Consider the following 57,671-nt stretch of genomic DNA (forward strand, 5'->3'; position numbering starts at 1 on the left):
GGAGATGGCTTATCATAACGAACGTAACTTTGACTTAGTAAAAGAAATGTTTTTTGATGTCAACCCAGTATCTGAAACTGGAACAAAAGCATGTATGATTCCTTACCATGAATTAAAACGTGTTATCTACAATGAATTAGATCCTGAAAACAAGGATGAAGAACAAATTTATCTAGGAGTCGAAGCATTAGGGTGGTTATGGTTATAATTTTATCAAATTGACGGTAGGAGCGATTTTTGTGAGTAAGGATATTTATGTCATATTCGGGTTTGATATGGAAACGGACGTAGGGAGTTTTACTCCGTATTATGATGGAGTGAAAAACGCAACTACACCGCTTCTGGATATTTATGATAAAAAAGAAATAACAGGCACCTTTTTTTACACGGGTGATGCAGCGGAAAAGAATCCTAATAGTGTAAAAGAAGTTTTGGCTAGAGGTCATGAGGTAGGATGTCATTCTTTAATGCACGAAACAGTGGGTGATCCACTGTTTCCCATCCCTCTTGAAATTTCATTATTACCAGAAGAAGTTCATAACCGACTGGAAAAGGCGACAGAACTAATTGAAAAAGTTTCTGGTATTCGTCCGACTACGTTCAGAAGTCCTCGTTTGTGGGGGTCTACAAGTGTTGTGAATAGTTTGGAGGAACTTGGATACATAGCGGATGCTTCTTATCCAATGTATTTCTATCGTGAACGATTTGCACCATATTATCCTAGTCGTAAGGATTGGACGAAAGAAGGGAATTCAAAAGTACTGGAAATACCGAATTTCGCGGATATGGTAATGGAAAGTAGTGACGGTGACCTTGGTCGGGATCGGGATCAGTGGCCACTATTTCGAACTCATGGGGCGGAATATTTATTAGAAAAAGTGAAAAAGCACATTCAGTTTCTACAATCAAAGGATTTACCAATTGTATTATGTTTTTATTTTCATCCATGGGAATTTATTGAACTGAAAAATGAATATTATTTTGGAGAATGTACAATCCGCCCTGATAAATTTATTACAAATAACTGCGGAGATAAAGCATATGTTGAATTTGAAAAGCTGATTGATGGATTGCTTGAAATAGGTGGGAAATTCTATAGAGTAGATGAATTTGCTGAGTTTTGGAAAGAACGGGGATAGAAAAAATATAATGGCTATGCATGATAATGGACGGAAATTTCGTTTCGTGTTTAGCCATTGTCTATATTGATTAAGTCAATAGATAGGAGGCTACAAATGGTTCAAGAAGTTTTAAAAAAACCTCAAAATAAAACCTCTGATCCTGTTATTAAACTTGAAAATGTTTCTAAGCAATTTCCTGGTGTAAAAGCCTTAGATCGAGTTTCTTTTGAAGTATATCCTGGAGAATGTATTGCTCTTGCCGGTGAAAATGGCGCTGGTAAATCAACGTTATCTAAAATTATATTAGGTGTTTATCAGCCAACGAATGGAGCTGTGTTTATTGACGGAGATAACGTAACAAAAAAAGGGTATGGAATTAAAGAAGCGCATGAAATGGGAGTGGCTGCTGTACATCAAGAGTTACAGTTGATACCTGAGTTAAATGGATATGAGAATATTTTCTTAGGTAATATTTCAACTAAATTTGGTTTTATTCATAAAAGAGATATGGTTAAAAAGGCCGATGAATTATTTGACTTTCTAGGTATAAAAATAAATTTAAGTAAACAGGTCAAATACTTACGTATGGCCGAGCAACAAATCATTCAACTGGCAAAAGCGTTAATTTTAGATGCTCGAGTTATTATTTTAGATGAACTGACAGCGGTTTTACAAGAAAAAGATATTGAAAATATTTATCGCATTGTCCATGTGTTAAAAAAGCAAGGGATTAGTATAATTTATATTTCTCATCGTTTAGATGAAATATTTGAAGTTTGTGATACGTATGCTGTTTTAGTAGATGGTGAAATGAAAGGCAATGGACAAGTTGAAGATATTAACAAGGATCAACTTATTGAAAAAATTATTGGTAGGGAATTAACGCAAGTTTTTCCTGTTTTAAATCAAAATATTGGGGATACCATATTAGAGGTTGAAGGTCTAACTTCGCCAAATGCATTTCATGACATTAATTTTAGCCTTAAAAAAGGAGAAATTATCGGCTTTGCAGGGTTAGTTGGCGCAGGGAAAACAGAATTATTAAATGCACTTTTTGGTAATTATAAAATTACGGCTGGATCCATTAAATTCAATGGAAAAAAGGTTCGCTTCCGTTCCCCTTTAGACGCTGTAAAAAAAGGGATAAGTTTAGTACCAGACGAAAGAAAAGAATTAGGTTTGGCGATGAACTTTAATATTAAACAAAATATGACGTTAGCCTCTTTAAATAAAATTTCTAATGTGTTTTTAAATCGAAGAAAAGAAATGGACTACAGTTTTAAACATGCAAAGTTAATGAATTTAAAATACTCCAATTTGGATCAATATGTTGTAAATCTTAGTGGAGGGAATCAACAAAAAGTTGTTATTGCAAAGTGGTTAATTGCTGATGCAGATATATTTATGTTTGATGAGCCTACAAGAGGAATTGATATTGGTGCAAAAACAGAAATTTATAAGCTTATTCATGAACTTTCAAGTAGAGGAAAGTCAGTCATTATTGTTTCTCCTGAACTTGAGGAATTATTAGGTTTATGTCATAAAATCCATGTCATGTTTGAAGGGGAAATAAAACAGACTGTCTCCGATGAGGATAAGACACAAGATAAAATTATTAACAGCTTATTAGGAGAAGGAGCTTAAATATGGAACAAGTAAAAAGAAGTTTTAGTATAAGATCAATTTATGATTCTACTAAAATAAAAGAAGGTGCAATAGTCTTACTATTTATACTAATGTTTATTTTGGCTTCCATATTCGTTGAAGACTTTTTTAATTCTAGCAATATTATAAACTTAGTAAGACAAATATCCTTTTTAGCAATTATAGGGTTAGGACAATTTTTTGTCATTCTCATAGGTGGAATTGACATGTCTGTTGGTTCCACAATTGGATTAGTAAGTGTTCTATTAGCGGATTTAATGAGTAGTTATCAGCTTCCAATTGCACTGGCAATCATTATTGTTCTTGCTGTCACAATAGTTGTTGGATGGGTAAATGGCTTAGTTACAGTTTATGGTCATGTCACGCCGTTTATTGCAACATTAATTACAATGATTGTTATTAAAGGTATAAACTTTTTATATAGCAATGGGATTCCAATTTCAGGACTACCAAGAGAATTTAACTTTTTAGGTGCAGGATATGTAGGATCGATACCTTTTCCTATTATTATCATGGTTATTATAGGGGCTGCTTGTTATGTATTAACAATGAAAACAAGTATTGGTAGAAGCTTGTATGCTGTAGGTGGAAACTTAGAGGCTACAAAACTTTCAGGAATTAACATTAATAAAATTAGAATTTTAGCTTTTATTTTTAGTAGCTTCTTAGCTGGGATCGGGGCTATCCTGATAACTTCAAGAACAATGAGTGGTCAACCAGCAATTGGAGAAGCAATGCTGTTTGATATTATAACAATAGTTGTATTAGGTGGTACATCTTTAGCAGGTGGAAGAGGCCGGGTTGTTGGCGTAATCTTTGCAGCCTTAATTTTAGGTATTATCGATAATGTAATGGTTTTAAAGGGAATTGATGCTTACTGGCAGCAAGTTGTGAAAGGAGTTATTTTAGGGATAGTCGTTATAATTGATTCACATTCGAAGAAACAATAAGCAAATATGCGCTTTACAGATTTTATTCAAAGGTGGTGATATCTAATGAAATTAAAAGGGAAAGTAGTTTTAATCAGTGGTGCTGGTTCTGGAATTGGAAGAAGTACGGCTTTATTACTTGCAAAACATGGAGCAACTGTAGTTGTAAATGACGTACATGAGGAAAATGGGAAGAAAACTGTAATTGAAATAAAACAAAATGGTGGAAATGCAGTATTTGAGAGGGCCGATGTAACAAATTCGAAGGATGTCATACAAATGGTTAACAATATAACCGATAACCTAGGCAAGATAGATGTTTTGTTTAATAATGCTGGTGTTCCTGGTGTTGGTGAAATCCATGAAATTGAAGAAGGTCTATGGAATTCGGTTATGAATATTAACGTTAATGGAGTCTTTATATTAAGTAAGTATGTAGTCCAGCAAATGATTAAACAAAAATCAGGTGTAATCATAAACATGTCTTCTTGTGTGGCAGAAATAGGGTTGGCTAGACGAGGATTATATGCAGCTACGAAGGGTGCGGTATTAGCGCTAACGAAATCAATGCAGGTAGATTATGCGCGACATAATATACGAGTAAACGCTCTTCTTCCAGGTACGATCTATACACCTTTTGTGGACCAATATCTAAGAGAGTCATACGACGATATAGAAGAAGGGTTAAAATCTGTAACAAGTAGACAATTAACAGATCAACTAGGCACTCCAGAGGATGTAGCCAAAGCTGCTTTGTTTTTAGCATCAGATGAATCTTCATTTGTAATGGGTTCACCATTATATGTGGATGGCGGAGTTGTATTCGGTAAAAATACATAATGATGGATGGGATGATAGAAATGAAATTTTTAAGTTTTATGGAGAATGGAAAAACTCGTATTGGAGTAAAGACAAGTAAGGGAATAGTTAACTTAAATAGCATAAGCGACAGCAATAGATATAATGACATGATTGCAGTAATTAACGAAAAAGACGTAATCTTGAAAGATATTAAGAACAGAATTCAAAGTGGCGAAGAGTTTAATTATCTTCAGGAAGATGAAATTACTTTTGGTCCCGCAATTAATCCCAAAAAAATTATTTGTGTAGGGCTTAATTACAGAAAGCACGCGGAAGAAACGAATGCGGCAATTCCAGAATCACCTATTTTATTTAATAAATTTAATAATGGAATCGCAGCACATAAACAAAATATCACTTTACCTAAAACTTCAAGTGAGGTAGATTATGAGGCGGAATTAGGAATTGTAATTGGTAAAGAAACAAAAGAAGTGAATAAAGAAGATGCTCTAGATCATGTTTTTGGGTATTGTGCTGTAAACGATCTTTCTGCAAGAGATTTACAAATGAAAACGCCTCAATGGATGTTAGGAAAAATTTCTGATGGGTTTTGTCCAGTAGGACCATATCTAGTAACAACAGATGAAGTTGGAGATCCTAATAATCTATCCATTAAATCGTATGTTAATGGGGAAGTAAAACAAAATTCAAATACATCTGATATGATATTCAACTGTAAGGAAATCGTTAGTTATATTTCCCAGTATATGACATTAGAACCAGGCGATTTAATTATTACTGGAACACCAGAAGGCGTAGTTTTAGGCTTGCCTAAGGAAGACAGGGTATGGTTACAAGAAAATGATGAAGTTATTATAGAAATTGAGAAATTAGGTTCCTTAGTAAATAAAATGGTTGCAGATAAATAGTAATAGTGGCTGATATTTAGAAAGGTTTTTCATGAAAAAACTACATTAAAAAACTGCGCATAAAGTTCATGTGAATTATGCGCAGTTTTTTTGTGTATGAATGAATCGAGTAGCGTATTTGGTGGAAGATACACTTAATCTAATCGTTTGCTATGAGCTATTATGAAATTTCCTGATACGTATATTTATCGTTTTCGCATACTTGAAATAAATACTCAAACAAAGTATAAGAACATTTTATATAGGAGTGCTAAAATAAAAGAAACAGTACTTTTTATTGAAATTTTATAGGGAGGGATTTAATTGGAAAAAACAATTGCTTTAGCAGGAACATTTGATACGAAGGGCGAGGAGTTTTTATATGTAAAGAAGCTTATCGAATCAATAGGACTCCGTACCTTTACGATTCACACGGGTGTATTTACTCCGATGTTCACTCCGGATGTATCAAATGCAGAGGTTTTTCAAGCGGCAGGAGAAGATGTAGAGCGAATCGTTAAGCAAAAAGATCGTGCGAATGCTACAGAAGTTCTCGCGAATGGTATGGAGGTTCTTCTACCTCAGCTATATGAAGCAGGTAAGTTTGATGGTATATTGTCGTTCGGTGGGACTGGAGGGACATCGATCGTTACCTCAGGTATGAGAGCATTGCCAATTGGAGTCCCTAAAGTGATGGTTTCTACTGTTGCTTCAGGCAATACGGAGCCTTATATCGGCACAAGTGATATTATGATGATCCCTTCCATCGTTGACGTTGCAGGATTAAATCTGATTTCTACAAAAATATTTACAAATGCTGTATTTGCTATTTCTGGAATGCTTCATTTTGAAAATAATACGAAAATAGAAAAGAAGCCTTTAATCGCGGCTTCGATGTTTGGGGTAACAACTCCATGTGTCCAACATGCGAAGCAGTATCTAGAAAAACAAGGGTATGAAGTATTAGTATTTCATGCAACTGGAATTGGCGGGCGTACGATGGAGCACTTAATTGAGAATGGGTTTATTGATGGGGTTCTTGACATTACAACAACAGAGTGGGCAGATGAACTATTTGATGGTGTTTTAAATGCTGGACCTAATCGACTAGAGGCAGCTGCGAAACAAAAAATACCACAGGTTGTATCCGTAGGTGCGTTAGATATGGTTAATTTTGGACCGCGTCATACTGTTCCTAATAAGTATGAGGAACGTAAATTTTATCAGCATAATCCGACAGTGACACTTATGCGAACAACCGTAGAAGAAAATAAACAAATGGGTGAAGTGATTGCTGAAAAGCTAAATATGGCAAGTGGCTATACTGCTTTAATGCTTCCGTTACAGGGAGTATCTGGATTGGATGTAGAAGGTCAGTTGTTTTATGGTCCAACAGAGGATCAAATGTTATTTGATACATTACGAGAAAATGTACTAGCAGATAATGTTGAGATTGTTGAGCTAGCTATGGATATTAACGATCAAGCATTTGCGGAAGCTGCGGCAAAAAAATTATTAGAATTGATTGATGCAAAAAAAGGAGCGAACTAATATGTTGTCTAGACAAGAAATTTTATCTCGTTTTCAAAAGGAAATATCAGAAGGAAAAACACTATTAGGTGTTGGTGCGGGAACTGGCATTACTGCGAAAAGCAGTGAAGCTGGTGGCGCAGATATGTTAATTGTATATAATTCAGGAAGGTACAGAATGGCAGGACGTGGCTCGCTGGCAGGGTTACTATCTTATGGCGATGCGAATCAAATTGTTACAGAAATGGGAAATGAAGTGCTCCCGGTAGTGAAGGATGTACCTGTTTTAGCAGGAGTAAATGGTACAGATCCGTTTCGGGTGATGGACGTATTTCTAAAGGAATTAAAAAATCAAGGCTTTAGTGGCGTGCAAAACTTCCCAACAGTTGGTCTTATTGATGGGGTATTTCGCCAAAATTTGGAAGAAACCGGTATGGGGTACGATTTGGAAGTAGAGATGATTCGCAAAGCACATGCGTTAGATATGGTAACAACACCGTATGTATTTGATGAAGAACAAGCTAAAAAGATGGCAGAAGCCGGTGCAGATCTTCTCGTTGCACATATGGGGCTTACAACAAAAGGCTCAATTGGCGCAAAAACAGCTTTAACGCTAGACGATTGTGTGGAACGAATTCAAAAAATTATCGATGCTGGTCGTTCTGTAAATCCTGACATTCTTGCAATTTGTCATGGTGGTCCAATAGCTGAGCCGGAAGATGCTAAATACGTTATAGATCGTGTCGAAGGTATTGTCGGTTTCTTTGGTGCTTCAAGTATCGAACGATTTGCTGCAGAGAAAGGCATTAAGGAACAAACGGAAGCATTCAAGAAAATAGAAAAATAAAAAGCATAAAGTTAAAAACCGGCTGCCAATCGTCGTATAAACGATTGGCAGCCGGTTTATTTAATTATTTTTTCTATCATAATTCCAGTTGTTACGTTCTAAATCTCTGATCAAGTCGACCAAATAATCAACTACTATCCGTAACATCTTCTCCCCTTTCTCCTTAGTAGCTTTTGTCGGGTCTCCAATGGCACCTGTTTCTGTAATTTCCGTAATATCAAATATAACGGAAGCGTGTTCACTTAATTTGATCATATCAGTAGGCATCTGACAGATTGCATCATCGAGATTTACTAAATCTGGTTTTACTGCCATTGTAATAGAAGTTTCACCTTCTCCACCATGGCCTAGTCCATCCCAAACTTCAAAGTCCTCTTTCATTTTGGCTCCAGTAATCTCCCACCATGCGGGTACATAAATAATGGACGCATCCTTATGCTTTTCTTTTATATTTCGTGCAGCGACTTCTAATGCAGGGATATTTCCATCATGACCGTTTAAAATGAGAATGTTTTTTATTCCATGATGGATTAAACTAGTGAATATATCCTCTGCTATAGCGATTGTAGATTCATAACGTAAGGAAATTGTTAAAGGAAAATGATTATAGTGAATAGATGTACCGTATGGAATACCTGGTACCACTACCGTTTTATCTAGTTTTTCGGCTACTCTTTTTGCAATTTCAGTCGGTACAAAAATATCAGGACCGAGCGGACTGTGCCATCCATGACTTTCACATGCGCCAAAAATTGTAATTGCACTATCAATTTGGTCATTTTCTAGCATATCTTTAATTTCTTTTCCAGTAAATTCATTTAAAAAAACTTTTTTCATCATACATGCCCTCCTAAAACTATTTAACTTATGGAATGTGCTGTATTTTAGATGCTTGCTTCCTGTACTTCTTCAATATCTCTTTTAGCATCTGTGAGCTTATATACAATAGGATATAAAACAATTGTTATGAATAATGCAATCAATCCAGAAGGTAGACCGAATGGAAGCGGTATAATATATTGAAATGACAAACCTAATAGTGCGCCGATTGTAAATGTTACTAAACCAGCATATCTATATTTTGGCTGTGCATTTACTTCAGCCACATTGTAGCTCCTCTTTTTGACAATAAAATAATCTGCAATAATTGGACCGGCTAAAGGTAGAAATGCTGCACCTAAAATTGTGATGAAGTCGGCAAAAAACATTTCGTAAAATGCCATAGAGCCAAGGATTGTACCTAGGATTCCAGTGAAAAGTACGATGTTCTTTCGTTTTACTGGCTTCTTATAAGAAGCTAGTACTGGACCTGCATATAAGGAATTGCAATATAGCTCTGCATTATTCGTTGTCCAAAGAGAGGCTGTCCAAGCGACGACACCAATAAGTGCAAGTAACAATCCTTTTTCAAGCATCCATTCTACATAGTTGAACTGTCCAACAGATACTGCACCAATGTAGCCGACAATATTTAATAGTGGATTCGTTAAGACGAAACAAGCTACAGCACCGGCAAACACGCCCTTTACTGTTTTATTGAAACGGAAGAAATCGACACCCATAACGACTCCTGCAATCCAACTACCTGTTACTACTGTAATTGCATTTCCTAAGCCTAAGCCACCGAGCTTATTAGCTTCAGCTAAAAATGGTGCAATCCCTCCTCCTTCATTTAGCATTCCAACACCAACAATTATAGCAATTATTAATATTACTGGTGCTACAGGTGTTGCTACACCTTCAATAGCTTTAATGCCAAAATAAGCTGTGAGCGTAAATATTAGTCCGAAAACAAAACAGGATAGAAAGTTTTCTAATGTAATAGGCGGTATGTTTTCATAGCCTAATATAGCTGGATTGAATACAGTTATTCCTGTTGGGTTACCTATAAAAGACCCCCAAATTTGTCCTACCATACCCGTAATACTTGCAAACCAGCCTAGTGTAAGCAACGCCATAATTATTAATGGTAAGTTTGTTCCTATTTCTCCGTATGAATATCTTGAAATTAAGGCTAAATTTAATCCGGTTTTCTGTGCAACGACACCGAGTAAAAAAGTTAATACAAGGAGAGAACCCATACCAATAATGATTGCCCATAACGCCGTTATCGGGGGTATTCCTGGTTGACCTCCAAAGCCAGCAAGGACTCCACCTACAAACAATCCTGTTACAACATAACCAAAACCTACCCAAACCATTACTTGTTTCCAAGTAGACCTTCTTTCCGTCATTGGTACAGATGAGAGCATTCTTTCTCCATCTTCAAGAAAGGGTTCAGTATCTTGAATCTTATTCGTCATTTTTTTCCTCCTCTAAATATTATATTAGTGTTTGTTAAATACACGAGACCGTGTATCCTCAATATGAGATATCATCAATTCTTTTGCTTTCTTTGTATCCCTCCTTTTAATAAAGTGAATTAGCTCTAAGTGCTCATTTTTCATTGATTCTGGGTCTCCTAACTTTAAATCAATGTATAGAATTCGCTGCATTCTCTCTAAGGTGTCATTTACTAAATCAGTTAAATATTGATTGTTAGCGATTTTAGTTAAACTTAAATGAAAAGCTAAGTTTGTTTTCATAAAAGCAACTTCACTATTTGCATCACTAGAGTTAAAGGGAGTATTTGCAAGTACCTCCAGTTTTTCTATATCCTTCCATGTGGCCTTTTCAGTAACAATTTCAATTACCCCTCCTTCCAATAAAGACCTAATTGTAAACAGATCATCAAGCTTTTTAAAATCCAATTGACTTACCATATACCCTTTAAAAGGGATAATGTCCAACAACCCTCTTTGAACTAATCGGTTAAAAGCATCTCGAACAGGTGTATTACTTATCCTGTATTTATCAGCAATTTCTCCAACTGTTATTAGTTCCCCTGGTTTCAACTCTCCATAGATAATCAATTGTTTGAAATCCTCAGTTACCTTGTCGGAAAGAGATACTTTTTCTTTTTTGGTCAATAAAATCACCTTTTTTGATTCTAAAGTATTAGCGATATATCGCTGATGTATTTGTTGATATTATAGACGCACAAAATAGAATAGTCAATATTATAAGATTATTTATTTTATTTAAATTAATCGTCTTTCCCAAATGTACCGTTAAGTGTAGTCGTGTGAAGAATACATTTTGTTTATCTATTTATCAATAAGTGTATGAATTTAACTACGCAAAAAAATCAAACTATTGAAATTATTCATTCTATTTAGTATGATTGTACTATAATGCAAGCGCTTTCAAGTTACTTGCCAAAAGGAGAGGATGAAAAAAGTACATAAGCATAGGATTATTTTGTCGTGTCAATTCCGATGTACTCTGTATAACGAAAAGGAGGAAGGTAAATGAATATTCCGCAAGAGAAGTTATTATGGATGTACGAAATGATGGTTCAAATTAGGCATTATGAGGAAACGATGGAAAGTGTTTATATGGAAGGAAAAACACCAGCGTTTAACATTGGTGCCGGTACGGTTCCAGGAGAAATGCACTTATCGAATGGACAAGAGCCTGCTGCTGTAGGTATTTGTGCACATTTAACAGATGAAGATACGGTAGCTTCTCCGCACCGACCGCATCACCATGCAATTGCCAAAGGCGTAGACTTAAAAAAGATGACCGCCGAAATGTTCGGGAAAGAAACCGGACTAGGAAAGGGAAAAGGTGGACATATGCACTTATTTGATCCTGCAGTGAAATTTGCATGTAGTGGCATCGTTGGAGCAGGAATTCCTCAAGCGGTCGGAGCTGCGCTTGCTGCGAAAAAGAGAGGGACTGACGCGGTTGCAGTAGCATTCATCGGTGAAGGTGCAGCAAATGCTGGTTCTTTCCACGAATCTTTAAACTTGGCTGCTTTATGGAAATTACCGGTTATTGTCGTCGTAGAAGATAATCAGTACGGTATTTCTGTACCAAAAGAAGTAGCAACGTCGATAGAGTCCAACCATTTGCGTGCATCTGCCTATGGAATTGTCGGGGAACGAGTTGACGATAATGATCCGATTGAAATGTACAAAGCATCTGAGCGTGCGGTAGAACGGGCAAGGAAAGGGGAAGGTCCAACGATTATAGAAATAGAAACGTATCGTTTTCTAGGGCATTTCCAAGGAGATCCAGAACTTTATCGGGGAGAGGGCGAGGTGCCAGCGTTACGGGAAAAAGATCCAATTAATCGGTTAAAAGCAACAATTCTATCGGAAGGTTTAGCGGACGAGGCTGAATTAGAAGAACGGGAACATCGTGTGAAAGCGCTAGTTGATGAAGCGTATCAATTTGCTAGAGAAAGTGACTACCCAAAACCTGAAGCAGCACTGGAAGATCTTTTTGTAACGCCTTAATAAAAGATAAGGGAGGATCTCACAATGGAAACGGCAAAAAAACAACGATTATTAACCGGAAATAAAGCAATGGCTGAGGCGATTGCACTAGAAATGGAAAAGAATGAGGATGTATTTGTTTTAGGGGAAGATGTTGGAAAGTATGGTGGTATCTTTGGGTCAACGGAAGGGTTGCTTGATAAATTTGGTGCCGATCGGATTATGGATACGCCAATTTCAGAAACAGCCTTTATAGGAGCTGCAATAGGAGCGGCTGCTGAAGGAATGCGCCCCATTGCAGAATTAATGTTCGTTGATTTTTATGGTGTTTGTATGGATCAGATTTACAATCACATGGCAAAAATTCCTTATATGTCGGGCGGAAATGTAAAAATGCCAATGGTACTTATGACTGCAGTTGGCGGTGAATATAACGACGCGGCCCAGCACTCGCAAACGCTCTATGCAACATTTGCCCATCTTCCTGGAATGAAGGTCGTGGCTCCGACTACGCCATACGATTTAAAAGGGATGATGGCATCTGCCATCCAAGACGATGATCCTGTCGTTTTTATGTTTCACAAAACGCTTCAAGGATTAGGGTGGATGGATCAATTGGATGCATCTGTCGGACATGTTCCGGAAGAATCGTATACAGTGCCATTAGGAAAGGCAAATGTTGCACGTGAAGGTGCGGATATTACAATTGTAGGTATTCAAATGATGACTGTATACGCACTTGAAGCGGCGGAAAGGTTAGCACAAGAAGGAATAAATGTTGAAGTGATCGACTTGCGCTCGCTCGTACCGCTAGACAGAAATACAATTATCGATTCGGTTCGAAAAACGCATCGGTTGCTCGTTGTCGATGAAGATTACTTATCGTATGGAATGACAGCTGAAATTAGTGCAATTGTGGCAGAGGAAGCATTATACGACTTGGATGCTCCGATACGGAGATTAGCGATACCGGACGTACCAATTCCGTATAGCAGGCCGTTGGAGCAGTATGTCGTACCTAGTGCAGATAAAATCTATGAAACTGTTAAAGAAATGCTGGAAGAAGATTAACGTTCAAGGAGTGCAAAATATATGGCAGATATTATACTACCACGATTGGATGATGACTATGAAGAAAGCGCGGTCATATTTTGGCATAAGCAGGAAGGAGATGCCGTCCAAAAAGGGGATGCCTTGGTTGAAGTTCAAACCGAGAAAGCCGTTCAAGAGTTGGAGGCGGATACGGACGGCGTATTAGAAAAAATAGTCGTGAGAAGGGGTGAAGTTGCAACGGTTGGAGATGTTTTAGGTATTATTTCGGAAGTAGGAGCGGACACTTCGAATGCAGATGTTGTTTCTGAAACATCTGCATCACCTGTGGCAGCTACGGCAGAAGCAGAACGAACAGAACGATCCTTCGTTAGAGTTTCTCCTCGTCTCCGGAGGCTCGCAAAGGAGTTAAATGTCGATTTAACAAAAACAAATGGCACAGGTAACGGAGGTAAAATTACGGAAAAAGATATTCGTATAGCAGCAGAAGAAGGCGGGTCAACGGCTGGTGAAAAATTGGCTGGTATTCGACGAACAATAGCAACACGGATGAAGGCTAGCTTGGACAATACTGCGCAAATAACCGAAACTGCGTATGCCGATGTTACAAAGCTTGCGACATTTCGAGAAAATTACAAGGGAAAGATGAGCTGGAACAGTTGGGTTCTATATGCTACTGTACAGGCGTTAAAAGATCATTCTTACATGAACGGAACGTATGAAAATGCTATATGGAAGCCAAGTGAAGAAATTCATTTAGGAATTGCAGCTGACTCCGAGCAGGGGTTATATGTCCCTGTCGTGAAAAATGCGAATGACTATACACTCGCAGATCTCGATCGTGAAGTGAAAGAGCGAGTACAAGCTGTTCATACGAAAAAGATAGATGCCGAAAATCTATCTGGGAGTACATTCACCGTAACAAATTTAGGAGGGTATGGGGTTCACTTCTTTACACCAATTATTAACCCGCCTGAAGTCGCAATATTGGGCGTAGGTAAAATTGAACCGCATCTCGTTTTAGAGGATGGATCGGTCATTGAAAGAATGCGGCTTCCGTTAAGCTTGACATTTGATCATCAAATTATTGATGGAGCTCCAGCTGCACGATTTTTGCAAACAGTAATGATGTATTTGGAAATGCCGGAAAAGATGGTATAAATCTGATTGAATGCTCCCTGCTTGCTTAGCGCAGGGAGTTTTTTGTGCGGCGGGCAGCCGTACCTTGCGCAGGTTTACCTGCGCTAAATAAGTTGTTAAAGGTTGGAGTACGTTACTTTTGTAAACACGACCCCTGAATCCTGGAAGACTTATTTTCTAGAAGGTGAAAATCCTTCCACTAGAGTACTGATACAACTGGTGAAGACTAATCTAGGGCATTATCGTGAGGTGATGTCTGAAGGAGATGCGGACAATCGAGAGACCCGTAGTCGGGATGCAGACCCAAATGCAGTAAGTGTGAAGCACGGCGGCTGGATAAGTTGACGACCACGCGAAAAAGATGGGAAGTCCAGAATGAGTTAGGTTTCTGCTCAATGAATCAGTCGAATAGAAACAATTTATCTAGTGTTGGTGCTGGGTATGTATCCAAAGAAGGTACGGTGACCCCGCGAGGTCTTTACTCTAACCGAAAGGATATTTATTTATAAGGGTAATCCGAAATAATAAATATGAGTAAAGAAGTCAGACGTTCTCATAGTACGGAAGTAATGCATTGACCAAAACAATACATGAACGGAAGGGGAACGACCTTGTGGCTTCATATCTGTAAAGATGTGTAATGAAAACAGCTACGATACTTCGGTATAAACGAACTGAATGTACACAGTGAAAGGTGTGAAATATACAAATGAATCAAGCGTTAAAATTCAAGTGGCATAGTATTTACGGACAAATTTTATTTGATAGGAAACTTAAAACAGCTTGGGAAGATGTAGAAAGAAATAATGGCTCGGGAGGAATCGATGGCGAAACAATTGATAGTTATCACTATAACTTAAAAGAGAATCTTGAGTTACTCTTACAGAAGTTGAGAAGGAAAGAATACAAAGCTACACCTGTAAGAAGACACTACATTCCTAAGAAAAACGGTGATAAACGTCCTTTAGGTATACCAACTATAGAAGATCGAATCGTTCAACAAGCATTAGTCAATGTGTTAGAACCAAAATTCGAAAATGGAATTTTCCATAAATGGTCCTGTGGATACAGACCGAATCGGGGAGCTAAGCGTGTCATGCAAATAATCATGGCGAACATTGAACAGGGATATAACTATATCTTTGATGCGGATATTAAAGGGTTCTTTGATAATATTCCACATAAGAAGTTGATAAGAATATTAAACAAATATATCGCTGATGGAACTGTACTCGACATGATTTGGTCATGGTTAAAGGCTGGCTACATGGAAGAAGGAAAATATCACAGAGTAGATTCCGGTACACCGCAAGGTGGAGTCATTTCACCACTACTGGCTAATGTTTATCTTAACGAACTTGATTGGATATTAGCTGAACATAACATTCGGTTTGTGAGGTACGCAGACGATTTTCTATTATTTGCAAAGACAGAAGAAGATGTCAAGAAGGCGGCTAAAATCACTATAGAAAAGTTAACTGAATTAGGGCTAGAGATTGCATCTGAAAAGACAAAATTTGTTGATTTTAATGATGATGATTTTGATTTTCTAGGTTTCACATTCGAACATTGGAGGGAACGCAAGAAAGACGGAAAGCCGTACTACATTGCGAAACCCAAAATTGAAACGTGGAAAGATTTCAGGCAGAAAATCAAAGCCAAAACTAAGAAAACTTTCACTTATAGTAAAAAAAAAGTGGATAAACATGGTTAACCCAATCATACGTGGGAAGGTCAATTACTTCCTAACTATTCATGAAGCGATTAAAGAAAATGAAAATTATGGATTCAAAAGTCAATGTTTCTTTAAGGCCTTTGGAAATGAACTGTTAGCGATTGACGGATACATCCGCAGGAGATTAAGGGTAGCCATGATACATCAACATCCTAATCAACGAAAGGGATGGCTAATGACCACAAAATGGAATAATGAATATTTTGCGGGAATTGGACTTATCCCATCATATTGGTATTACTACCATAAAATCTATGGCTTTAGTTTAATTAGCTACATCCAACGAATGAAAGAAAAACAACGTGTCAAACATGCCCGAAGAATCCAAAGGGCAAAAGAAAAAGGTAAGGAGTATTACACTCCCGACCGTGTTCGTAAAATGTATTACGCACAAAGAATTTGAACACTGATTACTATTGTAACACATTGGTAAGCCGTATGCCTTAATAGGGCACGTACGGTTTGATGAGGGGGTAGCCTTGAAAAAGGTTACCCTACTCTATAGTTTTATTTGTAAAATAGAAGTATTTGAAACACTTTTTTAAGTAATTTTGACTAATGTTTCAGATTTATTATATAATTCAATAAAAAACTATTTTAATAGATTTATTTATATGTTGAATGAATTTTATTGTTTTATGTTTAGCCATGATTCCAAATTCCAAAAAAGATGTACCTCGAATAATGGTAGTTGCTCATCAAGTGATAAAGTTGGGGGTCTAAGTAAGGGAGCGTTCTATAGATGACGATGACAGTTCAAGATATACTCGAACTTCCGGTTGTAAAATCAATGCAAGGAAATGTACGTACGGGGCATGAACTTTTAAGAAAAAATAAAGTTGAATGGGTATCATCTCTTGAAGGTCCAGTGGAAAACTTTGTTCGAGAGAATGAATTTATTTTAACTGCGGGTGTAGAATGTGCAAAAGACCTAAGTAAATTACTCGTCTTCATCAAAGACGTTTATACATCTGGTGCTTCTGCTTTAGGGATTGCGATGGGGCATCATATCATAGAGTTACCTAAAGAGGTAGTTGATTTTGCTACTAAAAATAACTTCATTATTATAGAATTCCCTTGGGAAATTCGTTTTGCAGATGTTCAAAGACAAGCCGCTGAAAAATTAAATAGCATTCAACATACAAGGCATGGGCAAGGTCAGGAACGGATGATTCAAAAAAAGTTTATTGATTCAGTTGTTCAAGGAAAGGACTTATCTGAGCTTATATTTTACTTAGAAAATAAACTAGGATGGTCCGTTGTTTATAAAGATACAAAAGGACGTATTAAATACGGGAAATCTAATCCAGATGAATTGTTATCTTTGTGGGGAAAATTGGAATTAGATACGAAAGTTGACAACGATGATTTATTTTCGGCTTACATACATACTTTGAAGTACAATAATAAACTTCTTGTAAAAAAACAAATTTCTTCTGGATTAGTTCGGTCTGGTGAAGGGTATTTTATTATATTATTTAAGGAAGGGGACGAATTAGACGATAGCAAGCTGCAAATTTTAGAAAACTTATCCGCGGCGACTGCATTTTGGATTTCGCGTGAAAATGCAATTGTACAAACGGAAATACGCTTACGCAATGAATTCATATCGGATATAATAAAGCATCCTGATCTTGCAGAGGATGAACGAGTTTGTTCCCAAGCAATACTTCTTGGATACAATTTAGAATTGCCTTATATATGTATTGTCGGTTATTCAAACAATTTTTTTGAATTGTCAGAGTCTAGATACAAAGATTTGGAGCACGGTACGAAAAGTATTATTTATTATATGGGAGAAGAAATTCATTATGCCGCTCGTATGGTTCGCAAACAAGTAGCATTGTCGTATGATGGTAAATATTTGATTGTTTTTTTACAATCCGATGCAGATGATGATACGTTACTCGTTAATCAGTTTTTAGATGTCGTTGATAAACGATTGCATACCTTATTACCAGGGGTTGATTTTTGGTGGGGATTTGGAAAGCACGATAGTGGTATTAAACAATTTTATAACAGTCATAAAAAAGCAAAGGTAGCCCTGAAAATGGGTCTTGAACGGGACATGGGTCATCGAGTAAGTTTTGAAGATACTCAACTAAATCGAGTAATACTAAATCTTGTAGATAATGAAGAAATAAGATCTATTGCATACGCTACAATTTCACCATTGATTGAATATGATAAAAAGCGAGAGATGGATTTGATTAAGACGTTTATCATTTATGAAGAACAAAAGGGTAATAGTAGCAAGGCAGCTAGAATACTAAATCTTCATAGCAATGATTGTCTATGAAGATCAAAAGGGTAATAGTAGCAAGGCAGCTAGAATACTAAATCTTCATAGACAATCATTGCTATATCGTTTAAAAAAAATAGAATCATTAACGAATATGTCATTAAATAACCAAGACGATGTTTTATTATTAAATTTAAGTATTAAAGTATGGCATTCGGGGTTATTTGCAAAGGATTAAATAAAGAAATATGTTAAAGAATCAATGTCATAGTTTAAGAAGTTTATCATAAAGAGAGAAAAATTATTGTATGATGTGTACGTGTTGAATATAATTCTCAAGTTGAGTGGGATAGCACCAATTAATATTTTGATTTTTACCCAGTTATCAATATTATTCTGAAACGACTTTTTCTTATTGAGAAAATAAGACAAAAGCCGTTTTTTTTTTTCTACAAGCCGATCTTCTTTATAATCCCCAGAAACACTTATCTGTACCCGGTAATATATTTGAAATTCAGGAAAATTCATCTAGCAAATTGTCTAATCTTGAAAAAAATTAATCATACACATTATTAATTGTTCAGAAAATTTACTGAACTTATAATATGAACCAATTAGAAAAGTTTCAAACTTTTTTAATTACACCATGTTTTCTAACGTAATGAATAGGAACATTTTGAAGAAGCAGGAGGGGAAAATTGTGAATTATAGGGATGCCGATTCAAATTTAGAAACTGTAAAAGATAGACAAGAAAATCGTTCTACTAATACTAAAGAAGGTTTGAAAGAACTTTTAGTGCGTTGGCGCCGAGATTTACATCAGCATCCAGAGCTTAGTTTTCAGGAATTCAAAACTTCGGCATATATTGTTCGGGAATTAAACAAAATTAATAATATACAAATAAAAAAGCGTGTTGGTACACCAAATGGCGTAGTTGCTACAGTATCATCTGGAACGGGACCAGTTATTGCGTTGCGAGCTGATATGGATGCGTTGCCAATAGTAGAGGAAACGAAGCATGAATTTGTTTCAAAAAATAAAGGAGTAATGCACGCATGCGGGCACGATGCCCATACGTCCATTTTACTTGGCACGGTTCATTTAATTTCAAAACAGTTTGCAGAAGGTAAATTACGGGGTACAGTAAAATTTATTTTTCAGCCAGCTGAAGAAGATATGGATGAACATGGACTAACAGGCGCGCCATATATGGTAGAGTCCGGGGTGTTAGATGATGTTCAGGCTGTACTCGCTCTACATGTTAGTCCATGGCTACCAGTTGGGGAAATTCAAATAAATGACGGTTATAGTATGGCTAGTGTAGATACATTTGAAGCGACTATTCATGGTTTTGGAGGACACGGTGCTTATCCATATTTAACGAAAGATCCTATTTGGATGCTTGGTTCCGTATTGCAAGCATTTTATGGTGTAGTAAGTAGAAGAGTGTCTCCATTAGATCCGGTTGCTGCAAGTATTGGAAAAGTAGCTACTGGAACAGCAAGTAATGTTATTCCAACGGAAGTTAAAATAAATGGTACATTACGGAGCTTCTCACCAGATGCTAGAAGGAAGCTTGCAGAAGAAGTGGAGCAAGTATTTAAAATTGTACAATCATTTGGAGGGACGTATGACTTCAAGCTGCATAAAGGCGAGCCACCTCTTAAAAATGATTCACAAATAAATAAATTGCTTGAGGATTCAGTTCACCATATGCATAAAACTATAAAAGTCCATCGTGGTCCATTCGGAATGGTAGGAGAAGATTTTGCGCATATGACTGAAAAAGTACCAGGGGCTTTATTCTTTCTCGGTTGTTCCTTAAACGATGGGATCGAACGTGATTTACATACTTCTATTTTTGATATAGATGAAAATTGCTTAGAGCTTGGCGTAGAGATACTCTCTGAGACAGTGAAGCGTTTATTGAATAAAACATCGTAATAAAAAATGTAAGCCTATTCATTGCAATCAACATAAAGAATGAAAGGAACATGCCTACGTGAAAAACTCTATTAATCGCAAAAAAATTGCTTTGCTGCTACCGCATACAGACACCACTTTAGAGTATGATTTAAAACGAATATTGCCGCACAGTATTTCAATACATTCAGAACGTATGTGGTTAGAAGAAGTAACTGTGGAATCAGAAAAGAAAATGCTTAAAGAAGAAGTTCCGAGAGCAATCGAATATTTAAGGAGTGTGCAACCTGATATAGGAATTTTCGGTTGTACTTCGGCAGGGTCGATATATGGAACAGATGGGGACGCGGAAATTAAAAGAAAAATTGCTACTTTTTTAAGATGTAAAAGCTTAACTGCTTTTAGTGCAGTGATTGAATGTTTACAGCACTTGCAGCCAAAGAAGCTTGCAGTAATATCGCCTTATATTGACGAATTACATACACATATCTCCGACGAATTAGAAAACATAGGCTTTCATATAACCTATTCTAAAGGCTTTGGCCTACAAAGTGATGCAGACATTGGTCACGTAGAACCGCAAGAGATTATTAATTTTATACAAGAGGATCGGGAGGAAATCGAGAAGGCTGACTGTCTATTTATTTCTTGTACTAATTTTCGAGCATTCGAATGTAAAGAGAGTTTGGAAGCGTTATTAAATATTGAGGTTGTAACGAGTAATTACGCTATATTTAAACAAATTTTTGATTACTTAGGTAAGCATTAGCAAGCGACGCCCTTTTGTGAATGGCACTAGCAGATTTGAATCAATTATACACAGTGGAATCTATGCAAAGTACGTATCACACTGCAAACTTTTAAATAGAAGGTGTTGAATATGAAAGAAGTGATGGCAAGGATCGATATCGTTTGGACAATGTGTGAAAAATATATCTTAAGTATAATGACAATCTTAATGAGTGTGATGTTAATTGGTAACGCAACTAGCAGGTATTTATTAGGGATAAGTTGGGCTTCGACAGAGGAAATAGGACAAATTTCAATCGTCGTTATGACATTTATTGGTCTGAGCTATGCGGTAAGAAAACGAATGCATATTGAAATGTCTGGTTTGTATGATTTGCTCCCTACAAAACATAAGAGGTTGTTATCTATTTTTATTACGTTAGTAACGAGTGTTGTTTTAGCTGTTGTAACCTATCTTTCTATAAAGTACGTAATTAATTTATATGATCTTAAGCAGACGACGAATGTACTAAGGATTCCTATGTACCTCGTAATGAGTGTTGTACCTTTTGGGTTTATGTTGGCGACAGTCCGCTATTTCGTCGAATTTGTTACTATTACTTTTCGTAAATCGAAATATTAATTTGTTATTGAAACAGAACAATAGCAAATGTAGAAAGTAGGGATTCGTATCGTGATGTGGTTTCTAATAGCTTTATTATTTCTGATGCTTCTCCTAAATTTTCCAATAATGATTGTTTTAATTGTAACGTGTTTAGCTTTTATGGTTATTTATACACCGAATTTGGACTTTACGTTATTTGTACAACAATCGATTAGTAGTATTGAAGCATTCGTTCTATTAGCTATACCAATGTTTATTTTTGCTGCTGATATTATTACAGCAGGTAAAACATCGAATAGATTATTAGATTTTATACGAGATTTAGTTGGGCATGTGCGAGGTGGTACAGGTATTGTAACGGCAGCTGCGAGTACGCTGTTTGGCTCTGTATCTGGATCAACGCAGGCAACAGTTGCAGCCATCGGTCCTCCCATGAGGAAAAGAGCTTTAGAAAATGGATATGAAGACTCACACATTATGGGGCTGATTGTTAATTCATCAGGTATTGCAATGTTAATACCACCGAGTATTGTGATGATTTATTATGGTATGTTGACAGGTACATCAGTAGGTGAGTTATTTATCGCAGGAGTTATTCCAGGTGTAATGATATTTATTGCATTTGCTGTTTATGAGTATATTATTGCCATAAAAAAGGGAGTGCCGGTATTCCCAAAAGCTACCTTTCAGCAACGTTGGACATCTTTTAAACGATCTGCTTTAACAATTGGCTTTCCGGTACTTATTCTCGGTGGTATTTATTTAGGCTTATTTAGTCCAACAGAAGCTGCAGCATTTGCTGTATTATATGCATTTATTTTAGAGGTTCTTCTCTTCCGTTCAATAACATTACGTCAATTAATATCCATTGCTGCTTCTACTGGAGTCGTAACGAGTGTTGTGTTTATTTTATTAGCTACTGGCGGGGCGTTTTCTTGGATCATTTCATATTTACGGATTCCACAATTATTAACAGAATCAATTATGGGAAGTGACCCAACCACCTTACAAGTTTTACTTATTATGTCTTTATTTTTCTTTGTCTCTTGTATGTTTGTTGATTCTCTCGTTGCAATTGCTATTCTAGCTCCAATATTTACTCCGGTCGCAGTTGGGGTTGGTGTAGATCCGGTTGCAGTAGGAATCTTGGTAACAATGCAAGCCACATTGGGTACTGTCACACCACCATTTGGAGTGAATATTTTTACAGCATGTGCTGTTTTTAATAAACCATATATGGTAGTTGCAAAGGGCGTAATTCCATACATTGCAATTTTAATGGTTGTAAATTTAATACTTATATTGTATCCCAGTTTAATTACAGCATATCGTATGGTACTGGGATAGCTCTTTGACTATGAAAAGGGGGTGATGTCCTTTTTGGGAACGCAGGTTCTAGTTTGGCATTAAAAAAATTGTCAGGGGGAAATGATATGTTAAAGAAAAGAAGAAGTTTAGTCGTGTTTATGCTACTGTTCCTACTTTCAATTATCACCATAGGGTGTGGTAGTGGGGCTTCTAAAGATATTGAAGATAATAATGGTGAGACGAGCGCTGAGGAGAAGAGTGCAAGTAACGATGAGGGTGAGAATATTACGCTACGATTTGCTCATGAAGAAGGTCCCGGAGATGTTATGGATCTATACGTAAATAAATTCAAAGATATTTTGGAAGAAAAGACGGATGGGCGTATTGCGGTTGATGTCTACACGTATGGTCAGCTTGGTACTAATGTTGATTTGTTAAAGTCTTTGGAGAGTGGTGCGATTGAGTTTTCTATTTCATCACCGGGTATTACAGGATCTATAATTCCTGAAAACCAGTTAATGGCAATTCCATTTATTTTCTCCGATAGCATGGAAGTGAATAAGAAAGTATTAGACGAAAGTGTTGCACTAAACGAAACTTTAGCTAAACAATACGAGTCGAAAGGAATCCAATCATTTAATTATTGGACGACTGGTTTTATGCATTGGACCGCAAATAAACCATTAAAAACACCGGAAGATATGAAGAATTTTAAAATGCGTACGATGGCCTCGCCGTTATTGATTGAATCGTATAAAGTAATGGGAGCAAATCCAACGCCGACGGATGCCGGAGAAATATACACAAGCTTACAAATGAAAATGGTAGAAGGACAAGAAAATGCACTTTTTTACACGTATAACAATAATTTTCATGAAGTCCAAGACTACTTAATGCTTTCCGGACATCATATATATACTACAGTCACAGTAGGGAATAAAGATTTTTTTGAATCATTATCGAGCGAAGATCAACAATTAATTCAGGATACGTTAAACGAAGTAACAGATTGGGTGTATAGCGTTGTTGATGAAGAAGAACAAAAAGCTTTAAAAGGCTTGCAGGAAGCTGATATAGAAATACTTGAGCTAACTTCTGAAGAAAGAGCTGCATTTAAAGAAACTTCTTTAGGCGCAAGGGATGTTTACGTGGAAGAAGTTGGAGGAGATGCACAAGTAATTTTAGAAACGCTTGAAAAAGAAATTGAGGAAGCAGAACAAGAAATATTAAAGTAATCGACCTTTTATATATAAGTAATAAATTGATTCTATAGGAACTTCCAAACTCTAGTGATGAATACGGAGTTTTTCAAAAAATGAATAAAGCTACTTAATTACTGAACTGAGAGGGAGAACGAAAGTGACTGATTTTTCAATTGCAGAATATAAAACAAGAGTGAAAAAAACGAAAGAAAAAATGAACTCAGCAGGTATCGATGTTTTATTGGTCACGGATCCAGCAAATATAAATTATTTAAGTGGATATAATGCATGGTCCTATTACACACATCAACTATTAATCGTTTCGCTTAATGAGGAAGAACCGATTTGGGTAGGGCGAGGTATTGATGAAACAGGGGCCCATCATACCACTTGGTTGCGAGCAGAAAATATTATTTCATATTCAGACGACTATGTACAATCAGAGACAAAGCATGCGATGGAGTTTATGTGCGAAGTTATAAAAAGTAGAAAAATGGATAGAAAATCTATAGGGATGGAATACGACACATACTTTTTTACCGCACAAAATTATATAATTCTGACGCAAACGCTGCCAAATGCAACATTTAAAGATGCTATGAATCTTATTAATTGGATTAGAGTAATTAAGTCGGAAAAAGAATTACAGTATATGCGACGTGCCGGACTACTTGTAAGTAAAGCTATGAAGAAGGCAACTGACCGAATAGAAGCAGGCGTTCGAGAATGTGATGTTGTTGCAGATATTTATCATGCACAAATAAGCGGAACGGAGAAGTTTGGTGGGGACTACCCTTGTTTTCCACCACTACTTCCATCTGGTGAAAAAACAAATGCATGTCATCTTACATGGACAGATGAGAAATATAAGCAAGGAGATCCAGTGATATTGGAGTTATCCGGTACTTATAAGCGCTATAACGTTCCTTTGGCTAGAACATTAGTTATTGGGGAGCCCACAAAAGAAATGGAAACATTGGCAAATGTAGCGATTGAAGGAATAAACGAAGCGTTGCTAGCTGTTAAGCCAGGTGTTACGAGTGAAGAGGTGGAAATGGTCTGGCGAAATTCTATTAAAAAGCATGGCTTTGAGAAGGAATCTCGTATTGGCTATTCTATTGGTGTTAACTATCCTCCTGATTGGGGCGAGAAGACCATTAGCTTAAGACCAGGAGATAAAACAATACTAGAGCCAGACATGACACTTCATATGATTCCTGGAATTTGGATGGATAACTATGGCGTAGAAATTACGGAATCGTTTATTGTGACAGAAACCGGGATTGAATTACTTGCAGACGTGGAGAGAAAGCTATTCATAAAATAAGTGAACTGTGAATTTGATAAAGGTCTCCTTTTCTAATAATTTATACTGTGTATTTAATGTTAAGAACAATGACCCCTATTTAATATATTTGCTCCTACATTGGTGATGAAACATCACTCATATGGGAGCTTTTTTGTAATGAGAATTAATAAGTTTATTAACTGGATCTTTAAATATTTGCATAATGATATAATAGTTAAACAATCTCGATATAAAGGGAGTGATTTAGGTCATCAATAAGTTAAAAGCTATAACACGCTCTATGTAATAAGAATATAAAAATTTGTGTGAACAATTTGAATGTGATATTAATTTTTATAAAACAAGAATAGAAAAATTTTAAGGCTTTTGTTAGCATTTACAACTCTCAATAAGAGGTGATAGTTTGAAAAACGATACTATGAATCAATTTATTGAAATTACGAAGAAGTTCGCGCTGTTATTGGATTTGGACTTAAATGCAATCCGTTTTAAAAATAAACAGGATCAAGATGAAACGTATTTATTACTTAATCATTCGCTTGCTTTTAAACAGGACGATAAAATAACGATTTGCTTGATGAAGGACAATTATGTTGAGTTATCATTTGCACAAAAAATCAATACAGAAAAATCCGATCTATTACGTACCATATTAAAAAAACAATGGGAATACATTGAGAAAATTCAAGATGTGGAATATCAATTAAACGCGAAAGATTTGCTCTTGTATAGTTCAAAAACGTTGTCGTCTTCGTTGCGTTTAACAGATGTTTTGAAGCAAATTTTAGATAATACGTTAAAAGTAATTGAAGCTGCAGATGCGGGTAGTATTTATCTTGTTGATAATGATGAAACGTATCTTATTCCAAAGGTGACAAGTGGCTTTAATTGGAATTATATTAAGCGAATTAGGTTTAAGCCGGGTGAATCCATTACAGGGCTCACGTATGTACTGCAAAAGCCCATGATGTTTGAGCATTCGGATGATGTATATGAAGGGATGGCAACAATTCGTAAAGAAAATAAAGAGTTTTTTGACTTGGCAGTCCCTAAAGTTTCTGGTGGGGTAGCGGCGAAGTCTAAAAGTGCGATGTGCTGTCCTTTTATTATAAATAATACGTGCTATGGGGTTGTTTCGATAAATAATTTCTTGACAAATGCTCATTTTAGGAAGGAAGATTTACAGCTGCTGGAAGCGGTATGTAGTCAAGCTTCTATGGCAATGGAGCGTGGGTTTTTATTTGAAGAAATTGAAAATCAAGTTCGAAGCTTAAATCAACTAAATTATGAAATAGAAAATAAGAATAAGCGTCTTGAATTTGCAGCGCGTACACATGAAAAGCTGACAAACATTGTGTTGCAGCAAAAGGGCTTTGAAGAAATTGCAGAAACGGTAGCTCAAATTATTGATAAAGAGGTTATTATTTACGATCGTTTTTGCCAGCAAGTAGCGAGTACCCTGCAGGGGGAAAGGGAGATTCACCATATTCCCCATTACATGGATAAACTAAGGGAATCCATTGATACAAAAAGGAAAATGACTATTAAAGACGATCCATATCGTATAAATATTTTACCTGCTGTTGGTGCGGCAGAATTAAAGGGGCTTATTGTTGTGAAGGGTGTGGAGATGCTCGGTAATGATGAGATCATTGCACTGGAGCAGGCGAGTACAGTTGTTGCACTCGAGCTGTTAAAGCAAGAATCGATTGAAGAAGAAAAAGAGCAAATGAAGGGCGAGTTTTTGGAAGATGTTATAGAAAATGTTGATTTGGATTTAGTGAAAGCTCAAGCACAGCATCTAGGTATAAAAGAAGGAAATAAATACAACTTTATATCCATGCAAATTGTTCAGCCGATAGGAATGCAAAAGAAAATAAAACGATTGAAATGGTTCCTTGAACAAATTATCGTGCAACAAAATCCGGGCAGTATTTTATTTTTAGGAAAGAGCGGATTTCATGCCTTAATTTGTTGGAATGATAAAGGGAAGGAGGATGAGTTAATTGAAAAGAGTTTTTTATTAATGAAGGAGTGGAAGAAAGCAGTACATTTCCATTTGGAAGAAAGAGATGTGTCTGGTGTTATTGGCCGGTTTATAACGAAAATTGAAAACTTATCTCAATCGTACTTGGATATTAGGAAAGGGAACGAAATTTTAAACCAAAAAAGATTTAAAAATAAAATTATAACGTATAAAGATATGGGCATCTATCATATGATGATGAGATTATCTAAAGAGGAACAATATCAATTTGTATATGACCATTTGAAGCCGTTAATTGAGTACAAGCATAAGAATAAAATAGATTTATTATTGACGCTCGAAGCCTACTGTGAATTTAATCAAAAGGCGGATAAAGTTATTCAGCATTTGCATTTACATAAAAACACGTATACATACCGATTGAAACGCGTTCAGGAAATATTGGGAATGGACTTAACGGATACAACTCATTATTTAAACGTGTTATTTTGCTTTCGATTGATGGACACTTTTGGCGTGAAAAATAAATGGTTGAAATTAGAAGAGTAAAATTATCGGAATTTTATGTGCTAGTACCCAAAAGTAAGGTATAAAAAATGTGAAAGAGTACTAAAATTTATTTGTCATACTATTCGATAATATTAGTAATCAGTAAAAATATAATAGGGAGGTACAAAAATTGCGATTTTACACTTTTAAAAGACGGAATATTTTAAATTTATTGCTTTTTGTTTTGGTTGGAATACTTATTTTGGCTGCAGGGTGTATGCCGAAAGAGGAGAGTTCTACTTCTAATGACGCATCACCAGCAGAAAATACGGATGAGGTGGATGCGGAAACGTCTTCTGTCGGTACGTTCGTAGTAGATCTAGTCGCTGATGCAACGACGATGGATCCGGGACAAGCGACGGATGTTAACACCCATCGGGTTCATTATAATATGTTTGATACGTTAGTTCAGTGGAAAGAGGAGGCTTTTGAAATAGCTCCAGGACTAGCTGAAGAATGGGATATCTCCGAGGATGGGCTTGAATACACGTTCTACTTACGGGAAGGCGCAATGTTTCACGATGGGACGGATGTAGATGCTGAAGCGGTTAAATTTACGTATGATCGTATGATTGACGAAAATCATGAACATCATTACGGCCCTTTTCCTTTAGCAGATTTCTATTATGGAATGATTGAAGAAATAGAAGTTATTGATCCGTACACAGTTAAATTTGTTTTACAAGAAAAAACAGCTTCATTTCTTTTTAATATGGCTACGATCATCGGTGGAATTGTAAGTCCTACAGCAGTTCAAGAATCTGGGGAGGATTTTGCGAGTAATGCGATTGGTAGCGGTCCATTTAAGCTTGAAAATTGGCAACGAGGCGTTCAAATTGAATTAGCTCCGCACAAAGAATATTGGGATGGTGCACCAGAAATAGCCAAGTTAGTTATTACACCAGTCAAGGAAGATCTTGTACGAGTAACGCGTTTAATGAATGGAGAGTCGCATTTAATTTACGATGTGAATCCAGACAGCATTGAAGAAATTGAAGGGGACAGTAATCTGGAAATGCTTACGCAAGCAAGCCCGCATCTGTGGTACGTTGGGTTAAATATTAGAAAAGAACCATTTGGAGATTTAAAAGTAAGGCAAGCAGTTAACTATGCAATTGATAAGGAAGCGATTGTGAATGACATTTTAAAAGGTACAGGTGTTGCAGCAACGCAGCCGTTAGCACCAGCGTATAACGGACATGACCCAAGTATTGAAGGGTATCCGTACAATCCAGAGAAGGCAAAACAATTACTAGAGGAAGCTGGGTACAGTGAAGGCGATATTTCAATTAACTTTGTAATACCTGAATCAGGTTCTGGAATGCAACAGCCGGTTGCAATGTCTACCGCAATCCAAAGTTATTTAGCAGATGTCGGGATAGAAGTAGGAATTGAAAAAATGGAATGGGGCGCTTTTCTTGATGAGGTAAACCAAGGTGGTCGAGACGTCAATGATATGTGGGCGCTATCTTGGATGGCTATTACAGGGGATGACGATAACGTGATGACAAATCTTTATTCGTCCAATAACATTCCGTTGTTTAATAGTGGCTATTATGAAAATGAAGAAGTGACTACGTTACTTGATGAAGCAAGGGTTGAAACCGATTTTGAAAAAAGAAGTGCACTTTATCAAAAGGCTTCCAAAATTATAACGGAAGAAGCTGCCATGCTATTTGTTGATTATGCGAAGCAAACGGCAGCGATGACATCGGAGCTTAATGGATTCCAGCTTCACCCATCTCAAATGATGGATGTATCAAAGATAGGAAAATAATTTGTTACCGTGCGCCCGCTCCATCTTACTTATGTAGCTTCGAGCGGGCGTATGTTTCCTCATAAGCAAAAGAAATGAGTATGTGAATCGCTTAAATATTTAACAACGTATCGTCCGCATTTAAGCCTCACATAAGGAGTGTAGGACCGTTATGTTTTCATATTTAATTCATCGAATTATTTGGCTAATCCCTGTGTTTTTTGGCGTATCGATCTTAATATTTGTAGGCATGAGACTAGCCCCTGGAGACCCCGCGCAATTATTGCTTGGCTCCTATGCTACCGAAGAAAGCTTGGCTAATCTTCGGGCGGAAATGGGGTTGGACGCTTCCATTTTTACGCAATATTTTATTTGGTTAAGCGATATTGTGACACTTGATTTCGGTCGTTCCATTACGTATAACGAGGAAGTTTTAACACTTGTATTATCAAAAATTGTGGCGACAGCATATTTGGCGGTCGGTAGTTTACTTATTGCAATTCCGATTGGGATGATTATTGGTATCATTTCTGCGGTGAAACAAAATACATGGATTGATCGTTTGCTAATCCTTTTTCCACTAACCGGCATAAGTCTTCCAATTTTTTGGCTTGGGATGCTCTTAATTATAATTTTTTCAGGAATGTTGGAATGGTTTCCGTCGTCAGGTATTTACTCACCTGATGGAGGTGGAATGCTCGATTTACTTTATCATTTAGTTTTACCAGCAATTACACTTTCTCTAGTTCCTGCGTCCGTAATTGCTAGAATGATGCGATCATCCATGCTTGAAGTAATCAGACAGGATTATATACGAACGGCAAGAGCGAAAGGGGCAAAGGCGAAACGGGTCATATTAATTCACGTGCTGCGTAACGCATTAATTCCTGTAGTTACGGTAATCGGAATGCAAATAGGATACGTGATTGGCGGGGCTGTCGTTGTGGAGGTTGTGTTTTCATGGCCTGGAATTGGGCAAATGCTCATGAACGCGATATTAACGAGAGATTATCCTTTAGTAATTGGTGGGACGCTAATTTTAGCTTTAATTTTTGCGCTCGTAAACTTAGTCGTTGATTTACTGTATAGCATTATTGATCCGAGAATTCAAACAAAATGACGGCTAAACGGGCGCGAGAGGAGTTTTAAATGGTGGATGTAACAAAGGAGAATGCAGATCAGTTACCTGTTGCGAATAAAAGGAAATTCATACGTAACGCTTTCAAAAAGCATAATTATATTGTTGTCGGCTCCGTACTCGTTGGGGCGTTTGTACTTATAGCTATTTTAGCACCAATATTAGCACCAATGAATCCCGATCAAGTAAACCCAGCAGCAAGGCTAGCGGGAATAGGTACGGAAGGTCATATTTTAGGTACGGATCATTTAGGTCGAGATATGCTAAGTCGTCTAATTTATGGAAGCCAAGTGACATTATTAAGTGGCTTAGCTGCTGCACTTATGGCAATGCTTGCTGGTGTCAGTCTTGGGGTGTTTGCAGCGATGAGTCATAAGCGAATAGATAACATAATTATGCGCTTTATTGATGTTTTAATGGCGTTTCCAGCAATATTATTGGCTATTTTAATTGTTGCTTTTTTAGGGCCAGGATTAAAGAATGCATTAATCGCTGTAGCTTCAGTAAACATTCCATTTTATGCACGGTTAACCCGTTCCGTAACGTTATCGTTAAAAGAAATGGAATTTATTGAGGCCTCAAATGCAATCGGAAACCGTAAAAGTAAAACGGTATTTAAACATATTTTGCCAAATATATCTGCCTATATCGTCGTTCAATCGATGATGAATATTGGTTGGATGATAACCGAAACAGCTTCACTTAGCTTTTTAGGTTTAGGTGCACAGCCGCCGACTGCTGATTGGGGGAGTATGCTTGGAGAAGGGCGGTCGATTATGACGATTGCTCCATTGACTGTAGCATTGCCGGGGATTTGTATATTTTTAGTTGTAATGGGCTTTAATTTGTTAGGTGATGGATTGCGAGACTATTTAGATCCGAAGCTGAAAGATAGATAGAAGAAGGTGATAACGTGAGCGATTTATTGTCCATTCAAGCACTTGAGACAACATTTTTTACAGCGGAAGGAAACATAACGGCTGTTGATCAGGTGAGCTTTGATTTAAAAAAGGGAGAAATTGTAGGCATTGTAGGAGAGTCTGGCAGTGGGAAAAGTATTACTTCTCTGTCGATTATGGGACTCGTACCTTCCCCTCCTGGCAAAATTACAGGTGGGAAGATTCTTTATAAAGGAAAAGACCTGCGAAAGCTTAAGGAAGAAGATTTAAGAAAATTGCGCGGAAAAGAAATAGCGATGATCTTTCAAGAGCCAATGACTTCTTTAAATCCTGTATATACAATCGGGTATCAGCTCGATGAGGCAATTATGCTCCATGAACGTCTAGATAAAAAAACAATACGGAATCGATCGATTGAGTTGCTAAATTTAGTAGGAATCCCACGCGCGGAAGAAATTGTTAAAGAGTACCCTCATCAATTATCTGGTGGTATGCGTCAGCGGGTCATGATTGCTATGGCAATGGCTTGTAATCCTGATTTATTAATAGCAGATGAGCCAACAACTGCTCTCGATGTAACGATACAAGCACAAATTTTAGAATTACTAAAAAAGCTTCAAGCGGAAAAAGGACTTTCAGTTCTACTTATTACACATGATTTAGGTGTAGTTGCCGAATCGTGTCAGTACGTTTTAGTAATGTATGCCGGTCAAATTGTTGAAAAGGCAAATGTGAAAGACATTTTCTTAAATCCTCAGCATCCGTACACAATTGGTTTAATGAAATCGATCCCAAAAATATCTGGGGATAAAGGAGCGCTATACTCGATTCCTGGTCACGTAGTAAATCCTTTAGAAGAAATAAAAGGCTGCCGTTTTGCTGAAAGGTGTGCAAAAGCAACCGAAACATGCTTTAACGAACTGCCACCGCTAACATCGTTAAACGAAGAGAGCGAGCATTATTATCGCTGTTGGTACCCTGGGAAGGATGGAGAATATGAGTAAGACGTTGCTTGAAATAAATAAGTTGAAAAAACATTTTCCAATCCAAAATGGTCTTTTAAAAAGAAAGCAATATGTTAAAGCAGTAAATGATGTGACATTATCGATTGATCAAGGAGAAGTTTTTGGATTGGTCGGTGAAAGCGGCTGTGGTAAGTCAACGACGGGCAGATTAATCTTAAATCTTCTTGAACCAACAGATGGCCAAATTATTTTTGATGGAAAAGACATATCAAATTTATCTAAATCAGAGCTCCGTTTGTTAAAAAAGGATATGCAAATTATTTTTCAAGATCCTTTTGCTTCATTAGACCCACGAATGAAAGTGTATGGCATTATTGCTGAACCAATGGTTACGCATAAATTGTTTAAAACAAAGCAGGAGCTTGATAAAGAGGTACGGCGCTTAATAAATGTTGTTGGCTTAAAAGACTATCATTTGGATCGGTACCCCCATGAATTTAGTGGTGGACAAAGGCAGCGGATAAGTATTGCTCGATCGTTAGCGCTAGATCCTAAGTTTATCGTAGCAGATGAATCGGTATCTGCATTAGACGTTTCGATTCAATCGCAAATTTTAAACTTATTAAAGAAGCTGCAAGAAGAATACAATTTAACTATTTTATTTATCTCACATGACCTAAGTGTCATTAAGTATATTAGCGATCAAGTGGGTGTAATGTATTTAGGGAATGTCGTTGAACGAGGTAGAAAAGAAGATATATTTAAAGATCCTTTGCACCCGTATACGAAAGCATTGTTATCTGCTGTTCCAATTCCAGACCCGACTTTAAAACGAGAAAGAATTATATTAGAAGGAGATATTCCGAGCCCGTCCAACCCTCCGTCTGGATGCCCGCTTCATCCACGTTGTCCGATGAAAATGGACATTTGTGCGGTGGAGCTACCTGAATTACGTGAGACGCGTACAGGTCATTATGTATCCTGTCATTTATATGCTGAAAAATAAACGAACGAAGAGAACACGAAATTTGCTGTTTAAAAGATAGATTACGAGTAGTCGTAGTGGAAAGATGAAATTTATGCAGCTGTGGGTGAGAAAGCACATAGGTTCCAGCTGTTTTAAAAGGTGTGTACACATACGAATGATAGAACATTGTGTTGAAGTGCAGGAGGGTAGTATATGTCCATTGGGTCTAAAATAAAAATAAATAAAGAACGATTGTGGAATTCAATAAATGAACTGGGCGATATAGGGAGTATGGGAGAGCAAGGAGTTACAAGACTTTCTTTAACAAAGGAGGACATGGAAGCGAGAAGCTACATTATCGATTTAATGGAGACAGCTGGGTTACAAGTAAGGATCGATGCAATCGGTAATATTATTGGAAAAATTGAAGGCAAGGATCCAACAGCCCCTGTTGTAATGACAGGCTCTCATATAGATACCGTTTTTAATGGAGGAAAATTTGATGGTGCTTTAGGTGTATTGGCTGGAATAGAAGCTGCGCGAACGATCATAGAAAATCAAGTTCCAATTGAAAACGGAATTGAAATTATTTCTTTTACGGATGAAGAAGGTGCACGATTTAATACGGGCTTTATCGGGAGCAAGGCTTTAACAGGATATTTAACCGAAGAAGAGCTGGCGAAAAAGGATAGAGACGGGGTACGAATGGATGAAGCACTTATGCGTGCAGGCTTTACCCCGGACACCTGCCATCTAGCAAGAAGAAGTTCAAATGAAATTAAAGCGTATTTAGAGCTTCATATTGAACAAGGAAGAGTGCTTGAAACAGAGAATTTACCTATTGGAATTGTGACGGATATTCAGGGAACGGTGTGGATTGATGTTGCGTTTATTGGCAGGGCAGATCATGCAGGAGCGACACCGATGTCCATACGAGTAGATGCCTCGTTAGCAATGTCTGAGTCATTGCCGTTAATTGAAAAGGCTGCAATCAAATGGGGTGGGGTAGCTACTGTAGGGACGATGCAATTTTACCCAGGGGGGATTAACATTATCCCTGAGAAGGTTATGTTTACGATTGATTGCCGACATGTTGATAAAACGAAGCGCGAGCAAATGAAAAATGAAATAATTGGACTTCTACATCAATGTGCTGAAAAGAGAAGCCTAAAAGCAAAGGTAAAGGTGAATGTGGAGGTTGACCCTGCATCTTGTTCGACTAAAATTATAAAAGTGTTTGAAAATGTAGTTACTCAGACGGGTTTGCCTTTATTTAAAATGAAGTGTGGAGCAGGACATGATGCATTATTCATGTCGAAAATTACCGACTTCGGTATGATATTGGTTCGATCAAAGGATGGCATAAGTCACAATCCTAACGAATGGAGTTCTAAAGAGGATTGCTCAATCGGTACGCAGGTACTTTATGAAGCACTTGTCCTTTTGTCTAAATAATCAAATGGAGGATGACGAATGGAGCAACTGAACAAGCTTATGCATTTATATGGGAATCAAAAGCATATGCCGCAAATTAAAAAAAGCGAAACGGCAATTGTTATAACAGATATGCAATATTTTGATACGAAACGAGGCTATGGAATTTTAGCGGATACGATAAAGGATCCCTCTATTTTAGACTATTATTATGATCGTGTGGAGAAAACGATTATTCCTTCGCTTCAAAAACTGCTTCAATTTTGCAGGGAGAATGGAATTGAAATTATTTATTCTAAAATTGAATCATTAACAGTCAATGGGAGAGATCGAAGTCTCAGCCATAAACGCTTAAATATACATGTGAAAAAAGGAACAAAAGAGGCTGACATTATTGAAGAAATCGCTCCTTTGAATACGGAAATCGTATTGAGTAAAACCGCTTCTGGCGTATTTGGAACAACGAACATTGATTATGTATTAAACAATTTAGGAATTAAAAATGTAATTGTAACGGGCGTACTAACAAACGAATGTGTGGAGAATTGTGTTCGTTCTGCTGCTGATTATGGGTATGAAGTGTTTATTCCTGAGGATACGGTTGGCGCGCTTACGAAAGAAATACACGAGTACGCATTAATGACGCTCGGAAATGCGTATGCAACAGTTACAAATGTCGATGAAGTGCTTCGGAGCTTTGTTGAATGATTATGTAAGCAAAAGTGTTAAAATAGTGGCTTTTACTTACATAAACCACCATAATGATTGCTTAAAATTTTGTTTAAAAATCCCCTTTAAGTAAGTTGGAAAGGGGATTTTCTCGTTCATATGATAAAATATTAGTACTTATGTAGTGAAATGAATTTCATAATTCCAAACCCTTACAGGGCACCGGTTTGAAAACTTAAAAAAAGAAGTACCTCTCCAATGGTAGTTTGACTACAAACCATAGACTGGAGGGACACTTCCTATGACCATTATACGTCAACCTAGCTTTGAACCCTTATGGTTCGATAAACACTTTGCGCCTACCTGTTTCAGAGAGCATTCTTATCGATATGATAGCTATGGTTCCAAATACGAGACCTTGAAATACACAATCTTTAAGAAATGTATCGATTGTCCATTGGCTACTGAAGGCATTTGTCAAAAAGTATTTAAGGTGAAGATCACCAAAGATCTTCGAAGATATACAGTTCCAGCTTTGGGATCAGAAGCTTAGGGAATTATCTATAATCGACGTACAGCCGTTGATCCTGCAGGAAAAGTAACAGCGAAAAAATCCATTTTAAAAGTTTTGGCAAAAACCTTTAAAATTAGTTGAGGCGTTGCCTGCGGAAAGCGGAGTGGATCCGCATGGAATACCGCAGACACCAATCTCGCTTTAAATTTTTAAGTCGATTTTAAAATTCTGTTCTTTTGTGATGTGTTAAAAATGGCAATTATGAAATTGAATCATGTGTGTAAAAATTACTTTAAGTCATAACTAGTATCGATCCTCATCCTCACCCTGGGGGACGATTGCGCTTATATTTGTTATCGTTTTTCATGGCGTTTAATTCCTCTTTGCTTTTATTCTTCGTTTTTGTCTTATTTTTGTCTTTTGACATATGATTTTTTTGCCCCTTTCCAATTCGTATACGTATAGCTTATCCATAAGGTTGAAAAATATTTTTCCATGAAAAACGTTCTGCAAATAAAAAGTTCAAATGCTTGTACGAGTTATGCTTATCTCGCTATTGGCATTTGAACGGATAGAAAACAAGAGGTGGTTGCTGGCTTTTTTGAGGTGGATAAATGATTAAACGATTGAAGATAGGCGTGTTTCTTTGTCTTTTGTAGTAACTTTTATAAAAATCATTAAACATAGCATTGCGATAATACCAATTGCATCTGTTATGTACCCTGGAAAGATAAGCGAAATGGCGATAATTAAAAAGCATGCACTTTCCACTAGTTTTAAATTGCGGATAAAGAACTGCTGTAAACCAAACGCTAAAGAAAACAATCCAATAATTGCTGTAATGACACTGATAATCGTAACTGTTATGGATCCTTTTAGAATTAATGCTGGTTCAAAAACGAACATAAACGGTAAAATGAAAGCGGGTGCACCTAAGCGTAACGCGGTAAGACTAGTGGACATTGGCCGATCACCGGAAATACCAGCTGCTACGATTGATGCAAGTGCTACAGGTGGTGTAATTGCTGAGATAATACCGAAATAGAAAATAAACAAATGTGCAGCTAATGGGTTTACACCTAATTGAATTAAAGCAGGAGCGACCATTACACCTAGCACTAAATAGGCTGCAACGGTTGGTAGTCCCATTCCTAAAACGAGAGAAGCAAGCATTGTTAGCAGTAATAATAACAGCAGATTTCCATTTGCTGTATTTACAAGCAAGGACGACAGTTGAAAGCCAATGCCAGTCTGCATAATGACTCCTATAACTATTCCTATAGAAGCACAAGCTACAGTAGTTTCAAGCGCACCAATAGCCCCTTTTCTCATTGATAAAATGATACTAGAAATGCTCATTCTGTTTTTCGGATTTATAAAAGTAGATAAGATCGTAACAACAATTGCCCAGAATCCAGCTTTCATAGGGGATAATTGAACAATAAGTAATAAGTAGACAAGGACTAATGGCGATAGTAATAAATGCCATCCTTTTGACAAAGTCTTTGTTATTTTGGGAACCTCATCTTTTTCCAAACCTCTTACATTCTTTTTAATTGCTTCTACGTCAACGACAATAAAAACAGAAACGTAAAACAATATCGCAGGAATAGCGGCAGAAATTACAACCTCCCAAAAAGGGATTTGTAATACTTCGGCTATTAAAAATGCTGCCGCTCCCATAATCGGAGGCATAAATTGTCCGCCTGTAGACGAAACGGCTTCTACTGCTCCTGCAAAACGAGAAGAATATCCTGTCTTTTTCATTAAAGGAATTGTAAAACTTCCTGTGCCTGCTGTGTTGGCAACCGCACTTCCAGATATAGAACCAAACAGTCCACTTGCTATGACCGATATTTTTGCTGGACCTCCACGCACTTTTCCTACTAGTCCTTTTGCCAAATCGATGAAAATATCGCCTGCTCCAGAAATATTCAATACCGCAGCATACAAAATAAATAAAAAGACAAAGGTTGATGCAACTCCTAGAGCAATTCCGAATACCCCTTCGACACCCATTATTTGATAACGTAGAATTTCAGCTGTATTATATCCTTTGTGATGGAGAGCACCACTGAACATATTTCCAATATACGCATATCCAATAAAAATAAGGACAATAATTGGAAGGGAATAACCAATTGTTCGTCGAGTTGCTTCAAGAATAAGAAGAAGGACAATTAACGAAATAATAATTTGAGCTGGTGTTATCCGTCCTGTTTGTGTCCATATGTCCATATGGTTAATAACGATATAACCAAGAGATATAATTGTTAGTATAATTAATGCGATTTTTCCTATACTAAATTGGCCTTTTAGTGATTCGCTTGCTCCAAACGGATAAATAATAAATATAATAGCCATAGCAAATAGCAAATGTACGGAACGTTGTTGTAAGATCGGAAAAATACCGAAATATGCAGTGTATAATTGAAAACAAGCCCAAATCACGGCTACCACAGTTATTGTAATTTGAAAGGCTCTTTTTTGTTTATCGTTTTGGAATATAGAGTTGCTAAACAGGATCATCACTCCATTTCATTGTTGTAATTTTAACCGTGTAGTGAAAGCAAGGCAATAAATGATTTATAGTAAACCAATTTATTGCCTTGAGCTTTTATTAATTATTCAATGACACCATTTTCTTCGAAATATTTTTTGGCACCGGGATGCAGTTTATCTGGATCAATAATTCCACGTTCAATATACTCCGCGTTTTTTTCTAGTGTAATGGATTCACCGCCTGGATGAGCTGCTGCAACTTCGCTATTATTCTCAATTAAATTCTTTGTAATCTCATAAATGTGATCTTCTGATACATCGTTATGTGTGTATAATACAGTGTAATAAGAATAGAAATATTTGTCCTCATCTACACCAGGGTATGTGCCTTTTGGTATTTTAGTAGTAGCCCATAAAGGATGTTTTTCGTTAAAAGAGTCTGTAGCTTCTTTATCAATATCTAATATTTTTATCCCTCTTGTACTAGCGAGTTCTTCCAAAAGACCGCTTTTCGGAAAGGCTGTGTAAATACCTGCATCGATATTATTATCTTTCATCGCTTCTACCATTTCAGTGTATGGTAGGTATTCCCACGTAATATCGCTTTCACTTATGCCGGCTTCTTCAAGAAGTGCTGCAGTTGCATCTTTTGTTGATTCGGATGCCACCCCTACTTTCAATCCTTTTAATTCGTTCACGTTTGTAAGTTCGGAGTCTTCCAATACAACAATTGACATAACATTGTCGTATAAGGCCATTACAGGCTGTATCTTCTCTAACTTAGTATCAAACTCGCCTTCTCCAGCCATCGCTCGTTCCATCATGTCAACCATACCTAAGCCTAAGACTGCTTGTCCGTCTTCAAGTGACTGAGGTGTTTGACTAACAGAAGGCGGGGTGGTAGCGTTCAAGTGAATCTTTTCAGAGTTCTCATTTATAACCTTTAACATACCTCCGCCAATTAAATTATAAGCTCCCCCTGAGCTTCCAGTAGCAAAAGCACCAGAGAGCGTTTCACCTGATTTTTCGCCACTACTGCTATTATCGTTACCGCAAGCTGAAACGAGCAAAACAATAATTAAGGTAAAACATAAAAAACTGATTTTTAATCGTTTACTGTTCAAATTAATCCTCCTAAGTGGTATATGTATTTTTAAAGAATGTATTGCTGTAAAGTTGATCATTGAAATGTGTTGTAATAGCTTTCCTTAATTTAGCTTGAAAAAGAAGAATATTAATTAGAGGGATTGAATATACGCTTCAGTTACGAAAACAATTGTTTAATAAAAAAGGTGGAAATTATGTATTTAGATTAGATGATAGTTTAGCAATTAATTATACAGTTGTCAATAATGCGAAAATTTTTGATTGAGTTACGTATTTGTGGGTGATATTTTAAGAAGTTAAAAAACCGCTCTTTGTATTCGTTAATTTTAGTATTGATTCCTACCGACCGCAGTAGATATACACTACGCTTTCCGAGGAGGCTGAAGCCGTGCCCGCGGAAAGCATCCACCTGCAGTGAACATCAACGATGTTATTCATGTGTATATCGTTCGAAGTAAAATTGATCACATATTATCTAGTTAGATTCGTGCATCTGTTCCCCCACAAACATTTTACTCATACAAAATTTTTGTATAAATTGTAATTCAAATGCGTTCAAGTATATCGCTTGGAAAAGTATTAATTGCCTTAACAATTTTCTGCTAATTAAGTATTTTTTAAAAATACTGTTGTTTTTTATTTTCAGATAATGTATGATGTTACTAAACCGAATTAGTAAACCGATTTAGTGGGTGATGATTATGCGTGGGAAAGTAACTATAAGCCATGTTGCTCGTGAAGCTGGTGTTTCTAAAAGCACTGTTTCTCAGTTTTTGAACGCACGATATGATTACATGAGTGAAGAAACGAAGAAAAGAATTGAAAAAACAATAATTGAATTAAATTATCAACCAAATGCTATCGCAAGAAGCTTGAAAACAAAAAACACAGCAACAATTGGAGTGATTGTTGCAAACATTCTTCATACGTATTCAACACAAGTCATTAGATCAATAGAAAATGTTTGTCATGAACGTAGGATTTCAACAATAATTTGTAATGCTGATAATGATCCTGAGAAAGAATTGAACTATATTGAAACTCTTTTATCTAAGCAAGTGGATGGACTTATCGTAATTCCGATGAAGGAGAATGCTAAAGAATATCGTCGGCTCATTAATCAAAAATACCCGATTATATTTCTCGATCGACTACTTGATGAAGTAGAAAATGAATCTATTCTTTTAAATAACGAATTGGCTTCAGAATTAGCAGTAGATCATTTATTGGAAAACAAATATGACAAAATTGCAATAATGACAACACCGTTAAATGCGAATATAACACCTCGTTTGGAGAGAGTACGAGGCTATGAAAACGCGCTAAGAAAGCATCGCATACCAGTAGATACGCAATACATTAAAAGTGTACCGGTTAATCGTATGCAAAAAGAACTAGAAAATTTATTTAAACTTACTATTCCTCCGAATGCAATTATTTCGGGGAACGATTTAACGCTCGTAGAAATTTTAAGTTTTATAAAACAGAATGAATATGTATTGGGCAAGGAAATAGGCTTGGTTACAATAGATGAAGTGCCATATGCATCGCTATTTACACCATCTATTACGACCATTATGCAACCGACATTTGAAATGGGGAAGAAAGCAGCAGAATTGTTGCTAGACAAAATTGAAAAAAAGTCAAATTTATCACGTGAGATTTATCGTTTTAAGCCGAGTCTTATCGTAAGAAATTCTTCTATAAAATAAGAAAAGTGAAATAACACTATTTTGAAAGCGGTTAAATTAGGAGGGTTAAAAGATGATGGATGTTGTGAAGCAATTAGAGCAAGGTGTTTGTCCAACTAATACTGAGAAAAACATTAAAGTATATACAAAGTCATTTCTAAAGTATCAGAACGATGTACTGATTATGGTGAAAGAAAATAGAATAGATTTTATTTTGATTTCGGGTACAGGAGACCTGTACAACAATTTGATTGGAGAAAAAGTTGGAACTAAGACAAAAAAATGCAGAACCTCGCATGAAAATAGACGAATAATTAATTCGTTTCTGGAGTATACAAAACCAAAAGCTTTTGGAAATAAAGTGGCAACAATAGGATTGGGAGATAGACTTGGTTTAGCTTCTACTGGTCATATTGAAGTGACAAGTGGAAAAAGTATTAAACCAGTCTTAGCACAACAGAGTATTAGGGAACTCGATCTAACTGGAAGAACAATGACAGATATCATTGATGCTGCCAGCTTTGCGGTATTGAAAGAAGGATATACTGGTGGGTTTGGAGCTGATGCAGATCATATTAAAAAAGAAGAACACGTGAAAGAAGCATTAGATCTTGGCTATTCAATGATTACTTTAGACTGCTCAGATCAGATAAAACAAAATTACTCTAGTAAACAAATATTTGAATTAAAAGAGGACTACAGCAAGTTAAGTGCCGAAGATCAAGAATATTATTTTGGAAAGTATTTGCATAAGACCTTCAAAATAAATGATACAGACATTTACTTTTCTGAAGAAACAATTATGAGAGCGGTGTTCGTATATCAAGAGGCATTAGATTTTGTAGCGTATATTTATAAAACATATATCTCACCCGTAGATAGAGACATAGACTTTGAATTATCCATTGACGAAACGAGAACTATTACAACTCCGATGGAACATTTCTTCGTAGCGAATGAATTAAAAGATAGAAATGTTAAACTAACTAGTTTAGCACCTAGATTTTGTGGAGAATTCCAAAAGGGGATTGATTACATAGGAGATATAGAGCAATTTAATATAGAGTTAAAACAACATGCAGATATCGCTGATCATTTTCATTATAAATTAAGCATACATTCCGGCAGCGATAAGTTTAAAGTTTTTCCCATTATTACAAAACATACAAAGGGTTTATTCCACGTGAAAACAGCAGGAACAAATTGGCTTGAAGCGATTAGAGTAATTGCAGTAAAGGAACCAGGTCTTTATCGAGAATTGCATGCATTTGCTCTCAATAATATAGAAGAAGCTTTAAAATATTACGATATTAATCCAGATTTATCTAGTATACCTTCGTTAAGCGAGCGAGAGGATGATGAATTACCTCAATACATGGATGAGGATGCATCAAGACAACTGCTACACATTACATATGGGCTGATTTTATCGTATAAAGAAGGTAGCGAATATGTTTATAAAGATAAGATTTACAAGTGTTTAATCGATGAAGAGGAAACGTATTCTGCAGCCTTAATAACCCATATAGGTAAGCATTTACAGCTCTTAAATAAATGAAAGGAGGAACTGTGATGAAGAACTTATTTGACTTAACAGGATATACTGCTGTAATTACGGGTGGAACAAGTACATTAGGTTCGGAAATGGCAATCGGGCTGGCTGAACATGGAGCCAACGTGGCAATTACAGGTAGAGATGAGCAAAAAGGTAGAAAAGTTGTGAACAAAATAGAATCTCTAGGCGTGAAATGTAAGTTTTTTCATTGTGATGTTCTAGAAAAAAGTGAGATTGATCATCTAGTGAATTCAATTTATGAATGGACAGAAAATGTGGATGTATTACTGAATGCACCAGGAGCAAATAGTCCAACTCCTTTTTTAGAACTGAACATGGAAGAATGGGATAAAATAATGGATGTTAATTTAAAAGGGACAGTTATGACGTGTCAGTCGTTTGCAAAAAAAATGATTGATCAAAAGCATCCAGCGAGTATTATTAACATTTCGTCTGTTTCATCGGAAACACCACTATCTAAAGTGTTTACTTACTCTGCATCCAAGTCAGGGATTAACAGTATTACAAAATCTTTAGCGCTCGTGTTAGCTCCATATAATATAAGAGTAAATGCAATTGTGCCAGGATTTTTTCCTGCTGAACAAAACAAAAAAATACTGAGTGAAGACCGAAAAGAATCTATTATAAAGCACACACCAATGGCGCGTTTTGGAGAAGCAAAGGAGTTAAAAGGCGTAGCTATATGGTTAGCTTCTCATGATGCTTCCAGTTTCGTTACTGGTTCTTTGGTGAATGTAGATGGCGGATTTACGTCAATGACGATTTAAGGGAGGTGATGTTAGATGAAAATGAGTTTTCGTTGGTATGGTGAAGGTGACGAGGTTACACTCGAGAATATTAAGCAGATTCCAGGAATGAAGGGTATTGTTTCCGCCATTTATGATATTCCCGTAGGTGAAGTCTGGTCTGAAACTGCAATAAAGAAGCTAGTACAATCTATTGAAGATAAGAACCTAGAATTAACAGTTATAGAAAGTGTCCCAGTACATGAAGATATTAAGCTTGGACGTTCAACGAGAGACAAATGGATTAGCAATTATAAACAAACGTTAAGAAATTTATCGAACGCAGGAATAGAGGTAGTTTGTTATAATTTCATGCCAGTTTTTGATTGGACGAGAACAAATTTGCATGCGCCTCTACCGGATGGTTCTAACTCTTTATTATTTGATGCAAAGTCTACAAATGATGTTGATCTATTTAATGGAGAATTCATTTTACCTGGATGGGATATTTCGTATCAGGAAGATGAATTAAGAAGTGTAGTTGATCAATATAAAGAGATAAGCGAAAAGAAGCTAATGAATAATTTAATATATTTCTTGAAAGAAGTTATACCTGTAGCAGAAGAAGAAAATATAGTAATGGCAATTCATCCGGACGATCCACCTTGGCCTATCTTTGGTTTACCAAGAGTTGTTACGAATTTAGAAAATGTGAAAAATATATTATCCGAGGTAGATAGCCCTAATAATGGTATTACATTTTGTACCGGTTCCTATGGAGCTAATCCTGATATTAATTTAATTCAATTTATAAAAGAAGTCTCTGAAAGAATTCACTTTGTTCATGCACGAAATATAAAAAGATTAGGAAACGGTTCTTTCCAAGAGACATCCCATCTATCCAGAGATGGAGAAATTGATATGGTCGGAGTTATTAATACATTAATTGAAAGCGGATACAATGGACCGATACGGCCGGATCACGGCAGAATGATTTGGGGAGAAACAGGTAGACCTGGCTATGGATTATATGATAGGGCGTTAGGTGCAACATATTTAAATGGAATTATTGATACGGTCAAATCTATTAATAATATTAGGTGATAAAAATTTGGATCTAGTTTTATAAAAAGAATAAATGAATAGAGGGATCCAACAATGATAAAACAAAAAATCATGTCACAAATGTTTGAACAGAAATTGGTTGTAATTATAAGAGGAGATTCTTATGAAGAGGGAAAAAAGATAATTGATGCTTGTATTTCTGGTGGAATAGACATGATAGAAGTTACATATTCCAATAGCGGAGCATCGGATCTTATTTCGTTTTATAGGAAGGACAATCCCGATAAATTAATTGGAGCTGGAACAGTTTTAGATAGTGAAACTGCGAGAATAGCGATTCTCAGTGGCGCACAATTCATTGTAAGCCCCACCTTTAGTAAGGAAATAGCGAAGTTATGTAACCGGTATTTTATTCCTTATTTGCCAGGGTGTATGACACTGACGGAGTGTATGAATGCTATTGAATATGGTGTTGATGTCGTAAAACTGTTTCCAAGTAATATATATAAATCATCTATCATAAATACTTTTAAAGGTCCAGTTCCTAATATCAATATAATGCCGACCGGTGGTATTAATCTTGAAAATATTACAGAATGGCTTGACAAGGGAGCAACGATGATTGGTGTCGGTGGCGAAATAACCAATAGAAATAATAAAGATAGCTTTGATGAAATAACTATTAAAAGTAAATTATTTTTAAATCGAATAAAGGAATGGAAAAATGAGTAGCATACTAACGTTTGGCGAAATTTTATTGCGATTATCACCTACACATAGTACTAGATTAAAAGAAATGCATTCTTTAGACATTTCTTTAGGAGGAGCAGAATTAAATGTAGCAATAGCGTTAAGTCATTTAGGGCAATCTACACAAGTATGCTCCGCAGTTCCAAAAAACGATATAGGTAATAGAGTTTTATCAGGTTTATCAAGTCATTATATTGACACGAAAAAAATTGTAAAAGCCGGAAACAGAATGGGCATATATTATTATGAAGAAGGAAAATCTATGCGGCCTTCTAATGTGATTTATGATAGAGAAAATTCGTCAATTCATGAAGTAGTTAATACGGAAGAGCTAGATGTTGACACTATTCTTTCAGGTGTATCGACCATTCATGTTACTGGCATAACCTGTGCATTAAGTAAAAAAATTGATGATTTTGTTTTACGACTTGTCAAACGTGCAAAAGAAATGGGAGTTAAAGTCAGTTTTGATTTTAATTACCGAAAGAAATTATGGACCGTTGAACAAGCAAGAGAATCATATTTGAGGATTTTACCATATGTAGATTATTGTTTTGCAGGTTTCCAAGATTTTTCAACTATTATTGAAGGTCACATAAGCAATAAAGAGGTGTTTTCCGAAGAAAAATTACTTAATTATTATCAGAAATTTCAAAACGATTATGGGGTAGAGTATTTTTTAAGCACGAAAAGAGATGTAATTTCGGCATCTAAAAATCGTATTAAAGGTTTTTTGTTTAATAATAATCGTCTATTTAAAACAGAACCTATTGAATTTTCTGTTGAAGAGCGGATAGGCGCAGGAGATGCATTTGCAGCTGGTGTTTTGCACGGCATATTACAAAAATGGCAAAATGAAGCAATTATCGAGTTCGGTACAATGGCAGGAATACTAAAACACTCATTAAAAGGTGATCACTCAAATTGTACAGAGGACGAAATACTAGAAAGATTAAAAATGAAATCACAAGATGTTTGCAGGTGATACAACTTTAGAGAAAAGGCACTTCAAATACCATAATGCTTAGGAGGTGGTCTACCAAAAAAATATCGAAGTAAGCTAAAAAATAGATCTAAAACAATTTTATTCGGGAGGTATTATAATGAAAAGAATTTTTAGCTTGTTCTTGTTTGTTGCTTTATTTGCTTTATTAGTAGCGTGTGGTGGAAATGAAGAAACATCTACAAATACAAAAGAAGAATCAGAAGCAAATAATGAAAGTTCCGAGGATACGAATGAAGAAGCAGATGAGGCTATCGAACCGGTTACTTTGCGGTTAGCTGAAAATCAGCCAGATAATAATCCAGTTACAATAGCTATGATGAAATTTGCTGAATTAGCCGAAGAAAAATCAAATGGATCTGTGAAAATAGAAGTTTACCCAAACGCTCAGTTAGGGCAAGAGACTGAAAACATTGATCAAGTACAAGATGGAGCATTGGAAATGGCGCGTGTCAATTCCGTACCGGTTGCAGAGATTGTAAAAGAGTTAGCAGTATTTACATTACCTTATATTTTTACAGATCAAGACCATAAATACAAAGTGTTAGATGGAGAAATCGGACAAGAAGTAACTGAAAAGTTTAAAGAGCATGGATTGATCAGCTTTGGGTATTTGGAAGCGGGCTCACGAAATTTCTATACAACAGATAAACCAATTAAGTCAGTTGCCGATATGAAAGGATTAAAGATCAGAGTACAATCCTCTGAAACATCAATTAAAATGGTTGAATTACTAGGTGCAGTTCCAACTCCAATGGATTATGGTGAAGTGTTTTCTGGACTTCAGACAGGTGTTATAGATGGAGCTGAAAATGATTTTGTTAGTTACTATACTTCTGGACACTATGAAGCTGCTAAGCATTATTCATTGGATGGCCACTTAAGTCCTCCGGCTCTAGTAATAATGAATTTAGAGTTGTGGGAAGGTTTACATGAATCACAACAAAAGGCCATTTCTGAAGCTGTAGAAGAAGCGATTGCTTTCGAAAGAGAAGAAATGAATAAAAGTCAAGATGAATTTAGAGCTGAAGTCGAAAAAGCTGGTTCACAAATTTACGAAGTAGATGTTCAAGAGTTTCAGGATGCAGTAGCACCTATTTATGATGAATACCAAGAGTTAAGCGATTTAATAGAACGAGTTAGGAATACTAACTAATTACAATGTATCTCCTTCAGTTATAGAAGTAATGAGTTAGCTCATTGCTTCTATATTGAAGCGAATAGAGGTGTTCAAATGAATCAACTAATTAGTAAACTATCCTCTTTAATCAATATTGTTCTTGGTGTAATACTTTCAGTAATGTTAGTCATCACATTTATTCAAGTAGTACTAAGATATGTATTTAATTCACCTTTAGTTTGGGCAGAGGAAATTACTTTAATATTGTTAGTATGGTATGGCTATTTAGTTATTGCGATTTTAATAAGATCAAAAGAACATATTGCTCTTGAATTTTTATACTCAAAATTAGGTAGAAAATTGCAAAAAGGCTTAGATGTTGTAAAGTATATTTTACTCTTTTTGTTTGCTGTATTGATGGTTTATTATGGATTTGAAATGATGATCAATGCGCAGGGAAAGAGCTTTCCAGTTTCTCGATTACCTCGATCAATTATTAATTTGCCTATGATGATTTCTGGTTTGCTGATTCTCCTATACACGGTACAGCATTTAGTGGCGCTAATAAAACCCGTGAGAATGGAGGGTGATGTAAAAAGTGACTGAAGCATTAATTTTATTTAGTTTACTGTTTGTTCTTATGTTTATTGGTGTTCCAATAGCATTTTCGTTAGGGATTTCATCGGTTATAACAGCAATTTGGTTTGATATCCCCTTATTATTGTTGTTTCAAAACATGATAAGCGGTATAAATAATTTTACTTTTCTAGCGGTACCTTTCTTTATATTAGCAGCACAGATCATGACAGATGGGGAAATAAGCGATAAGATTATGAAATTTGCAGGAGTTATAGTCGGTAAAATACGTGGAGGAACCGCTATGGTTAATGTCACTTCCAGTATGTTTTTTGGCGGTGTTTCTGGATCTTCGGTAGCAGATGTTTCATCAATTGGTTCTATGCTTATTCCGGCAATGAAAAAACAAGGGTATGATAAGGATTATAGTGTTGCTGTAACCGTAACATCATCCGTTCAAGGTGTTATAATTCCTCCTAGTCAAAATATGATCTATTATTCTCTCGCGGCTGGTGGACTATCGATTAGCCAATTATTTATCGCTGGTATTATACCTGGAATATTATTAGGTGTAGGTTTGATGTTTGTCACTTATTTAATTGCCTTAAAAAGAAATTATCCAAAAGGAAGAGGGTATTCTTTTCGGGAAGCAATTAAGATAGCATGGGATGCGAGTTTAGGTGTTTTAACAGCCATAATAATAATTGGTGGTATTATATTTGGAATTTTTACGGCTACAGAATCTGCTGCAGTTGCTGCGGTTTATGCATTAATCATTACCTTTTTTGTATATAAGAATATGTCATTTTCAAAGATTAAAAACATTTTAATATCCTCTTCCAAAACATTAGGAATGATAGTCGCTATTATCGCAACTTCATCAGCTTTTGGATATGTGATGGCTTACTTACGAGTTCCTAGTTTGGTCTCAGAATTCTTTTTAACAATATCAGAAAATCCGTATGTTATTACTCTATTGCTAATTCTACTAATGCTAATACTAGGAATGTTTATGGATATGGGTGTCTTAATTTTATTATTAACCCCTATTTTGTTGCCAGTTGCGACTAGTGTGGGAATTGATCCAATTCATTTCGGAGTAATTATGGTTATAACATTAGGGATTGGTCTATGTACCCCTCCAGTTGGTACATCCTTATTTGTTGGTTGTGCAATTGCTGACATTCCGATAGAAAAGTCAATTAAAGCGTTGCTGCCTTTTTATTTAGTAATGCTTATTGTTGTAATACTTATAGTAATGTTCCCTCAGTTTTCTCTATGGCTACCAAGTGTAATAAGCCCATAAACTTTAATTAATAATATTTGGAGGTACGAAAAGATGAATATTCAAATTACTAAAAATGATCAAGAGCTTGGAAAAAAAGCAGCGGTGTATGTAGCTGACAGATTGAAGCAAATCATTGCGGAAAAAGGCGAAGCTCGTTTATTACTTTCCACCGGCGCTTCACAGCTTACAACAATTAATGAACTAGTTAAGCAACCCGTAGATTGGGGAAAAGTTGAAATGTTTCACTTAGACGAATACGTGAATTTATCTGAGACACATAATGCAAGTTTCAGAAAATACCTTAAGGAAAGATTCACAAGCAAAGTTCACTTAAAAGAAGCTCACTTTGTAGGTGAGGGAAATGTAGAGGAAAATATTCGAAAATTAACCGATGAGGTTCGGAAAGCTCCCATTGATATAGCTTTGATTGGTATTGGTGAAAATGCACACATCGCATTCAATGACCCCCCTGCTAATTTTGAAACGAGGGATGCTTATATTCTAGTTGAACTAGATAACGCATGTAAGAATCAACAAGTAGGGGAAGGTTGGTTTAACAGTATCGAGGAAGTGCCGGATAGAGCTATTACAATGACGGTTCATCAAATATTGCAAAGTAAAGAAATAATTTCGTGTGTACCTTATAAAGTGAAGGCTGAATCGGTAAAGAAAACACTAGAACAAGATGTGAACAATATGGTTCCAGCCACGATACTTAAAACTCATGCTAATTGGACCCTGTACTTGGATGAAGAGTCTGCTTCCTTGATCCAATAAATTATAGAAAGAGGGGAGGTCGCTAATTTTATTCCTCTCTTTCTCCTCAATACAAAATGTTGGAGGCAGATAAAATGATTATCATCAAAAATGCAAAAATTATTACTCCAGAGCGTATAATTCATGGTGAGTTGGCTATTAAAGATCGTAAAATTATTGAGATAAAAGATAATGGTCACATTAACATTAATAAAAACGATAACGTAATTGATGCGAAAGGAGATTATGTTTCCCCAGGTTTTATAGATATTCATACACATGGCGGTGGGGGACATGATTTTATGGATGGGACTATTGAAGCTTTGATAGAAGGCTCAAAGGCTCATTTACCTTATGGAACAACCACCATTGTTCCAACTACTTTAACTAGTACAAAAGAGAATCTCTTTTCGACTTTAGACAATATGCGAGAGTTGAAAAAAAGCTCCTATAAAGGGCCGAATATTTTAGGACTGCATTTAGAAGGGCCATATTTTGCCTATGAACAAAGAGGTGCTCAAGATCCAAAGTATATTCGTGATCCTGATCGGGATGAATATATGGAAATATTAAAGTATAAGGATGTAATAGTTCGATGGACAATTGCTCCAGAAAGAAATGGTGCGATGGAGCTTGCGCAAGAATTACGTGAATTAGATATCGTATGTTCAATTGGTCATAGCCAAGCGGTGTATGAAGATGTCCAAAAAGCATTTGAAGTAGGGTGTACCCTTGTTACTCATTTATATTCAGGGATGTCAATGGTAAGAAGAATAAATGCATATAGGTATGCGGGAATTGTAGAAAGCTCTTATTTAATTGATGACATGTTTGTAGAAGTAATAGGTGATGGTATCCACCTTCCTTCCAGTCTATTAAAACTAATTTATAAAATAAAAGGCCCCGATAAAATCTGCCTTGTTACCGATTCAATGCGAGCTGCAGGAATGCCAGAGGGAAAATACATTCTAGGAAATATAGACACCGGACAAGAAATAATAGTTGAAGATGGAGTAGCCAAGCTAAAAAGTCGTGAATCCTTTGCGGGAAGTGTAGCAACAGCGGATAGGGTAGTTCGTACTATGATGAAATTTGCAGAAATACCTATTCATGAAGCGGTTAAAATGATGACTTATACGCCCGCAAAAGTTATGGGAATTGATAAAAATAAAGGAAGTATTGCCATTGGAAAAGATGCGGATATCTTAATTTTCAATAATAATATAGACATTAATAGAGTTCTAATAGGTGGGGAAGAACTGTGGAATAGTAAGCTGAATTAATTATGAGAGGAGTCAATTTGATAAGAGATTAATATGGTAGTCGTTATAAATGACACAGGTATTTTATTAATTCAACGCTGCTAAAGACTGATTCAAAAAAGCAAGTAATGTATACAATTTTTACATGTCGTTTAAAAAATTACTTGCTTTTATTGTGCTTGAATTTATTTATATGCGTAGATCTGTTTTTCTTTATAAAAAATTTCCTTTTACCAGTCCAATCCCACCTAAGTTAAAATTTGTTAACTACACGTTAACATTTTGCCAACTTTAAACTTTCCACAGCGTATGTATTAAGTGTATTACTTGCTTTGTTTGTTCATAAAGTAACGTATCGGCGTTTTCCATGCATTCAGTAAGGGATAGTGGTTTATTTGTAATGGAGAAGCAACCAGAAAATCTTTGGCGCAATACGTTTAAATCGCCTGATAGACTGCCGGATAGTAAAACGACGGGAACTTTATGTTTTTGAGCTATAAATGCGATATAGCCAGGAGCTTTTCCGTATAATGTTTGTTCATCGCTTTGTCCTTCACCTGTCAACACTAGATCAGCTGTTTTAATTTCTTCCTCAACCTGCATTGCTTTCGCTAATAGTTCCGCACCGGATACAAGATGTGCTCCAAGTGAAAGCAATGCGAAACCGAGACCACCAGCTGAGCCTGCTCCACGGTAGTTCATCAGCGATTTATTTGTTGCAGCTTCAATTAAAGATCCATAGCGCTTCATTGAACGGTCATAAAGTTTGAGTTGGGCAGGAGTAGCACCTTTTTGTGGACCGTAAATAAACGTTGCGCCAAGCTTTCCACAAAGTGGGTTATCGACGTCGCTAGCAACTTTAATGGAAACGTTAGATAAACGATGATCGATTTTTGAAAAATCTACATAGGTGACATCGTGTACGTCCTTACCAAAATGACCAACAGCAGTTCCTTGGTCATTTTTTGCTCTTAATCCAAGAGCTTGCAGCATGCCAAGTCCACCATCATTAACTGCACTTCCTCCTAATCCGATGATGAGTTCCGTACAGTTTTTATCTAAAGCGTCTTTAATCACTTCACCGATTCCATAGGAAGTTGTATTATCAGGATTCCTTTGTTCTTCGGGAACTTGAACAAGCCCGGAAATTGCTGCACACTCAATGATGGCCGTATTGTTTTCAATTATTGCATAGGTTGTGGAAATCGGCTCTCCTAGCGGTCCAGATACACATATTGGAATTAATTTTCCTGGTCTTGCAGTTAGTAAAGCGCCAAGAGTGCCTTCACCTCCATCAGCCATTGGCTTTGTTATTATTTTTGAAGATGGGATAACACTTTTTATTGCCTGTTTCATGATTTTTGAAGCTTGTAGAGAAGATAAGCTTCCTTTGAAGGAATCGGGTGCAATTACAATTTTCATAATGTCCTCCATTTCATCATTGCCATTTTTAAAAAATCACAAAAGAACAGAATTTTAATATCCACTTAAACATTTAAAGCGAGATTGGTGTCTGCTGTGTTCCATCCGGATCCACTCCGCTTTCCGCAGGCAACGCCTCAACTAATTTTAAACGTTTTTCCCAAAACTTTAAAATTAGTTGAGGCTGTTGCTTTACCTGCAGGATCAACGGCTGCACGTCAATTATAGATAATTCCCCAAGCTTTTGATCCCCGATCTGGAGCTGTACACATGTTTAAAGATCGGTTCATAATCATATTCGGCATGCCTATCAATTGTTGAAATGATTGCATCGTATTTTTGGGTAGGTTCCATATCGTATAGTTGTTGAATGCTACATAAGCTAGGTTGACGTGTAATGGTCATAGGGAGTGTCCCTCTAGTCTATGGTTTGTAGTCAACTACCATTATACAAGATTTGGAGAGGTACTTCTTTTTTAAGTTTTCAAACCCTTGCCCTGTAAGGACTTGGAATTATGAAATTCATTCATATACATTACTAATAAAATTATATTATACCCCCAACCAAAACCGGCCACTCATCTAAGTGGCCGTAACTATGTCTGTCTGCTATTTTTCTTGAAAGAACTTTTTTATTTCTTCTTTCTTCCAACCTGCACTAAGTGCTAACGTTAGAAAAATCCTTGTTTTTTGTGCGTTTGAGTGCCCGAATAGTACACCAAGCTCTTGTAAGTGGATTTCGCCTCCTCTTATTCCATATGTTTGATGGAGGGGATAGCCTGCTGGGGAACGAGGGACCATTATAATGGTTATACCTTCTTGAATTGCTTTTTCAATTGCTGTCACCCATGCTGGAGGAACATGACCGGCACCAGTTCCTTCAATAATAATTCCATCAAGTTTATGTTCAATTGCTGTTTGCAAAAAGAGGTCGCTTGATCCGGCGGCTACTTTTATGATTTCGACTTGGGCTTTTAAACGATCATCTGGGCGTATTTGTTTTTGCTGCATAGCTTCATAAAAATAGTGTATTTTTTCCTCACGAATGATTCCTACAGGTCCACAATCCAATGATTGAAATGAACTGCTTGACGTTGCGTGAAATTTCATACTGTATCTAGCTAAGTGAATTTCGTCATTCATAACGATTAATGGCGGATAGTTTTTTGAGTTTGGGTGAGAGGCAACCATGATCGCTTGCAGTAGATTCATTGGACCATCAGCACTCAAACTGGCAGCCGTTCGCATTGCTCCAGTAAATACGATTGGTTTATCATTTTTCAATACTAAATCGTGCAGGTATGCTGTTTCTTCCATTGTATCTGTTCCATGCGTAACTACAATTCCGTCTACATCTTCATTTGTTAGCATATGCTCGATTTCTTGAGCTAGTTGATACATTACTTCGATTGTCATTTCAGTGCTTGGAATTTTTGTGAAGTTATGGACAGTAAGTTCAGCAAGAGAATGTGCCTTAGGTATCATTTGAATTAAGTCCTCACCGGACAATGAGGGTTTCGCTCCTAAAGAATTAGATGGCTTACTAACAATCGTACCCCCTGTTGTAATAATATGTATGTTTTTTTTCATTACTTTCACCTTTCTTGGAAATGAGATCAATACTATTGGTGTATTAAATATATTTGCTATCGTTGCTTGACTATTTGGTACGACGTAAGTGAAACGAATAATAGCGTCGGTTTTTTTGCCATGAATTAAACGGAAGTCTACCAAATGACCTTAGTCTCCTTGGTAGACTTTATAATTGAAAATGATGTGTTGTTTCCTGTTTTTACTACAATTTACGTCTAAATTATTTCACCCATTTGTCCCATTTTTTACGGATACGCGCTGCCAGGAATATTCCGGTTTGAAATCTAGGGTGGTGAGAAATGTTCCATAATGGCTGCTCGTATGTGGCATTTAAGTTGTTCATAAGTTGTTTTACTACTGTTTCGTTATTTTTATTAAAATGCAATTCAATTACCGAGACATTTTTCATATCGTTTATTTTCTTTTCTGTACTTGTAAAGCTAAATATGAGTTTAGTCATAGGATCGGCAAACGCAGGAATGAATGTTACTGAAATATCCGCATTGTCACCGATGATAAATTTTGTGCCTTTGTTTCCTCCTCCTAAAAACAAAGCTTGTAAAGCGGGTAGTAAATAAGTTTGTTTTTTAAAGAGGATTTGTTGATTACATAAAATATGTTCAAATTGCTTGCATAGCTTTTCTGTTGATTGTCCAGCAAAGTTAGCCCATTTCGTTTTCTTTTTGCTATTTATCATTATGTTCACTCATCTAAGTTTATTTTTTATTTAGCGTAGCTGTTACGCGGTCTAGAATTTGTTTGCGTTCATCACTTGTTTTCTTTGGAAACGCATAGGAGACAATAACAATAGCTACGATTGAAGCAATAATACCAAAGAATACTTGGGTAAAGGCAACTTCAATGATATAAAAGCATGTGATGTAGACGACTGCGCCAGCAATCATACCAGCCATAACGCCTTCTGCAGTTGTTTTTCTCCACCATGTGCCTAATATCATTGGGAAAAATAAGGATGAAGCAGCATAACCTGCAACTATCGCCGATATTTCTCCAATAATTGCTGGAGTGTTAATTGTCAAAATAACTGCAAATGCTCCGACAACGAAAATAGTAATACGGGCGAGACGAACTTCACCTTCATCGGTGATATCCTTTTTAAATAACGGAATAAATAAATCATGAACGATTGTTGAAACGGAAGCCATTAACAAGGAATCTGCGGATGACATAAGCGCGCTAAGCATGCCGGCTGCTATAATCCCTATGATGATAGGCGGAAAAAAGCTTTCCATAACTGCAATAAGGGCGAAGTCAGGGTTGTCCAAATTTGGTACGGTTAATAAAGCTACTGGAGCAACAACGAAAATCGTAAAAAAGTGAAAAATAGAATATCCTACAGTTGCGTATGTCAGTGATCTTGTTGCGACAATCTCATTCTGTGATGCAAAGACACGACTAACGACTGCTGGGAAAGCCGCCCAAGCGAATGCCCAAGTCACTAATAATCCAATTCCGCTCATGAGTTGACCAGAGGAAGAAGTGTATTGTGGTGCGACTTCTCTCACTTGGTCCCAAATGGAACCGATTCCTCCAAAGTGAACCAAGACGGTTATTCCGAGTAGTAACATCGCCCCTAACAGTAATACCCCTTGAATGGCGTCTGTCCAAGTAACAGCCCAGAATCCACCTAACATAACATATACTACGACGATAATACCCATGACTACAATTCCAATTGTGAGGGGAATTCCTAAAATGGCACTAAAAGCGATTGCGCCACCTTTAAATTGTGGAACTAAGTAACCGAATGCATAAAAACCAAAAATGAGTGCTGCTACGTAACGCACACGGGTGTCTGCAAAAATTTTCCCCATGTAATCTGGTAAAGTGACTGCTTCCGCTCGTCTAAATTGGGCGCCAGTTAATACTGTTGAAAGTCCAATACCTACTATCGCACCAAGAATAAACATACTCGCTTGAAAAGCACCTGAGCTGTATGCGATTCCAGCAATTCCGAGAAACGATCCCCCACTAATATATACGGATAAAGCGGCAGGTAAATTGATCCAAATAGGCGTCTTTCCAGATGCGATCCAATAATCCTCAACCGACTTACCTGCTAGCCTACTCGTATACCACCCGATAATTAGTAAACCTATAAAATAGATAATAACGACAATAGTTGCTGCTATATTCAATTTTAGAACTCCTTTTTTATATAGTATTAGAATAGTAGAATAGGTGTATGATGCTTCCTGCTTTTTCCTACTCAAAAAAGCCACATAGTTGTAGTAAGGATTGGAATGTTCTTTCGTGTAAATATTTTCAACCGTTATACACTTAATTCAATATATTCACTTTCCTTTTTCGAATAACCACTGGTGGATAACGAGGGCTATACATACAGAAAAAAAGCCTGTTAATGCGAAAAACACGGATCCGTTAAAACCGAATATTTCAGCTGTGTAAACAAACGGTAGACAAGGAATGATTCCGGTAATAATAATGAGTGCGAGTGGTATTATTTTTGTAATTGTCATTAGGATTTCCCTCCTTTATTATATGTTGTTCTCCAACAAGAGTCGGAATTTTTATATTTTTTTATACAATAATCCTATCTATTCTAGCCGATATTTAAATATGTGGCCAGTTAATTTTTGGTAGGGATTGAGTCAAGTATTTGTGGGTGTTATTTTAAGAAGTAAAAAAACCTCTCTTTGTATTCGTTAATTTTAGTATTGATTCCTACCGACCGCAGTAGATATACACTACGCTTTCCGAGGAGGCTGAAGCCGTGCCCGCGGAAAGCATCCACCTGCAGTGAACATCAATGGTGTTATTCATGTGTATATCGTTCGAAGTAAAATTGATCACATATTATCTACTTAGATTCGTGCATCTGTTCCCCCACAAACATTTTACGCATACTTTGGTAGGTCTGTATTATAATTTGTTTAGATTGGATAAGTGTTTTATAAAAAAGGGTTGAGGTACCGGAGAGTTAAGAGC

Annotated in this window: 50 protein-coding genes and 1 pseudogene; 41 read left to right on the forward strand and 10 right to left on the reverse strand. The window is 36.5% G+C overall.

All coding sequences use genetic code 11. From position 1 onward, the window contains the following. The 8 genes from ACLIBH_RS08830 to ACLIBH_RS08865 form a co-directional block, all read left to right on the forward strand. The coding region (locus tag ACLIBH_RS08830; protein WP_439316341.1) for a hypothetical protein at window positions 1-208 on the forward strand (208 nt) is incomplete at its 5' end. Between the two features lie 31 nt (window positions 209-239). After that, the gene (locus ACLIBH_RS08835) at window positions 240-1,139 is read left to right on the forward strand and encodes a polysaccharide deacetylase family protein (protein WP_439316342.1); all 900 of its coding nucleotides are present in this window, start codon (window positions 240-242) and stop codon (window positions 1,137-1,139) included. Between the two features lie 96 nt (window positions 1,140-1,235). Beyond that, window positions 1,236-2,765 (forward strand): sugar ABC transporter ATP-binding protein, encoded by a 1,530-nt coding sequence (locus tag ACLIBH_RS08840; protein WP_439316343.1) that lies wholly within the window; start codon window positions 1,236-1,238, stop codon window positions 2,763-2,765. A 2-nt stretch (window positions 2,766-2,767) separates the two neighbouring features. Beyond that, window positions 2,768-3,736 carry an ABC transporter permease gene (locus tag ACLIBH_RS08845; protein ID WP_439316344.1) on the forward strand — a complete coding sequence of 323 codons (969 nt, stop codon included), beginning with the start codon at window positions 2,768-2,770 and terminating at the stop codon, window positions 3,734-3,736. Between the two features lie 45 nt (window positions 3,737-3,781). Then, a complete protein-coding gene (locus tag ACLIBH_RS08850) occupies window positions 3,782-4,555 on the forward strand; it encodes an SDR family NAD(P)-dependent oxidoreductase (RefSeq protein WP_439316345.1) in 774 nt (257 codons plus the stop codon). A gap of 20 nt (window positions 4,556-4,575) precedes the next feature. After that, window positions 4,576-5,445, forward strand: coding sequence for a fumarylacetoacetate hydrolase family protein (locus ACLIBH_RS08855; RefSeq protein WP_439316346.1), 870 nt, complete (start codon window positions 4,576-4,578; stop codon window positions 5,443-5,445). A gap of 303 nt (window positions 5,446-5,748) precedes the next feature. Then, window positions 5,749-6,975 (forward strand): Tm-1-like ATP-binding domain-containing protein, encoded by a 1,227-nt coding sequence (locus ACLIBH_RS08860; protein WP_439316347.1) that lies wholly within the window; start codon window positions 5,749-5,751, stop codon window positions 6,973-6,975. Between the two features lies 1 nt (window position 6,976). After that, window positions 6,977-7,801 (forward strand): phosphoenolpyruvate hydrolase family protein, encoded by an 825-nt coding sequence (locus ACLIBH_RS08865; protein ID WP_439316348.1) that lies wholly within the window; start codon window positions 6,977-6,979, stop codon window positions 7,799-7,801. 60 nt (window positions 7,802-7,861) lie between these two features. Here ACLIBH_RS08865 and ACLIBH_RS08870 read toward each other — a convergent pair whose 3' ends face one another. From ACLIBH_RS08870 to ACLIBH_RS08880, 3 genes are read right to left on the reverse strand one after another with little or no spacing between them, the layout of a single operon-like run. Further along, entirely contained in the window at window positions 7,862-8,641 is a 780-nt protein-coding gene (locus ACLIBH_RS08870) for a creatininase family protein (protein WP_439316349.1), read from the reverse strand. A gap of 44 nt (window positions 8,642-8,685) precedes the next feature. Next, entirely contained in the window at window positions 8,686-10,104 is a 1,419-nt protein-coding gene (locus ACLIBH_RS08875) for a purine-cytosine permease family protein (protein ID WP_439316350.1), read from the reverse strand. A gap of 24 nt (window positions 10,105-10,128) precedes the next feature. Then, a complete protein-coding gene (locus tag ACLIBH_RS08880) occupies window positions 10,129-10,770 on the reverse strand; it encodes a GntR family transcriptional regulator (RefSeq protein ID WP_439316351.1) in 642 nt (213 codons plus the stop codon). A 381-nt stretch (window positions 10,771-11,151) separates the two neighbouring features. Here ACLIBH_RS08880 and ACLIBH_RS08885 point away from each other — a divergent pair, with 381 nt between their 5' ends. From ACLIBH_RS08885 to ACLIBH_RS08990, 22 genes and pseudogenes are all read left to right on the forward strand, one after another. Then, a complete protein-coding gene (locus ACLIBH_RS08885) occupies window positions 11,152-12,144 on the forward strand; it encodes a thiamine pyrophosphate-dependent dehydrogenase E1 component subunit alpha (protein WP_439316352.1) in 993 nt (330 codons plus the stop codon). A 24-nt stretch (window positions 12,145-12,168) separates the two neighbouring features. Continuing rightward, window positions 12,169-13,194, forward strand: a complete 1,026-nt coding sequence (locus ACLIBH_RS08890) for an alpha-ketoacid dehydrogenase subunit beta (protein WP_439316353.1) — start codon at window positions 12,169-12,171, stop codon at window positions 13,192-13,194. 21 nt (window positions 13,195-13,215) lie between these two features. Further along, on the forward strand, window positions 13,216-14,334 hold the full coding sequence (locus ACLIBH_RS08895; RefSeq protein ID WP_439316354.1) for a dihydrolipoamide acetyltransferase family protein: 1,119 nt from the start codon (window positions 13,216-13,218) through the stop codon (window positions 14,332-14,334). Between the two features lie 688 nt (window positions 14,335-15,022). Continuing rightward, window positions 15,023-16,027 carry a group II intron reverse transcriptase/maturase gene (gene ltrA / locus ACLIBH_RS08900; RefSeq protein ID WP_439316355.1) on the forward strand — a complete coding sequence of 335 codons (1,005 nt, stop codon included), beginning with the start codon at window positions 15,023-15,025 and terminating at the stop codon, window positions 16,025-16,027. Continuing rightward, the gene (locus ACLIBH_RS08905; RefSeq protein WP_439316356.1) at window positions 16,020-16,451 is read left to right on the forward strand and encodes a hypothetical protein; all 432 of its coding nucleotides are present in this window, start codon (window positions 16,020-16,022) and stop codon (window positions 16,449-16,451) included. Before ltrA ends, ACLIBH_RS08905 begins: the two co-directional genes overlap by 8 nt. Window positions 16,452-16,790: 339 nt before the next feature. Then, a complete protein-coding gene (locus ACLIBH_RS08910) occupies window positions 16,791-18,347 on the forward strand; it encodes a PucR family transcriptional regulator (RefSeq protein WP_439316357.1) in 1,557 nt (518 codons plus the stop codon). Next, entirely contained in the window at window positions 18,334-18,528 is a 195-nt protein-coding gene (locus ACLIBH_RS08915; protein WP_439316358.1) for a helix-turn-helix domain-containing protein, read from the forward strand. Before ACLIBH_RS08910 ends, ACLIBH_RS08915 begins: the two co-directional genes overlap by 14 nt. A gap of 462 nt (window positions 18,529-18,990) precedes the next feature. Next, window positions 18,991-20,235 (forward strand): M20 metallopeptidase family protein, encoded by a 1,245-nt coding sequence (locus ACLIBH_RS08920; RefSeq protein ID WP_439316359.1) that lies wholly within the window; start codon window positions 18,991-18,993, stop codon window positions 20,233-20,235. Window positions 20,236-20,293: 58 nt separating this feature from the next. Next, window positions 20,294-20,983 (forward strand): maleate cis-trans isomerase family protein, encoded by a 690-nt coding sequence (locus tag ACLIBH_RS08925; RefSeq protein WP_439316360.1) that lies wholly within the window; start codon window positions 20,294-20,296, stop codon window positions 20,981-20,983. Window positions 20,984-21,094: 111 nt separating this feature from the next. Then, the gene (locus tag ACLIBH_RS08930) at window positions 21,095-21,586 is read left to right on the forward strand and encodes a TRAP transporter small permease (RefSeq protein ID WP_439316361.1); all 492 of its coding nucleotides are present in this window, start codon (window positions 21,095-21,097) and stop codon (window positions 21,584-21,586) included. Between the two features lie 54 nt (window positions 21,587-21,640). After that, window positions 21,641-22,915 (forward strand): TRAP transporter large permease, encoded by a 1,275-nt coding sequence (locus ACLIBH_RS08935; protein WP_439316405.1) that lies wholly within the window; start codon window positions 21,641-21,643, stop codon window positions 22,913-22,915. An 86-nt stretch (window positions 22,916-23,001) separates the two neighbouring features. Beyond that, complete coding sequence (gene dctP, locus ACLIBH_RS08940; RefSeq protein ID WP_439316362.1) at window positions 23,002-24,111, forward strand: TRAP transporter substrate-binding protein DctP; 1,110 nt, start codon at window positions 23,002-23,004, stop codon at window positions 24,109-24,111. Window positions 24,112-24,235: 124 nt separating this feature from the next. Continuing rightward, window positions 24,236-25,405, forward strand: coding sequence for a M24 family metallopeptidase (locus ACLIBH_RS08945; RefSeq protein ID WP_439316363.1), 1,170 nt, complete (start codon window positions 24,236-24,238; stop codon window positions 25,403-25,405). 385 nt (window positions 25,406-25,790) lie between these two features. Further along, window positions 25,791-27,923 carry a helix-turn-helix domain-containing protein gene (locus ACLIBH_RS08950; protein ID WP_439316364.1) on the forward strand — a complete coding sequence of 711 codons (2,133 nt, stop codon included), beginning with the start codon at window positions 25,791-25,793 and terminating at the stop codon, window positions 27,921-27,923. 130 nt (window positions 27,924-28,053) lie between these two features. Then, window positions 28,054-29,700 (forward strand): ABC transporter substrate-binding protein, encoded by a 1,647-nt coding sequence (locus ACLIBH_RS08955; protein ID WP_439316365.1) that lies wholly within the window; start codon window positions 28,054-28,056, stop codon window positions 29,698-29,700. Between the two features lie 151 nt (window positions 29,701-29,851). Beyond that, the gene (locus ACLIBH_RS08960) at window positions 29,852-30,799 is read left to right on the forward strand and encodes an ABC transporter permease (protein ID WP_439316366.1); all 948 of its coding nucleotides are present in this window, start codon (window positions 29,852-29,854) and stop codon (window positions 30,797-30,799) included. Window positions 30,800-30,828: 29 nt separating this feature from the next. Further along, complete coding sequence (locus ACLIBH_RS08965) at window positions 30,829-31,716, forward strand: ABC transporter permease (RefSeq protein WP_439316367.1); 888 nt, start codon at window positions 30,829-30,831, stop codon at window positions 31,714-31,716. Between the two features lie 14 nt (window positions 31,717-31,730). Next, window positions 31,731-32,720: an ABC transporter ATP-binding protein gene (locus ACLIBH_RS08970; RefSeq protein WP_439316368.1), complete on the forward strand. Its 990-nt coding sequence runs from the start codon at window positions 31,731-31,733 to the stop codon at window positions 32,718-32,720. Then, a complete protein-coding gene (locus tag ACLIBH_RS08975; protein WP_439316369.1) occupies window positions 32,713-33,687 on the forward strand; it encodes an ABC transporter ATP-binding protein in 975 nt (324 codons plus the stop codon). The genes ACLIBH_RS08970 and ACLIBH_RS08975 overlap by 8 nt, the downstream gene beginning before the upstream one ends. 174 nt (window positions 33,688-33,861) lie before the next feature. Further along, window positions 33,862-35,103 (forward strand): Zn-dependent hydrolase, encoded by a 1,242-nt coding sequence (locus tag ACLIBH_RS08980; RefSeq protein ID WP_439316370.1) that lies wholly within the window; start codon window positions 33,862-33,864, stop codon window positions 35,101-35,103. Window positions 35,104-35,121: 18 nt separating this feature from the next. Continuing rightward, entirely contained in the window at window positions 35,122-35,790 is a 669-nt protein-coding gene (locus tag ACLIBH_RS08985) for a cysteine hydrolase family protein (protein ID WP_439316371.1), read from the forward strand. A 301-nt stretch (window positions 35,791-36,091) separates the two neighbouring features. Continuing rightward, window positions 36,092-36,301: pseudogene (locus ACLIBH_RS08990) on the forward strand (IS5/IS1182 family transposase); the annotation flags it as partial. Window positions 36,302-36,883: 582 nt separating this feature from the next. Here ACLIBH_RS08990 and ACLIBH_RS08995 read toward each other — a convergent pair. Then, on the reverse strand, window positions 36,884-38,794 hold the full coding sequence (locus ACLIBH_RS08995) for a TRAP transporter permease (RefSeq protein ID WP_439316372.1): 1,911 nt from the start codon (window positions 38,792-38,794) through the stop codon (window positions 36,884-36,886). A gap of 95 nt (window positions 38,795-38,889) precedes the next feature. After that, a complete protein-coding gene (locus ACLIBH_RS09000) occupies window positions 38,890-39,891 on the reverse strand; it encodes a TAXI family TRAP transporter solute-binding subunit (RefSeq protein ID WP_439316373.1) in 1,002 nt (333 codons plus the stop codon). 684 nt (window positions 39,892-40,575) lie between these two features. Between ACLIBH_RS09000 and ACLIBH_RS09005 the strand changes: the two genes are divergently transcribed. The 11 genes from ACLIBH_RS09005 to nagA all read left to right on the forward strand — a co-directional run bounded on the left by ACLIBH_RS09005 (window position 40,576) and on the right by nagA (window position 51,707). Beyond that, on the forward strand, window positions 40,576-41,586 hold the full coding sequence (locus ACLIBH_RS09005; RefSeq protein ID WP_439316374.1) for a LacI family DNA-binding transcriptional regulator: 1,011 nt from the start codon (window positions 40,576-40,578) through the stop codon (window positions 41,584-41,586). Window positions 41,587-41,638: 52 nt separating this feature from the next. Further along, complete coding sequence (locus tag ACLIBH_RS09010; protein WP_439316375.1) at window positions 41,639-43,123, forward strand: tagaturonate epimerase family protein; 1,485 nt, start codon at window positions 41,639-41,641, stop codon at window positions 43,121-43,123. A 14-nt stretch (window positions 43,124-43,137) separates the two neighbouring features. Next, the gene (locus tag ACLIBH_RS09015; protein WP_439316376.1) at window positions 43,138-43,908 is read left to right on the forward strand and encodes an SDR family oxidoreductase; all 771 of its coding nucleotides are present in this window, start codon (window positions 43,138-43,140) and stop codon (window positions 43,906-43,908) included. 15 nt (window positions 43,909-43,923) lie between these two features. Next, window positions 43,924-44,970, forward strand: coding sequence for a mannonate dehydratase (uxuA, locus tag ACLIBH_RS09020; RefSeq protein ID WP_439316377.1), 1,047 nt, complete (start codon window positions 43,924-43,926; stop codon window positions 44,968-44,970). 54 nt (window positions 44,971-45,024) lie between these two features. After that, window positions 45,025-45,663: a bifunctional 2-keto-4-hydroxyglutarate aldolase/2-keto-3-deoxy-6-phosphogluconate aldolase gene (locus ACLIBH_RS09025; protein WP_439316378.1), complete on the forward strand. Its 639-nt coding sequence runs from the start codon at window positions 45,025-45,027 to the stop codon at window positions 45,661-45,663. Beyond that, window positions 45,656-46,666 (forward strand): PfkB family carbohydrate kinase, encoded by a 1,011-nt coding sequence (locus ACLIBH_RS09030; RefSeq protein WP_439316379.1) that lies wholly within the window; start codon window positions 45,656-45,658, stop codon window positions 46,664-46,666. Before ACLIBH_RS09025 ends, ACLIBH_RS09030 begins: the two co-directional genes overlap by 8 nt. A gap of 118 nt (window positions 46,667-46,784) precedes the next feature. Next, entirely contained in the window at window positions 46,785-47,840 is a 1,056-nt protein-coding gene (gene dctP / locus ACLIBH_RS09035; protein WP_439316380.1) for a TRAP transporter substrate-binding protein DctP, read from the forward strand. Between the two features lie 78 nt (window positions 47,841-47,918). Then, on the forward strand, window positions 47,919-48,410 hold the full coding sequence (locus tag ACLIBH_RS09040; protein WP_439316381.1) for a TRAP transporter small permease: 492 nt from the start codon (window positions 47,919-47,921) through the stop codon (window positions 48,408-48,410). Beyond that, window positions 48,403-49,686: a TRAP transporter large permease gene (locus ACLIBH_RS09045; RefSeq protein ID WP_439316382.1), complete on the forward strand. Its 1,284-nt coding sequence runs from the start codon at window positions 48,403-48,405 to the stop codon at window positions 49,684-49,686. Before ACLIBH_RS09040 ends, ACLIBH_RS09045 begins: the two co-directional genes overlap by 8 nt. Window positions 49,687-49,719: 33 nt before the next feature. Then, window positions 49,720-50,445, forward strand: coding sequence for a glucosamine-6-phosphate deaminase (locus ACLIBH_RS09050; RefSeq protein WP_439316383.1), 726 nt, complete (start codon window positions 49,720-49,722; stop codon window positions 50,443-50,445). A 74-nt stretch (window positions 50,446-50,519) separates the two neighbouring features. Next, window positions 50,520-51,707 (forward strand): N-acetylglucosamine-6-phosphate deacetylase, encoded by a 1,188-nt coding sequence (gene nagA, locus ACLIBH_RS09055; protein WP_439316384.1) that lies wholly within the window; start codon window positions 50,520-50,522, stop codon window positions 51,705-51,707. 270 nt (window positions 51,708-51,977) lie between these two features. Here nagA and ACLIBH_RS09060 read toward each other — a convergent pair whose 3' ends face one another. From ACLIBH_RS09060 to ACLIBH_RS09080, 5 genes are all read right to left on the reverse strand, one after another. After that, entirely contained in the window at window positions 51,978-53,108 is a 1,131-nt protein-coding gene (locus ACLIBH_RS09060; protein ID WP_439316385.1) for a glycerate kinase, read from the reverse strand. A gap of 609 nt (window positions 53,109-53,717) precedes the next feature. Beyond that, window positions 53,718-54,842: an asparaginase gene (locus ACLIBH_RS09065; RefSeq protein WP_439316386.1), complete on the reverse strand. Its 1,125-nt coding sequence runs from the start codon at window positions 54,840-54,842 to the stop codon at window positions 53,718-53,720. A gap of 79 nt (window positions 54,843-54,921) precedes the next feature. After that, window positions 54,922-55,398, reverse strand: a complete 477-nt coding sequence (locus ACLIBH_RS09070) for a hypothetical protein (protein ID WP_439316387.1) — start codon at window positions 55,396-55,398, stop codon at window positions 54,922-54,924. A gap of 19 nt (window positions 55,399-55,417) precedes the next feature. Further along, window positions 55,418-56,860, reverse strand: a complete 1,443-nt coding sequence (locus ACLIBH_RS09075; protein WP_439316388.1) for a sodium:solute symporter family protein — start codon at window positions 56,858-56,860, stop codon at window positions 55,418-55,420. 156 nt (window positions 56,861-57,016) lie between these two features. Beyond that, a complete protein-coding gene (locus ACLIBH_RS09080) occupies window positions 57,017-57,202 on the reverse strand; it encodes a hypothetical protein (protein ID WP_439316389.1) in 186 nt (61 codons plus the stop codon). Between the last annotated feature and the right edge of the window lie 469 nt (window positions 57,203-57,671).

The organism is Virgibacillus sp. W0430 (genome assembly GCF_051846935.1).
Lineage (GTDB): Bacteria > Bacillota > Bacilli > Bacillales > Amphibacillaceae > JBPYCR01.

What these genes read in the sequence shown, in the direction of transcription:
- ACLIBH_RS08840 (WP_439316343.1), top strand. Translation starts at nt 1,236, where the DNA reads ATGGTTCAAGAAGTTTTAAAAAAACCTCAAAATAAAACCTCTGATCCT.
- ACLIBH_RS08845 (WP_439316344.1), top strand. Translation starts at nt 2,768, where the DNA reads ATGGAACAAGTAAAAAGAAGTTTTAGTATAAGATCAATTTATGATTCT.
- ACLIBH_RS08850 (WP_439316345.1), top strand. Translation starts at nt 3,782, where the DNA reads ATGAAATTAAAAGGGAAAGTAGTTTTAATCAGTGGTGCTGGTTCTGGA.
- ACLIBH_RS08855 (WP_439316346.1), top strand. Translation starts at nt 4,576, where the DNA reads ATGAAATTTTTAAGTTTTATGGAGAATGGAAAAACTCGTATTGGAGTA.
- ACLIBH_RS08865 (WP_439316348.1), top strand. Translation starts at nt 6,977, where the DNA reads ATGTTGTCTAGACAAGAAATTTTATCTCGTTTTCAAAAGGAAATATCA.
- ACLIBH_RS08870 (WP_439316349.1), bottom strand. Translation starts at nt 8,641, where the DNA reads ATGATGAAAAAAGTTTTTTTAAATGAATTTACTGGAAAAGAAATTAAA.
- ACLIBH_RS08875 (WP_439316350.1), bottom strand. Translation starts at nt 10,104, where the DNA reads ATGACGAATAAGATTCAAGATACTGAACCCTTTCTTGAAGATGGAGAA.
- ACLIBH_RS08885 (WP_439316352.1), top strand. Translation starts at nt 11,152, where the DNA reads ATGAATATTCCGCAAGAGAAGTTATTATGGATGTACGAAATGATGGTT.
- ACLIBH_RS08890 (WP_439316353.1), top strand. Translation starts at nt 12,169, where the DNA reads ATGGAAACGGCAAAAAAACAACGATTATTAACCGGAAATAAAGCAATG.
- ACLIBH_RS08895 (WP_439316354.1), top strand. Translation starts at nt 13,216, where the DNA reads ATGGCAGATATTATACTACCACGATTGGATGATGACTATGAAGAAAGC.
- ltrA (WP_439316355.1), top strand. Translation starts at nt 15,023, where the DNA reads ATGAATCAAGCGTTAAAATTCAAGTGGCATAGTATTTACGGACAAATT.
- ACLIBH_RS08905 (WP_439316356.1), top strand. Translation starts at nt 16,020, where the DNA reads ATGGTTAACCCAATCATACGTGGGAAGGTCAATTACTTCCTAACTATT.
- ACLIBH_RS08910 (WP_439316357.1), top strand. Translation starts at nt 16,791, where the DNA reads ATGACGATGACAGTTCAAGATATACTCGAACTTCCGGTTGTAAAATCA.
- ACLIBH_RS08915 (WP_439316358.1), top strand. Translation starts at nt 18,334, where the DNA reads ATGATTGTCTATGAAGATCAAAAGGGTAATAGTAGCAAGGCAGCTAGA.
- ACLIBH_RS08930 (WP_439316361.1), top strand. Translation starts at nt 21,095, where the DNA reads ATGAAAGAAGTGATGGCAAGGATCGATATCGTTTGGACAATGTGTGAA.
- ACLIBH_RS08935 (WP_439316405.1), top strand. Translation starts at nt 21,641, where the DNA reads ATGTGGTTTCTAATAGCTTTATTATTTCTGATGCTTCTCCTAAATTTT.
- dctP (WP_439316362.1), top strand. Translation starts at nt 23,002, where the DNA reads ATGTTAAAGAAAAGAAGAAGTTTAGTCGTGTTTATGCTACTGTTCCTA.
- ACLIBH_RS08960 (WP_439316366.1), top strand. Translation starts at nt 29,852, where the DNA reads ATGTTTTCATATTTAATTCATCGAATTATTTGGCTAATCCCTGTGTTT.
- ACLIBH_RS08965 (WP_439316367.1), top strand. Translation starts at nt 30,829, where the DNA reads ATGGTGGATGTAACAAAGGAGAATGCAGATCAGTTACCTGTTGCGAAT.
- ACLIBH_RS08975 (WP_439316369.1), top strand. Translation starts at nt 32,713, where the DNA reads ATGAGTAAGACGTTGCTTGAAATAAATAAGTTGAAAAAACATTTTCCA.
- ACLIBH_RS08980 (WP_439316370.1), top strand. Translation starts at nt 33,862, where the DNA reads ATGTCCATTGGGTCTAAAATAAAAATAAATAAAGAACGATTGTGGAAT.
- ACLIBH_RS08985 (WP_439316371.1), top strand. Translation starts at nt 35,122, where the DNA reads ATGGAGCAACTGAACAAGCTTATGCATTTATATGGGAATCAAAAGCAT.
- ACLIBH_RS08995 (WP_439316372.1), bottom strand. Translation starts at nt 38,794, where the DNA reads ATGATCCTGTTTAGCAACTCTATATTCCAAAACGATAAACAAAAAAGA.
- ACLIBH_RS09005 (WP_439316374.1), top strand. Translation starts at nt 40,576, where the DNA reads ATGCGTGGGAAAGTAACTATAAGCCATGTTGCTCGTGAAGCTGGTGTT.
- ACLIBH_RS09010 (WP_439316375.1), top strand. Translation starts at nt 41,639, where the DNA reads ATGATGGATGTTGTGAAGCAATTAGAGCAAGGTGTTTGTCCAACTAAT.
- ACLIBH_RS09015 (WP_439316376.1), top strand. Translation starts at nt 43,138, where the DNA reads ATGAAGAACTTATTTGACTTAACAGGATATACTGCTGTAATTACGGGT.
- uxuA (WP_439316377.1), top strand. Translation starts at nt 43,924, where the DNA reads ATGAAAATGAGTTTTCGTTGGTATGGTGAAGGTGACGAGGTTACACTC.
- ACLIBH_RS09025 (WP_439316378.1), top strand. Translation starts at nt 45,025, where the DNA reads ATGATAAAACAAAAAATCATGTCACAAATGTTTGAACAGAAATTGGTT.
- ACLIBH_RS09030 (WP_439316379.1), top strand. Translation starts at nt 45,656, where the DNA reads ATGAGTAGCATACTAACGTTTGGCGAAATTTTATTGCGATTATCACCT.
- dctP (WP_439316380.1), top strand. Translation starts at nt 46,785, where the DNA reads ATGAAAAGAATTTTTAGCTTGTTCTTGTTTGTTGCTTTATTTGCTTTA.
- ACLIBH_RS09040 (WP_439316381.1), top strand. Translation starts at nt 47,919, where the DNA reads ATGAATCAACTAATTAGTAAACTATCCTCTTTAATCAATATTGTTCTT.
- ACLIBH_RS09050 (WP_439316383.1), top strand. Translation starts at nt 49,720, where the DNA reads ATGAATATTCAAATTACTAAAAATGATCAAGAGCTTGGAAAAAAAGCA.
- nagA (WP_439316384.1), top strand. Translation starts at nt 50,520, where the DNA reads ATGATTATCATCAAAAATGCAAAAATTATTACTCCAGAGCGTATAATT.
- ACLIBH_RS09060 (WP_439316385.1), bottom strand. Translation starts at nt 53,108, where the DNA reads ATGAAAATTGTAATTGCACCCGATTCCTTCAAAGGAAGCTTATCTTCT.
- ACLIBH_RS09070 (WP_439316387.1), bottom strand. Translation starts at nt 55,398, where the DNA reads ATGATAAATAGCAAAAAGAAAACGAAATGGGCTAACTTTGCTGGACAA.
- ACLIBH_RS09080 (WP_439316389.1), bottom strand. Translation starts at nt 57,202, where the DNA reads ATGACAATTACAAAAATAATACCACTCGCACTCATTATTATTACCGGA.